The organism is Brucella sp., assembly GCF_032066345.1.
Classification (GTDB): domain Bacteria; phylum Pseudomonadota; class Alphaproteobacteria; order Rhizobiales; family Rhizobiaceae; genus Brucella; species Brucella pseudogrignonensis.
In genome coordinates, this window is record NZ_DAMBKZ010000004.1 from 230,686 (window position 1) to 287,532 (window position 56,847).

Sequence of the window (56,847 nt, forward strand, 5' to 3'; positions counted from 1 at the left end):
CCAATTGTTGCCGATGCGGAAGCAGGCTTCGGTGGACCGCTGAATGCTTTCGAGATCATGAAAGCCTTCATCGAAGCGGGTGCTGCCGGTGTGCATTATGAAGACCAGCTGGCATCTGAAAAGAAGTGCGGCCATCTGGGCGGCAAGGTTCTGATCCCGACGGCAGCCCATATCCGTAACCTTAATGCGGCACGCCTGGCGGCTGACGTTATGGGAACTTCCACGCTGGTTATCGCCCGCACGGATGCGGAAGCCGCCAAACTTCTGACCTCGGATATTGACGAACGCGATCAGCCTTTCGTTGACTATGATGCTGGCCGCACTGCGGAAGGCTTCTATCAGGTGAAGAACGGCATCGAGCCGTGTATCGCCCGTGCGATTGCCTATGCGCCCTATTGCGATCTGATCTGGATGGAAACATCCAAGCCCGATCTCGAGCAGGCTCGTCGCTTTGCGGAAGCCGTGCATAAGGCGCATCCGGGCAAGAAGCTCGCTTATAACTGCTCGCCGTCGTTCAACTGGAAAAAGAACCTCGACGACGCAACGATTGCCAAGTTCCAGCGTGAGCTGGGCGCGATGGGCTACAAGTTCCAGTTCATCACGCTGGCCGGTTTCCACCAGCTCAACTTCGGCATGTTCGAACTGGCACGCGGCTACAAAGATCGTCAGATGGCAGCCTATTCCGAGCTGCAACAAGCGGAATTTGCTGCCGAGGCCAACGGTTACACCGCAACCAAACACCAGCGCGAAGTCGGCACCGGCTATTTCGATGCCGTGTCGCTCGCAATCACCGGCGGCCAGTCTTCGACCACCGCCATGAAGGAATCCACCGAAACAGCACAGTTCCGTCCGGCTGCTGAGTGACGCCCAATTCTTGAGAGGAGAATAACAATGGCTTCGATTGCACGCGTTAAGGAAAGAGCAGAAGAGCAATCAACCTCGATGAGCACCGATCAGCAAAGCGCGATCCGTATGCTTGCCAATGACCTGCACCGCCTCAATCAGTCGGTTATGAATGCAGTCGAGGCCGGTGTTTCCGTTGAGCTGGTTCGCTCCGCTCGACATCATGGTGGCGAAGGCAACTGGGGCGATCTGCTAATACCGGTTATCGTTACCCGAAACCCATGATGACGCTCACGACAATTGCCTTCACCACCATGCTTTTATTTTTGTGTGCCTACGGCAACACGGGAATGGCGAAGGCAACTGGGGGGATCTGCTGATCCCGGTTATCGTTACCCGAAACCCATGATGACGCTCACGACCATTACCTTCGCCGTGACATTATTTACTTCGGCGAAGCTGCGGCGACGGGAAATAACGAGCGTAAATGTCGAATACCTGTCGTTTCATCCAAAGAAAGTCGATTAGACCTTGATATACCAGTTCATCCATGTTGGACTGGCCTGACTGACCTCCCCGGCTGGCTCTGCCAGTCGGGTTCTTTTTTACATGAGCAGGTAATCTTTCGGCTGCGGCAGGTCTGGCAAATTCGTTTCACCCAATGCTTCGCGCAGATTGATCTCGATCGTATCAGCGATCGCGCCAATCGGAAGATCATTAGGCAGCGTGCCAAAGGGTTCTTCCAGCTCATCGCCAAGTGCATCAAGGCCGAAGAAGGTGTAAGCGACCAGCGTGGTCGCAAACGGCGTCCCCCAACCCAGCATATCGGCAAAACCAAAGGGAATGAAAAAGCAGAACAGATAGGCCGTGCGGTGCAACAGCAACGTGTAGCCAAACGGCACCGGCGTAAAGCGCAGACGCTCGCAGGCCGCCTGCACTTCGGAAAGGCTTTTCACCGTTTCATCAAGTGTCTGGAAATCTATCGCATCAATACACCCTGCACCGCGCAGCTCTGCAAGTATCTCACCAATTTTGCGCAGAATGAAATCCGGCCCGTTGCGGCTTGCAGTAAAGGCTGCTTGCTCATCAGAATTAAGCCATTTGTGGGCTTTTGCCTGACCATCATCTGGACGAAGATGCGGCACCATCGACTGCGTGAATGCAATCACATAATGAAGAAGCTTCGCACGCACGCCTTCCGCACCCGGCAGTTGGTCCAGCACCATTGTCTGACGCGCAAAGCTGCGTGCCACATGCACAAGTTTGCCCCAGACTTTGCGCGCTTCCCACCAGCGGTCGTAGCAAGCATTGTTGCGGAAACCCAAGAAGATCGAAAGCGCAATGCCAAGCAGCGCGAAGGCTGTGCCATTGTTGAATGCCGGAACCCAACCCGGAAAGGCGCGATGCGCCCAGACCACAACGAGCGACAGTACGAATACCGCAAAGATTTGTGGCAATATCCGCGTGACAATTGAGCCTTTGAGGATGAAGAATAATTTCCACAAGGGCGGACGCGGACGAACGATCATTTTAGTGCATATCCCAGAATGTTACGGGCTGTGCTTATAGTCTTTGCGCTTCTTCGCCAAGCATCGCAAGTTCTGAACTCGATCAAATCTTGATGCGTTCTTGACAATTGCCATCAATAAGCAGGGCCCATAAAACCGTCGCAGGACGCAATCAGGAGCCACTATGTCCATTCAATCGCTCGTCGACACCGTTGCAAATCGGGTCAATATCGATCAGCCGCTTGCCGAAAAACTGACCGGATCAGTTTTTTCCGTGCTGCAACACAGCACACCGGAAATTGGAGAGAAAGTGTTCGAGCTTTTACCCGATGCGAAGCCGCTGGCGGAAAGCCATGACGTGCTCGCCACGGGAAGCGGCGGTTTTCTCGGTGTTTTTTCAGGTTTGATGGACACAATTGCTGGCGAAAAGATGAGCGCGTTGCTCAAAGCTGCTGCCAATCTCCGCACAAGCGGTCTTTCAAGCGAGCAGATCACCGATGCCGGAAATCAGGTGTTTCTATATATCCGTGAACGAGATCCAAATCTGGTGGACCAACTGATTATTGCAGCTCCATCCATCAAAGAGCATTTCGGGCTTTAAAACGATAGCGCGCCGTCAAAGATATTTCGATGGCGCGCTGTTCAGATTATTTAAGTGTCTTTTCCAGTATCGACCATTGCTCGTCACGCGTCACCGGCCCCATACCCGCATTATGCGCCAGCATATTTCGGTTCAGGCGCACAAATACGACCTTTTCATCGCCTTTCTCAGCCCATCCGACATACCAGCCAAATTGACGACGCCGATCCGGCTTGCCCTTGGGACCTGTTTCAAACGCAGAGCCGGTTTTGCCATGAGCTGTCCAGCCGTTTGAAAGCTTATGGCTGGGCAGAATGGCCATGGTTTTGGTCATTGCAGCTTCCGAGAACGGCAGCTTGTTATTGACCATTTTCATCAGAAAATCCGCCTGCTCATTGGGCGATATTGTCAGCGACGAGGAAATCCATGAGCGCAACATGCCGTTATTCTTGCCCGGATCGCCACCCAGATCACGATTGCCGTAATTGAGCTGGTCTGTGTATTCCTGAAACTTTTCTTTTCCAAGCTTCCGCGTCAGCTCCTGTGAGAACCAGACTACCGACTGGTCTTCCCAATAGGTCGGATCGACAGATTGTTTCCAGGATTCACGCCACGCCGGATAACCCTCCTTGTAAGGCCAGGAGGGGTTGTGGCTATCTTTTAATATGCCGCTTTCAAAACCCATCAGCGCCAATGGCACTTTGAAGGTTGATGCCGGGCTGTTGCGCTTGTCGCAAATCTCGCCCTCTTTGGCGATGACCTCACCGCTGTTCGCATTGAGGATGATCATGCAGGTGAGTTTTTGACCTGCAGCCGAGGCCTGCCCTTGCAGGGCGAGCATCGCAAGCAAGGTGCCGCCTGCCAATCCGAAAGCCGCTTTGATCGTTCTTTGCATAAAGAAAATCTCCAAAAAAATGCATTCGGGAATTTTTCTCTCAAACGTGGCGCCAACATTACGCAAAAGTGGCAATCCACATCTTTGCCCCTGATTGCAACTGAGCTGCTCACATGCTGGCACAGCGGATGTTAACGAAGGGTGCGGGTCGCCCGACAGAACCAACCTCGCCCGCAAAATACGCCACAATATTTAATGTTATTGTTGCTCAAAGGTCATTTGTCATTGTCGAATGTCCCCGCTATCATGCGGACATACGAAATCATTTTTTGGTGTTGGATGTCTGCTGATACGACGGAGAAGAAGGTTACGCGTGCGCCGCGTCGCCGTACGCCTGCTTATGTCAAATCGCTTCGCGGCGTGAAGAACTGGAAGCAAGCCACAGAATGGCTGGCATGGCGAGACATTGAAGACATCGAATGCATCACCCCTGATCAGGCGGGCGTTGCCCGCGGCAAGATGATGCCATCGAAGAAGTTCACATCGAACACTTCGCTGGCGCTTCCATCGGCAGTGTTCATGACCACGATTTCGGGCGATTATCCGGAAGACGGACACGGCTTCCAATATCCGGAAGACGACGGCGATCTGAGGCTCTTACCAGACCTTTCCACCCTGTCGGCCGTGCCGTGGGAATCCGACGCCACAGCGCAGGTTATCTGCGATCTGGTTTATCAGGATGGACGTGCGGTTGAATTCACACCGCGCAACGTGCTGCGTTCTGTCGTTGCCGCCTATAACAAGCGCGGCCTCAAGCCAGTCGTGGCACCGGAAATCGAGTTTTATCTGGTCCGCAAAAACCCCGACCCGGATTACCCGCTCACACCTCCGGTCGGTCGGTCCGGTCGCGCCATTGGCGGCGGTCAGGGCTATTCGATTGCTGGTGTCAACGAGTTCGACGAACTGATCGACGACATCTATCATTTCTCTGAAGGCCAAGGCCTTGAGATCGATACGCTGATCCACGAAGAAGGTGCAGCTCAGCTTGAAATCAACCTGCGCCATGGCGATCCGGTTGAACTGGCTGATCAGGTATTTTTGTTCAAGCGCACGATCCGTGAAGCAGCGCTCAAGCATGATATGTATGCAACCTTCATGGCCAAGCCTATTCAGGGCCAGCCGGGTTCGGCGATGCATATTCATCAGTCGATTGTCGACAAGAAGACCGGACGCAACATTTTCTCCAATGAAGATGGCAGTGAAAGCGAAGCCTTCCGCCATTTCATCGGCGGTATGCAACGCCATGTGCCGAACGCGCTTGTAATGTTCGCACCCTATGTAAACTCTTATCGTCGTCTGACACCGTCCGCGTCGGCTCCTGTCAACGTGAAATGGGGCTACGACAACCGCACGACTGCATTCCGCGTACCGCGGTCTGAGCCGGGTGGTCGACGCGTTGAAAACCGCATTCCATCGTCGGATGCAAATCCCTATCTGGCGCTTGCTGCTTCGCTTGCCTGCGGGCTGATTGGCCTGGTGAACAAGATTGAAGCGGATCAGCCAGCTTCAACCAGCGTCAACACCAAGGAAATCGACCTGCCACGCGGCCTGATCGACGCGGTAGAACTTTTTGAAAACGATCAGGAGTTACGCAATCTGTTCGGTAATTCATTCGTCACCACTTATGCCGCGATCAAGCGTGCCGAATTTGAAACCTTCATGGAAGTCATCAGCCCGTGGGAACGTGAGTTCCTGCTGTTGAATGTTTGAGTTACGGCAGTAGGGCAGTAGGGCAGTAGGGCAGTAGGATACAAACCCGGGGGAACATGACAGTCAATTCGTATCGTGATCTCCTGGTTTGGAACCAAGCCATGGAACTGGTTACTGCAATTTATAAGCTGACCAACAGCTGGCCAAAAGAAGAGATTTATGGACTGACCAGTCAGGTGCGCCGAGCAGCTGTTTCTGTTCCTGCCAATATTGCCGAAGGTTTCGGACGCGAAAATCGCGGTTCATATCAACAGTTTCTTCGTATCGCTCAAGGCTCCCTTAAAGAAATGGAAACACACCTTCTAATTGCCGAAAGACTGAATTTCACACACAAAGAGACGATGAGCTCAATAATGGAAACGAGTGAAAGCGTAGGCAAGCTATTGCGATTGTTGATCCGGAAATTATCCGATCAATAAAGACATATTGCCCTACTGCCTTACTGCCCTATTGCCCTACTCCGGAGTCGTTGATGCCATATCAGTCCCCAATCTCGCCCGGATTCTCGTGGTACGAAGCGAGTGTTCCAGAACGCCCGCAATATGAAGAACTCGACGGCGCCCGTCAGGCGGATGTCGTGGTTATTGGCGGCGGCTATACGGGGCTTTCAGCGGCTTATCATCTGGCAAAGCAGGGAGCCGATGTCGTACTGATCGAAGCTGCACGCTTCGGTGATGGGGCATCGGGCCGCAATGGCGGTCAATTCGGCACAGGGCAGCGTATCTGGGCCGAAGATCTCGAAAAGCAATATGGCTTTGAACGTGCCAAAGCCCTGTTTGACGTTGCGGAAGAAGCCAAGACTTATTTGCTTGGCTTTGCCCGCGAGCACAATATCGACATGGAATATATGCCCGGCCAGATTTCGGCCGTACATAAGCCGCGCTATCTCAAAAACTATCAGGACCATGCGGAACTGATGGCTACGCGTTTCAACTACCCTCACATTCGCTATGTCGAACGCAACGAAATGGCCACGCTTCTCGGTTCAAACCGCTATCACGGCGGGGTCTATGATGCCGGAACAGGGCATATTCACCCGCTGAAATTGCTGGTTGGTCTGGCGAAGACAGCACAAGCTGCCGGTGCGCACCTGTTTGAGAACACCAAAGCCACGAAGATAACGACCGCAAGCGGTCGCGTTGAAGTTCAAACCCCGCGTGGCACGATTTCAGCAAAAAACGCTTTTCTTGCGGTCAATGCGCATGGCGGCGATCTGGAGCCTACCAGCGCTGCCCATGTCATGCCGATCCGTTCGTTCATCGGCGCAACGGTACCCTTGGGCGATAACAGCCCGGTCATTCCCGGCGGGGAGTCGGTTGATGACTCGCGCTTCGTCGTTCGCTATTTCCGCAAATCCAAGGATGGTCGCCTGTTGTTTGGTGGTCGTGAAGCCTATACGGCAGACAATCCGCGCGACATCAGCGAACATATCCGCCGACAGATCGCGGAAATCTATCCCGCACTCGACAAAGTTGAAATCACGCAGGCCTGGGGTGGGTCCGTTGGCATAACCATGCCGCGCCAGCCATTTGTGCGTGAAGTGATGCCCGGTGTCATTTCCGCAGGTGGCTATTCCGGCCATGGTGTCATGCTCGCCAATTACATGGGCAGGCTCTATGCGGAAGCCATTTCCGGCAAGCGCGACAATCTCAAGCTGTTTGAAGAGTTGCGCATTCCGGCGTTTCCGGGTGGCCGCACGTTCCGGGCACCCCTCCTCTTCCTTGCACTGTCATGGTACGCGCTGATGGATCGGATTTAAAAAAAGCGGGCGACACATCAGAGGATGTATCGCCCGCAAGTTTAATTGCCCTGTTACTCTAAGTGACACTTACTCAGGCATTATTACTTCATGAATTACGCATCGTGCTTTCCAAAAATCGAAATTGATTTCTGGGCCGATGGTGTAGCCAATCTCTGATAGGTTTCTTCCACGACATCGCGCATGGGCAGCACGCCGCTCATACATAGAAGAGCGTGCATGTGTTCCCGTGCGCCTTCATAGCCCATGATCGGCGCGAAAGGTGTCATGGTCACACGCGGTTCATCAGCATAGAGCTGCTGATACTCAGCGAAATTCGTGAAGCTCAGATAGTTTTCGTCGCGCATCAGATAGGTTTCAACCGCCACACCCTCTGCAAAAACCACATCGTGGCTGTCGAGCACGATGTTGTAATAATCGATGGCGTCATCTTCTGAAATGCGTGCAATCGAATGCCCATTGACCAGATCTTTTACGCGGATGAGAACGCCGTCGATCAACAAGGCATGGTTTGGCGAAAGATAAAGATCACGCCGCGGAAGTTTACCGCCAAGCGCATGACGCTTGACGCGGATTGGCATGATGCTCTCATTCCACTCCGCGCCAGAGCTTACGAGACACTGCCACCCAATCCATTTAACCGGTAGCGTTTCACCGCGAACCGTTTTGACAAGATCACCTATCGCCAGCTTTTCGACGGGAACAGGCCCCTTTGGCGTATCGATGAGCGTGCCTTTGAGAAGGCAATTGGCGCCCGAACCACCGCCATTCTCCCACCATTTCGTGCCCATGGCACGCGCAGGCAGTGATGAAATTGACGAAGCCAAAGCGCCAAGCGCCGCAGCTTTTGCTGCCATTCCTGCGGCAGCGCCTAAAAAGTGTCGTCGCGCGCGATTGCGAGGCGAGTGCGGGTTATTATCTGATGACATGGATCCCTCCGCTCTTCGAATGCCAGGCATCGGCTAAAATCAACTTGGATTTTTGCAAAGCACGATGCGTCAAATCAAAAATCTGAAGCTTCCAATCCGTGTTACGCGGATGGTCTACTTCTGTTGCTCCGCCCCAAGATTACGAATCTGATCATAGCCGATGACCCAACCGAAAATATTCCAGCAATCCGGGCTAAAGCCTCCACGAATAGGCGTAGGCTCTACCTCAAAGGGGGATTTTTTCGGCGGGATTTGAGCGGTCTGAAAACTAGAAAATGTTGATCGAGATTAAGTGGTGATCTGTTTTACCCGTTCCAGAAATGCCCGAAGTTCGGAACCACTTCGCATATTCGTTCATTAAAGATGTCTGGACCGCTTTTATTGACGATACTTGCATTTGCTGCGGCAAATCTTGGCTTTGCGCAGCTTTGAAACTGCTTGTGCCCGGAATGAGGAGGACTCGATGCAAAATCCGATCGACAATGCGGGCGAAGAAAAAACAGAACTGAAACGGGTGATGGGGCCCGGTCTTCTTTTACTTTTCATCATTGGCGACGTGCTGGGTACAGGCATCTATGCCTTGACCGGTGAAGTTGCGGCAGAAGTCGGTGGCGTGGTGTGGCTACCCTTTCTGATTGCGTTCGTGGTCGCGCTGCTAACTGCGTGTAGCTATCTTGAGCTTGTCACCAAATATCCGCGTGCGGCAGGCGCCGCACTCTATACGCACAAAGCCTTCGGCGTTCACTTCATTACCTTTCTTGTGGCTTTCGCTGTCATGTCTTCGGGCATCACCTCCGCATCCACGGCCTCACGCGCCTTTGCTGCAAACTTCGAGGCATCGCTGGGCCTGGCTTTCGGTGAGTGGGGCATACCGCTCATTGCAGTCGGCTTTATTGCACTGATTGCGGCCGTCAATTTTCGCGGCGTTGGCGAGAGCGTGAAAATGAACGTCGTTCTCACTGTTGTTGAAGTCACAGGCCTGCTCATAATTATCGGCATCGGCCTCTGGGCAATCGCTGGCGGCCAGGGCGATGTATCGCGCGCCTGGACTTTCGAAACGCCTGAAGGCAGCGGCTATTTCTGGCCTGTTATCGCCGCAACCACCCTCGCCTTCTTCGCGATGGTTGGCTTTGAAGACTCCGTCAACATGGCAGAGGAATGCAAAGAACCAAGTCGCCTTTTCCCGAAAGTGCTCCTCACAGGCCTGGCCATTACCGGCATTGTCTATGTGCTCGTTTCCATTTCGGCCATTACGCTGGTTTCCGCCGCCGAACTTGGTGAAGGCGACACCCCGCTTCTCAAGGTCATTCAAGCTGGTGCACCGGGTTTTCCGATTGGTGTCTTTGCGCTGATCACCATGTTTGCCGTTGCCAACTCCGCATTGATCAACATGATGATGGCAAGCCGCCTTATCTATGGGATGGCGCGTGAAGGCGTGGTTCCGGACGTGTTGGGCAAGGTGCACAAGGGTCGCCGCACGCCGCATATCGCGATTATATTCACTTCGCTGCTGGCGGTTGGCCTTATTCTGTTTGCGGGTGGTGTTCCAGCGCTCGGCGGTACAACCGCATTATTGCTTCTCTGTGTGTTCGCGGTGGTCAATGTCGCAGTATTGGTTTTGCGCAATGACCATGTCGATCACAAGCATTTCCGCACACCCACGATTCTGCCGATACTGGGTGCAATCAGCTGCACATTCCTTGCCGGCCCCTGGACCGGACGCGATACGGAACAATATGCAATTGCCGCTGTGCTGCTTGGAATTGGCGTGGTGCTATGGTTTGCGACGGTTCGCTATATGCGCGCCGCCAACCAGCCTGCATAACACCAAAACTCCATGAGTATGACTCATGGAGTTTTGGTTAGTCCGAGTAGCGTTCGAACTTTATCAAGGCTTTATGTGCCAGCATCTTGAGCCGCCTTGGTATAAGACGCAGATCTTAAACCTTAAGCTTTGATCCATTTGCCTGCATCCAGCAAGCAAGTGAATCAAGCGTATCACGCAGGGTTTTGCCTAACGGCGTCACCTCATATTCCACTCTTGGCGGCATTTCCGGATAAACGACGCGGGTAATCAACCCGCGCGTTTCAAACAGCCGGAGCTGCCGCGTCAGTTCTTTCTGGGTGATCGGCGCGACAGCACGCTGCAATTCACCAAAACGGATGGGACCATCCGTAACGATCAGCCGATACAGGATCGGTATCGCCCATTTTCCAGCAATCAGATTGACGAAATCAACCATGGGGCACCGGCTGTCGGTGGACACCTCACTCGATATGTCACCCATGGACGTGATCTCCAGATTGGAAAATTATTCCTTTAGTACCAAATTGGTGCCTACTATACATTGGATACTAATGGACACAATGTCCTTTCTCCCGGAAGCGAAAATGCTTCGGCTGCAGAAAGGTGAATTATGGGTCGTCTCGAAGGAAAATATACGCTTATTACAGGCGGTACGAGCGGTATCGGGCTTGAAACAGCCAGACAGTTCGCCCTTGAAGGGGCGACCGTGGCCATTACAGGCCGCAAGGCGGAAGGTCTGGACTCGGCTGCTCGCGAGCTGCCTGACAGTGTTCTCAAAATCCGAAGTGATTCAGGAGATGTTGCGGCACAGGAGCAGCTTGCAAAGACGCTTGCAGAACAATGGCCGCGCCTTGATGCCCTTTATATAAATGCGGGCGACGTCACTCATAGCCCGCTGCAGGACTTTTCCGAAGAGGCCTATGACCGCCTGATGGCGATCAATCTCAAGGGGCCATTCTTTCTCATCAAAGCGTTGCTACCACTTCTTGCCAATCCCTCATCCGTCATCCTGTGCGGATCGGCCAGCGCACATATCGGCTTACCACAAAGCAGTGTCTATGCTGCCAGCAAGGCGGGGATTCTTTCGCTCGCACGGACACTTTCCGGCGAGCTTGTCGATCGCGGCATTCGTGTAAATGGTCTGAGCCCCGGCCCGACTGAAACACCGGCTTTTGGCAAGCTGGGACTTGCCGCCGATGAAGAAGAAGCTTTGCGTACGGATATACGCAAGCTCGTGCCAATTGGACGGATGGGCAAGCCCGTTGAGCTTGCAAAAGCTGCGGTGTTTCTTGCCTCCGATGAATCGACATTCGTGGTCGGTTCGGAAATTCAGGTCGACGGCGGCGTGAGCAACCTTTGAACGATTGACCGTCGGGGCGCATTCAAGTGATTGACAATGCGTCCCGGCAGGAATAGCAAGGCATCATGATTAAAGCGCTCATCAACACCCGGTCTTATTACGCCCCGCTCATATAGCGGTGGTTTTGCTTTGTCATAGTTCAACCGCTGCATTGCCAGCGGTTTAGTTTGAAGACGGTGCCTCTGGCGATCCAGCCATTCAGAGGTCAGTCTATGTCTTTCGACGAAAATCATCAGCATAAAACAATCGGCATTATCGGCTTTGGTGCATTCGGGCAGCTTATCGCCCGTTACCTCAGCCCATATTACCGGCTGTATGCTTATGATCCTGTCGCCAGACTGGATAATGTTGCAGGCGCGCTCTCTGTAACACTTGCGACAATCGAAGATACAGCCGGTTGCGACATCGTTATTCTGGCAACACCCGTATCAACCCTTGAAGGTGTTGTTGAGGCAATTGCTCCGCATCTGTTGCCCGGCGCACTGGTTATGGATGTCGGATCGGTGAAGGTTGGCCCGGCCAATATCATGCTCAAAGGCCTGCCGGATCATGTCGATATTGTCGCCACGCATCCGTTGTTTGGTCCGCAAAGCGCACGTAACGGGATCGCTGGTCTGAAGATTGCCATTTGTCCGGTTCGCGGCACGCAAGCGCTTCGCATCGGCGCATTCTTGCGCAAGCAACTGGCGCTTGATGTGATTATGACAACGCCCGAAGACCATGATCGCGATGCGGCCATGGTTCAGGGGCTCACGCATCTGATCGCTAAAGTGCTGGTGCAGATGGAGCCATTGCCAACGCGTATGACGACGAAGAGCTTCGATCTCATTATGCAGGCCGTCGGCATGGTGCGCCATGATGCACCAGAGGTTTTCCATGCCATCGAACGCGCAAACGACTTTGCACCGCAAATTCGTCAGCGCTTTTTTGAACTGGCTGCTAATCTGAATGAAGAACTCAGCCGAGTCTCTCAAGCATGACTAGATCGACCGTTATGCGCCCTTTTGGGCGCATAACGGTCGATCTAACACTTTATATTTACGGCATAATTTTGTCTTAAACTGATTCACGTTTAAGGAACTCTGCTGTATGGCGTCCTGTTCCAAAGCAACAATGGAAGTTGAAATCATGAATCGCGATACGCTTTACCTTTTGCAGCCGGGGTTTGAAGACCCGGCCTATCCCGGACAAAAATTCTATTGCGAGCATTGTGCCTTGATGGAAAGGGTTCTGGCTTCCTTTCCCGAACTCGGGAAAGACCTCGACATCAAGCGGGTCGCCTGGCCGCGTCCAAGGCATGAAGTCATTGCTCTTGTGGGGGAAGAAAACCAGTCATTACCTTTGTTCATATTGACGAAAGGTGATCGCTCGGTCCATCAGACCGGCGAGAATGAAGGCAATGCTTTCGTTTCGGACAAGGATGCGATTCTCGCAATTCTTGCCGAGCGGCACGGTTTCCCCAATCCGCATCCATAATCAAAGGTTCACACCATGAGCGGCAAAATACTGATCAGCGCCTGCCTTGCGGGTCATCCGGTCCGTTACAACGGATCGGCAAAGCCGCTTGCACATCCACTTGTCGATAAGTGGCGTGCCGAAGGGCGACTCGTGACAGTTTGCCCCGAATTGATGGCGGGATTCAGCGTGCCGCGCCTCCCTGCAGAAATCGCTGCGGGAGGCGATGGTGAATCCGTTCTTTCCGGAAAAGGCCGCGTCATTGAGGAAACCGGCGGCGATGTAACCGCACAATTTGTCGCCGGTGCTCAGGCCGCGCTTGCTGTGGCACAAGCAAATGATTGCCGCTTTGCTCTGTTAATCGATGGTAGCCCGTCTTGCGGCAGTCGTACGATCTATGATGGCAAATTCATCAGCCAGAAGCATTCTGGTGCGGGTGTCACCGCCACTCTTCTTCGCGGCCATGGCATTGAGGTTTTCGCAGATACGGAAATCGAAGACCTTGGTATTCGTCTGCAAGACTTAACTTAGTCCACCCAAAATCCACTCACGAAAAGCCCGGACTTTGGGCATGTTCTTTCGCGCTTTGGGATAGACCAACCAATAGGCCTGTCCATCATCGCATAAAAGATCAAAGGGCTGGATCAATTGCCCTGATGCCAGTTCAGCCGCATGAAACGCAGGCGTCAGGATACCCACGCCCTGCCCGGCTGCAGCGGCTCGCCCTTCCAGATGCTGCGCGCCATACCGGCTGAATGCGTTGCCCTTGATGTCGGGGTTTTCAATTCCAGCAGCCTTATACCAGATTTTCCACCATGGATCGGTGGGGTCGACGGCGCGAAGACGCAACAGGTCAGCAGGTTCTTTAATACCTCCGACCGATTCAATAAGCTTGGGACTGAGCATTGGTGAAAACTGCGCTTTAATCAGCTCATGCGAGATCATACCGGGCCATTCACCTCGCCCGCTGCGTATGGCCATATCGACATTTGAGGTTGCGAAATCGACCATATCGTTTGATGTATCCAGCCGCACGGCCAGCGCCGGGTGCCGCATCTGGAACGATCCCAACCGCTGCACGAGCCAGTTGGCCGCAAAAGTCACCACAGCGCTGATCGTCAAAACGCCCTGTGTATCTTCGCGTGCAGATGCAAAGGCGGCCCGCATGGTTTCAAAAGCATCATTGATGGCAGGAGCGAGACGCTTGCCCAGTTCGGTCAATTCCACCTGGCGCGGCTTTCGCAGAAACAGCGGTGCGCCGACACGCTCTTCCAGCAATTTTATCTGATAGCTGACGGCAGCCTGAGTCATTCCAAGCTCTTCCGCAGCCCGCGTAAAGCTCGCATGACGGGAAGCAGATTCAAAAACACGAATGGCTGAGAGCGGCGGTAAAGGCGACGTCATAATACATAAGTTCTCCTTATGCATCATAATCGACGTTCAATTGGAAAACAACGCGTTTTTCCGTCATAACTATAGGCACAGTTTAACCGACAGCCCAGCCTCCCACTAGTATGGCGAACCCGAAATTCGTTTCACTTTGAAGCAGTTCTCGGAGCGAATTTCGGGTTCTAAGCCATACGAGTAAAATTTTGAATCTAGTGTGGTTTACGGATTTGAAGTTCCTAAACGTGAATGCAACACAAATGATAGGAACTTCAAATCCACCAAACTAGGCTCTAAGCTCAGAAAAAATCGAGATCGACCATGTGTGATGTTGAGATCAACTCTTCAACGATTGCCGTTGTTTGCCCTGAAAAAATAGCGTCTTCCGGCCTGCGTGCGTGGATTGCACGCTTGTTCAAGCGGAAGCCGAGCCATTACGTCATCAGCGAGAATTCGCCGGAATATCTGCTGCGCGATGTGGGCATCAAAGAGGGACGACCTTCCCGCTTTGACCGTGCAGGACACAAGCTGCCTGAATGGTGAAAGTTATCTGTTTTTACGCATTTCCAGCAAAACCGCTTCGCACTTTTGCTGGAAATGCTTTTAGCCGCTAACCACCGCAAAGCCGCGCGCTTTCAACCCCCGCCGGTCCTCGCGCAGATTATCGATCAAGCGCGACCGGCTTCCTCCAAGATGCAATGCCATCAGAGCTGTGGCTTGCGACGCATCTCCTTCCCGCACTGCGTCAAGAATTGCGCGATGCTGCTGCCACGCACGCGCAAGCGCCTCCGCGTCGCGCACTTCAAGCCAGCGCGCCCGTGACAACCGCTGCATGGCATCGCGAACACCACGGCTCAGAAATTCATTGCCGGAAAGCCGCGCGAGTTCGATGTGAAAATCCATGCCTACACGATGCCATTCCTCGCGTGTGCTTGTGGCATCGCAACTGTTCAGCATTTCGGCAATCGCCTCCACGCCACTGCGATCTTCCAGCGCACAAGTAACGTTGAGGGCGGCTATCTCCAGCGCCTCACGATAAACGCCAATCTGTTCAATCTCCGCAAGATTGATCGGTGAAACGGTCCAGCCGCGCCCTTCCCGCCCCACAAGCCCTTCCGCCTCAAGACGCAAAAGTGCAGCCCGGATTGGCGTGCGCGAAGCATTAAACTGCGCTTCGATCCAGCGTTCGGTCAGCCGCTCGCCCGGCCCCAGTTCAAGCCCGAGGATCATATCGCGTAGCTGTTCTTCGACTTGACGCATCTGTGACATTGGACCCTCAATAATTCTGGCGCGCGACTGATTGACAAGCCGTCAGGACAGGCGCATGTGTGTATTCCGTTTTGGTATCCCAAAATGGCATACAATGCAATCACGCATAAAAACACGGAACACAGCATGAGCACCCAGCACGCCACAAGCGGCGGCAAGGCCACAATCAACGCGGATGCGAAGAACGCGACCGTCGCAGACGAAATTCACGAACGCTACTGGAAGCAGAACCTTCTCATCTGCCTGATCGGTTCGTTCACCACGCTTGTTGCCATGTCGCTGCTTCTGCCGTTCCTGCCGCTTTATGTTGAACAACTGGGCGTCGCCGATCATGCCGCTATCGTGCAGTGGTCAGGCATTGCCTATGGCGCGACCTTTCTCGCAGCCGCAATTGTAGCTCCGTTCTGGGGCAAGCTCGGTGATCTTTATGGCCGCAAGCTGATGCTGATCCGGGCGAGCCTTGGCATGGCTATTGCCATGTCGCTGATGGGCATGGTCACAGATATCTGGCAGCTCGTCGCACTCCGCCTGTTCGTCGGCATTGCAGGTGGCTATTCGTCCGGCTCCATGATCCTCGTCGCGACCCAGACACCAAAGGATAAGACCGGCTGGGCGCTCGGCGCACTTTCTGCTGGCATCATGGCAGGCAATCTGGCTGGCCCTCTGCTGGGTGGCGCGCTTCCACCGCTAATTGGCATCCGCGCAACCTTCTGGCTGGCTGGCAGTGTGATCTTCCTGACCTTCCTTGCAACAACATTTCTGATCCGCGAAGATCGCAAACCGCCCAAGCGAAACAAGGAACAAAAGAAGCAATCGATTTGGGCAGCGGTTCCCGACCGCAGACCTGTCATTGCCATGCTTGCGACCGGCATGTTGCTGATGTTCGCCAATATGTCGATCGAACCGATCATCACCGTCTATGTGATGCAGCTGATGGATGACCAGACCAAGGTCACTCTGATTTCCGGTGTCGTGATGGCTGCGGCAGCGCTCGGCAGCATCCTGTCGGCCTCGCGTCTTGGCCGTCTGGCAGATCGTATCGGCCATACCCGCGTTATCACCGGCGCTTTGGCGATTGCCGCAATCCTGCTGATTCCGCAGGCTTTCGTAACCGAAGCCTGGCAGCTGATCGGTTTACGCTTCCTGATGGGCTTGGCGCTGGGCGGCCTTTTACCCTGCATCAGCAGCGTCATCCGGCACAATGTCCCTGACCGTGTTGCAGGCAGCGTGCTTGGCCTCTCTGTTTCGGCGCAATATGTCGGACAGGTTGCGGGTCCGGTCGCCGGTGGCTTTGTCGGCGGACGCATGGGTATGCCGTGGGTATTTATCGGCACCTGTCTCTTGATGGCGATGGGCGCGCTTTATAACTGGATGGTTTTACGCAGGGCTTCACAGAACTGACGTATGGCGGGAATAGGTACACCCATCAATTGAGTCCTTTTTGAAAGCCTGACATGACATTCCAACCATTCGCGCCCTTCGATGCACTGGCAGAACAGCTTCTGCCGCACGCCCTGGAGGCAAAAGCCGACGGCTCGCATGATCTGTCCCACATTGCGCGCGTATGGAAAAATGCTGCTGCAATTCAAAAGTCGGAAGGCGGCGACGCGGAAATACTCTTCGCCGCCGCCCTGCTCCATGATTGCGTCAGCGTCGAAAAGAATTCGCCGGATCGCCATCGCGCATCAGGACTGGCCGCTGAAAAAGCGTCCAATCTTCTGCGTGAGCTTGGATGGAATGAAGAACGTATTGCTGCCACCGCCCATGTGATCGAGGCACACAGCTTTTCTGCGAATATCGAGACGCGCACGCTTGAGGCAAAGATATTGCAGGATGCGGACCGGCTGGATGCGATTGGTGTGATTGGTGCCGCGCGCTGCTTTTATATTGCAGGGCGCATGGGCAGCGCACTTTACGACAGCAACGATCCGATGGCCGAAAATCGCCCGCTGGATGATAAAATCTATGCGCTGGATCACTTCCGCACCAAGCTTTTCAAACTTGCCTCCGGCTTCAAAACTGAAACCGGAAGCCAGATGGCGGCGGCACGCCATGAAAAACTGGAAGCCATATTCAATGCCTTCCTGAGCGAGGCGGGTTATTAAATCGAATACCCGCCATCGACGCTAAGCGCGGTTCCTGTCACCATCGATGATGCATCCGATGCCAGGAAAAGTGCGGCTTCCACCACATCTTCCGGTTTGGAGAAACGGCCAAGCGGAATGGTGGCTTTCAGACCTTCACGCGCCTTTGGGGTATCTTCCGCCAGGAACAATCCGAGAGCCTCACCCTCGCTTTCGGCGGGGCAGATGCAGTTGACGCGGATATTCTTCTCAGCAAGTTCAAGCGCCATCGCCTTGGTGGCGCTTACAACCCAGCCTTTGGAAGCAGCAAACCATGTGAGGCCCTTGCGTGGACGATTGGCCATCGCCGATGCGGTATTGATGATGACGCCGCTGCCCTGATGTTCCATGATCGGTGCGACAAGCAATGTCGAATAATAAATTGCCTTCATGTTGACCGCATTGATGAGATCGAAATTATGCTCATCTACCTCCGTCAAAGGCATGTTACGATGCGTAAAACCGGCATTGTTGACCATGATGTCGATACGACCGAACTTGTCGAATGCCGCACGCGCCAGCCGCTCCATATCGTCCTTGCGCGAAACATCAGCCTGCACAGACAATGCATTCTCGCCAATATCGGCTAGCTCGTCTTCAAGGCGCTTCACATTGACATCAGCCAGCACGACCTTTGCACCTTCGGCTGCAAATCGGCGCGCTATGGCAGAACCGAAACCCGATCCCGCACCTGTGATGATCGCAACCTTATCCTGCAGCCTCTTCATGTCATTCTCCTTTTGCGGATGAGAGATATGATCCGCCCGTCAAACCATTAAAAACTTTGTTCAGCACAGCTGTGTTCATGCCTGAATATGGCTCTATGTTGAACATGTCATCTATGCATATGCGGTTAACCGGAGTGCAAAGACAGCTGTAATTGGCAACATTCGCGAGAATGTTATATTGGACGGTTGAATTTAAATCGATTAGATTATAGACAAAGGCTGCACGAAAATCGCAATCTGCTATTAGCACAGTGATTTGCGTCAGAAGTGGAAGAGAGCAATATATGACCAGCCAGATAATACCGGTAGAGCCCTTCGATTGTATCGTTTTCGGCGGTTCCGGCGATCTTGCCGAGCGCAAACTGATTCCTGCGCTTTATCAGCGCCAGCGTGCAGGTCAGCTCAGTGAGCCGACGCGCATCATCGGTGCTTCGCGTAGCGCCATGACCGATGAGGAATATCGCAAGTTTGCCCGCGATGCGATCAACGAACATGTCAAAGCTTCTGAAATCGACGCCAAGGAAGTCGAGACTTTCATTGCTCGCCTTACCTATGTTGCAGTCGATGCGAAGTCGGAAGACGGCTGGGCCGCTCTGAAAGATGCCATTGGCAAGAAGCCTGAAAAGATTCGCGCATTCTATCTGGCCGTAAGCCCGACGCTGTTTGGCGATATTGCAAGCCGCCTCAAGTCGCATGGCCTTATCACCCGCGACACGCGCATTATCGTAGAAAAGCCGATTGGCCGCGATCTTGAATCCGCCAATGCGCTGAACGACACCATCGGCAGCGTTTTCCGCGAAGAGCAGATTTTCCGTATCGACCACTATCTGGGCAAGGAAACTGTTCAGAACCTTATGGCTCTGCGCTTTGCCAATGCTCTTTATGAGCCATTGTGGAATTCCGCGCATATCGATCATGTGCAGATCACGGTTGCCGAAGCCGTCGGCCTTGAAGGTCGTGCAGGCTATTACAACACCGCAGGCGCGCTTCGCGATATGGTGCAGAACCATATTCTGCAGCTTCTCTGCCTCGTCGCCATGGAGCCGCCTTCGTCGCTCGAAGCAGATGCCGTGCATGACGAAAAGGTCAAGGTGCTGCGTTCGCTGAAGCCAATCACCACGGCCAATGTCGAAGACGTTACGGTTCGCGGTCAGTACCGCGCCGGTGCATCCGCAGGCGGCCCTGTTAAGGGCTACCTCGAAGATCTCGGCAGCGACGACAGCAACACCGAAACCTTTGTTGCGCTGAAGGCTGAAATCGACAACTGGCGTTGGGCTGGCGTTCCTTTCTATATGCGCACGGGCAAGCGTCTTGCATCGCGCGTTTCGGAAATCGTCGTCACCTTCAAGCCGATCCCGCATTCGATCTTCGGCGAAAATGCTGGCAAGGTCGTCGCCAACCAGCTCGTCATCCGTCTGCAGCCTGATGAAGGTGTGAAGCAGTGGCTGATGATTAAGGATCCAGGTCCGGGCGGAATGCGTCTTCGTCACGTTCCGCTCGACATGAGCTTCGCCGAGTCGTTCAATGAACGTAACCCGGATGCCTATGAACGCCTGATCATGGACGTTGTTCGTGGCAACCAGACCCTGTTCATGCGCCGCGACGAAGTTGAAGCTGCATGGCGCTGGGTTGACCCTATTCTCAAGGGTTGGGATGTGAACAACCAGCAGGTTCAGGGCTACACGTCAGGCACATGGGGTCCGTCGTCTTCGATCGCTCTTATCGAGCGTGACGGACGGACCTGGCACGAAAGCTGATAAAGCAAAGACCCGGAGACGTTGACAGACATTTCCGGATCAGTCTTTGTGCCAAAAAGAAAGAGCGAGCGCGAATACCTGGTAGGGGGTGCTCGCTCTGTCCTGACTTGAAAGGTATGGCATGAGCATCGAACGGCACGATTTTACCAGCGGAACGGAATTGGCACAGTCGCTTTCTGAAGCGATTGCGGACAAGCTGGCTGCCGCTATCGCTGAGCGGGGGCAGGCGACAATCGCTGTTTCCGGCGGCACAACGCCGCTCAAGCTGTTCGACATCCTGTCCCGCAAGATGATCGACTGGACGCTTGTTACAATCACGCTCGTCGATGAGCGTTTTGTTGCACCAACCAGCGAGCGTTCCAACGAAAAGCTGGTGCGCGACCACTTGTTGCGCGATCATGCAGGCGTTGCGAAGTTTGTCGGCCTCTATAATCCGGCAGCGACCGCAGAAACCGCAGCACTTGCAGCAGCAAATCGCATCGATGCATTGCGTCGCCCGTTTGATGTTGTTGTGCTTGGTATGGGCAATGATGGCCACACAGCTTCGTTCTTCCCGAATGCTGACAGGCTTGATCAGGCAATCGATCCCAAGACCAAAGCTGTCGTTCTGCCAATTCATGCGGAAGGCGCAGGCGAAAAGCGTCTGACACTGACTTTGCCGCTGTTGGTGGAAGCGGACATGCTTGTTCTGCATATCGAAGGCGCTGCCAAGCAGGCAACGCTTGAGAAAGCACTTGCCAACGACGACGAAAATGAAATGCCGGTTCGCGCCGTGTTCCGTCACGCGCGCAAGCCGATACAACTCTACTGGACGAGCTAACAGTCCCATCGAACGCAGCAGTTTGCGTTTGGGACTGTGGGTTTTATAATTAGCCACAGGCAAGCCTGGCAATATTTCAGCAGGTGATACCCATGACGACGCAGACTGCGCATACCCGCATCAAGGCCATCACCGAGCGTATCATTGAGCGCTCGAAACCGACCCGCGAAGCCTATATTGGGCGCGTTCGCGAGGCGGCTTCTCGCAAGCCGCATCGCTCTATCCTTGGATGCGCCAATCTCGCCCACGGTTTTGCAGCCTGCGGCCCGAATGACAAGGCGGCTTTGACCGCCGATGTCGTACCAAACCTCGGCATTATCACCGCTTACAATGATATGCTTTCGGCCCATCAGCCGTTTGAAAACTATCCGGAGCTGATCCGCACAGCCGCACGCGAAGCAGGCGGCGTGGCGCAGGTTGCGGGCGGCGTACCTGCAATGTGCGATGGCGTTACTCAAGGCTTTGCCGGAATGGAGCTTTCGCTGTTCTCCCGCGAAGTCATTGCCATGGCGGCAGCCGTCGGCCTGTCGCATGATATGTTCGACGCTGCGGTCTATCTCGGCGTTTGCGACAAGATCGTACCGGGGCTCATCGTCGGCGCCCTCACCTTCGGACATTTGCCAGCCGTCTTCATTCCGGCCGGGCCGATGACAAGCGGTCTGCCTAATGACGAGAAAGCAAAGACTCGTCAGCTTTATGCAGAAGGCAAGGTTGGCCGCGCAGAATTGCTCGAATCCGAGTCAAAATCCTATCACGGCCCCGGCACCTGCACTTTCTATGGCACAGCCAACTCCAATCAGATGCTGATGGAGATCATGGGGCTGCATTTGCCTGGTTCATCCTTCGTCAATCCCGGCACGCCATTACGCGATGCACTGACCCGCGAAGCGGCCAAGCGCGCGCTGGCGATTACCGCTTGTGGCAATGAATATACGCCTGTCGGCGAGATGCTCGACGAGCGGTCTTTCGTCAATGGTATCATTGGGTTAAACGCCACCGGCGGCTCGACCAATCACACGATCCATCTGATTGCGATGGCAGCCGCCGCCGGTATCAAACTGACGTGGCAGGACATTTCGGAGATTTCAGACGTGGTGCCTTTGCTGGCGCGCGTTTATCCAAACGGTCTTGCCGATGTGAACCATTTCCATGCTGCGGGCGGTATGGGTTTTTTGATCCGCGAATTGCTCGATGGCGGCATTTTGCATGAAGATGTTCGCACCGTTTGGGGTGAAGGCCTGCGCCCTTATGCGATTGAGCCAAAGCTCGGGCAAAACGGCACGGTTGTTCGCGAGCCCGTCCCCGAAAAGAGCGGCGACGACAAGGTGCTGGCAAAGATCGGCTCGCCCTTCCAGCCAAGCGGCGGCATCAAGGTTCTGACCGGCAATATCGGTAATGCGATCATCAAGGTTTCAGCCGTCAAGCCGGAGCGCCATGTCATTGAAGCGACAGCGAAAGTCTTCAACGATCAGGCCGAATTGCAGGCGGCCTTCAAGGCTGGCGACCTGACCGGCGACTTTATCGCAGTCGTGCGTTATCAGGGGCCGAAAGCCAATGGCATGCCCGAACTGCACAAGCTGATGACGGTGCTTGGTATTTTGCAGGATCGCGGACAGCGCGTGGCACTTGTCACCGATGGCCGTCTTTCCGGCGCGTCCGGCAAGGTGCCGTCTGCCATTCATGTGACACCGGAAGCACTCGATGGTGGCGCGATTGGAAAAATCCGCACTGGCGATATTGTTCGTCTTGATGCCGTGAACGGTACTCTGGACGTTCTCATCAGTGATGCGCTTCTTGATGAACGTATCGAACAGCGCCCCGATCTTTCAGCCAATGAACATGGCATGGGTCGCGAACTTTTCCGCGCTTTCCGCAACATCGCCGGGCGAGCTGACGAAGGCGCTTCGGTCTTCTGAAATCTGACGTGTTAAAAATAAGGCAAAGCGGTTTTTACGCCGCTTTGCCTCTTAAACTGACGAAAAACTCACAAAAAGGCGCAAAAACCGCCTCTAAATTGTGTCAAAATACTGGCTTTTCGAAGTCAACACTGCGGCAAGCAGCTGTCAAAGTGTTGGCCATCAGCATAGCGATGGTCATCGGACCGACGCCACCCGGAACCGGCGTAATGGCACCTGCCACCTTTTCCGCATCCGCAAAATCGACATCGCCAACTAGACGTGTCTTGCCTTCACCCTTTTCAGGCGCAGGGATGCGATTGATACCGACGTCGATCACTGTTGCACCGGGCTTGACCCAGTCGCCTTTGACCATTTGCGGACGACCTACAGCCGCAACCAGAATGTCGGCGGTGCGGGCAATCGCTGGCAGGTCCTTAGTACGGCTATGGGCAACAGTTACCGTTGCATTGGCTGCGAGCAGAAGGTTGAACATCGGCTTGCCAACGATATTGGAACGACCAATCACAACGGCATTAAGGCCCGACAGATCACGGCCATGAACGCGCTCAATCATAATCATTGCGCCAGCTGGCGTACATGGAACAAAAGCCGTGTCGACTTCGCCGGTGCCAAGCTTGCCCACATTGATGAAATGGAAGCCGTCAACGTCCTTTTCTGGCGAGATTGTCTGGATCACGCGACCTGAATCGATGTGCTTTGGCAGCGGCAGCTGCACCAAAATACCGTGGATGGCAGGATCGTTATTCAGGCTGTCGATGAGATCGAGAAGCTCCTGCTCAGAAGCATCCTCAGTCAAATCGTGCTGAACGGAAACAAAGCCGCATTCCTTGGCTTTCTTGCCCTTAGAGGCGACATAAACCTGGCTTGCCGGATCTTCACCGACAATCACCACTGCAATGCCCGGCACAACGCCGGTCGCACTAACGAGCTTTTCGGTCTCACGCTTCACCGTGGAAACCACATCCTCGGCGAGCTTCTTGCCATCGATCAATTGGGCCATATCGAATGCTCCGTTTTAAACAGGCGATGCCTTGGGATACAGCGCCTTGATCCTGAAAACATGCCAATAAGCGTCATCGACTGAGATGACAATCTCAGAAAAGGCAAGTTTCAGGATAAAGTCGCAAAATGCCGGAGCGTGAAGGCTATTTCATAGAGGAGCGCGACGCTGACAAAGATCGCATGATAGCGCCGGTTATCGGTGAACATCGCTATGAGACTGCCCGCGATCAGCGCACCGACACGAATTGGGTATTCGATCCCGTAAAGATTATAGTGCTCCATGCCTTTGATTAGCGTATCGATGACATCAGCGACATAGACCAGCGCGAGAATGCCGAAGAACCATTTTCGCCGCGAGAGGAAATAATCGCGATAGCCGGTATATTCTTCCATGCTGTCAGGAAAGAGCAGCGTGCAGAGCAGAAAATAAAGCCCGGCATAGAAAATGACGAAGAAATACTTCTCGAAGGTCCATAGAGGAATGGTGCGCAGGCTAAACTCGAACCACCAGAAATGGATGACGGAAAGCAGGATGAAAGCCACCCAGCCCAGATGAACCGGGTAGATTTTCTGCTTGCCTGGATGCTGGATGAAACGCGCGAAACCCGTCAGAAGACGGGATACGCAAAGACCAAGAATAATGCCTATGATGATGCGAACATGCGTGAAAGCTTCCGCAGGTGGCACGCCAGTCGTTAATGCCGGATCCATTGTTCCCCTCAATGCAATGTGCACCGCATCTTGGAACATAAAGAGTAAGCAATCAATAAATCACAATAAAATTATAAAAAGAAAGTGGCGCCAACTTATGTCAGCGCCACTTATTATGAATAATAAAAGCCTGCGCTTAGTTACTAAGCATTAGTTGATCGAGTTCAGGAAGGTTTCCCAGCTTTCCGACCAATGCGTGCGGCTCTTTTCATCGGCTGAACGCACATTGCATGTTTGCAAGTCGCTCTCAGGAATATCTTTTTTGGTCGGCCCGCAAACCCATACATCGTTATTTTCAGGCACGGTTGACGCTACGACGCTGACGATCTTGCCGTCTTTAATGCCGAAAAGGACATCAAAATCGGCCTCTTCATTGTTGAAGGCCCATGAGCAATACTCGTCAAAGTCCGGGCGATTTTCATCTGGCTTGCCACAAGCTTTGTCGTGATCAGGAGCCAGCTTATCCATAAGTGCTTTGCCTGCGGGTGACGAAATAACAAGATCAGCATCGGACAGCTTGCTGATTTCCTTAACGGCCCATTCCGGACCGTTTGGCGTTTCGGCGACGGCTGCACCTGCGGTCATAACACCGGCTGCAATTGCAACCACACGCACGATATGGAAAGCTTTTCCAAGCATTTGCTCACCTTTTAAAGCAATGATTTACAACAGATTTTATTAGGTCGTAACTATTTTCCAGAAAGAGACCTATCCATAAAACAGCATCTGTTCAACAAAGAATTGATTGCAAGTTTGAAACATTAAAGCGCGTCTCTTCTCCAGAGTTTTTGCCTTCGCGCCTTGCGGTTTGTGTTTATGGAGGGCTATATCGGACCCAACAAACGACAGTGCTTAAACACTCGATTCATGAAGGTGGAACTTTCTCATGCAAGATACAGTCATTCTCGTCGGTTGCGGTAATATGGGCTTTGCCATGCTCAAAGGCTGGCTCGACAGCGGCATTTTACAATCCGAGAATGTGCATGTGGTTGAACCTTCCGAAGCCCTTCAGAGCCGCGCAGCGCTTGCCGGTGTAAATGCCTGCTCAAGCGCCGACTCCCTCTCCGATGATCTCAATCCGCGCATGGTGCTGGTTGCCGTCAAGCCGCAGGTCATGGGCGATGTATTGCCTGCCTATAAGCGCTTTGCACCGAATGCGACCTTTGTCAGCGTGGCTGCTGGCATTCCGGTTTCATTCTTCGAACAGCATCTGGGCAGCGATGCAAAAATCATGCGTTGTATGCCAAATACACCTGCCGCAATCGGCAAGGGAATGCTTGTTACCTACAAAAATGCCAATGTCAGTGACGACGATGCAGCTTTCGTAAAAAGCTTGCTCAAGACATCCGGCAAAGTTGCAAGCATTACTGACGAAGCGCAAATGGATGCCGTGACTGCCGTTTCCGGTTCCGGCCCGGCTTATGTGTTCCACTTCATTGAAGCGCTGACCGATGCTGGTGTGACCGCTGGTCTGCCGCGCGAAACGGCAGCACTTCTTGCCATGCAGACTGTCATGGGCGCAGGTGCATTGGCTGCCGCAAGCAGCGACAGCCCAACCAAGCTGCGCGAGCAGGTTACAAGCCCCAATGGCACAACTGCCGCAGCACTCGAAGTGCTGATGGGTGAAGATCGCCTCAAGAATCTGGTGGCCGAAGCTGTTGACGCGGCACGCAAGCGTTCGATTGAGCTTGGAAAAGCCTAAGTCGATATTTTCGGCACCGCATCGATAAGCGCCTTTGTAACAGGCGCTTGCGGTGCCGCGATCAAATCTCGCGCGGGGCGACATTCGACAATTCGCCCGCGCTCCATCACAGCAATCCGATCGGCCATTTGTGCAGCAACCGCCAGATCATGCGTGATGAAGAGATAGGCCGTGCGTTCGGCCTTCTGTATTTCCTTCAATAATTTCAGAATAGAGCCACGCACCGTCACATCGAGCGCCGACACCGCTTCATCCAGAACGATGAGCGTCGGTGTTGTTGCAAAGGCCCGCGCAATTGCCACCCGCTGACGCTGGCCACCGGAAATCTCATGCACTCCGCGTTTGCTCAACTTGGGATCAAGGCCAACCTTTTGCAAAAGCTCGGAAATATCGCGTCTTATCCCATGAATACGCAGCGGTTCGCTGAGCAGATCATGCACCGTTGCGCGTGGATTGAATGCCGAAAGCGGGTCTTGAAATACCATCTGCATCAGCGCGCGGCGCTTTCTTAATTTGCTGCCTTTGAGCGCGAGCCAATCCTCATTCTCAAACTGGATAAAACCGGATTCAAGCGGATGCAGCCTTAGAAGTGCGCGCGCCAATGTGGATTTACCGCTGCCGGAAGGCCCGACCAGCGCCAGCGTTTCACCTGCTGCAATCTCAAGATTTGCGTGATCCAGCGCCAGCTTGTCGCCATAGCGCACGGTCAGATCAGTCGCCTGCAACACAGTTCTATCCATGTTGCGGCTCCAGCACGGGAACGGCTGCAATCAGCGCTTTTGTATAATCGCTCTTTGGGTTTGCTATGATCGCACGCGCTGGGCCGCTCTCCACCAGTTCACCATGACGGAACACGGCAATACGATCCGCCAAATTGGAAGCCAGCGCAATATCATGTGTGATGAAGATCAGCGTCATGCCGTCAGCCTGAACCAAGGCGCGCAGCAGTGCCACGATTTGCCTTTGCACAATGGTATCGAGCGCACTGGTTGGCTCGTCCGCAATCAACAGAGTGGGGTTTGCTGCGATGGCAAGTGCAATGGCGATACGCTGTTTCTGCCCACCGGAAAACTGATGCGGATAGCGCGAAAAACTTGAATTAGGCTCCGCTATCTGCACGCGCGCCAACAGCTTGAGCGCCTTATCTTTTGCCTCATGACGATCAATGTTTTCGTGGGCGCGGATTGTCTCAACGAGTTGCGCACCAACGCGCATCAAGGGATCGAAACTTGAAGCCGGATCCTGAAACACAAAGCCCACATCGCGGCCCGGCTTTGGTTTTCCATTCGGCCATTGGATTGCGCCTGAAATGCGAGCATTGGCTGGCAGCAGGCCGGCAAGGGCCAACGCCAATGTGCTTTTTCCGGAACCGCTTTCACCGATAATCGCAAGCGTTTCACCGGCATATATATCGAGGTCAAGATTGTTGAGCGCGGTATCGCTGCCATAACGCACGCCGAGATTTTCAATATGGGCGAGCACACTCATGCCTGCACCTCGCGCCGCGATGCAGCCTGCGTGATGCCTTCGCCCGCGAGATAGACGCCGACGACAGTCAAAGCCAGCACAAGCCCGGGCAGAATGGACAACCACGGTGCAGAGCGTAAAACTGTGCGGCCTTCGGCAATCATGCCACCCCATGTCACGCGATTGGGATCACCAAGCCCCAGAAATGACAACGCTGCTTCAATCAGAATTGCAGAGGCGACAATTACCGGCACAAGCGCCAGCACGGGCGGCAAGACATTGGGCAGGATTTGCTGGAAAGCAATTTCCAGCGGGTGCATACCGATAACGCGGGCTGACGCCACATAATCGCGCTCACGGATCGACAGCACCTGCCCCCGCGTAAGGCGTGCAGCCTGCGTCCAGCTAGAAAGTGCAATCGCCGCAACCAAGACCGGCAGCGAAGGTCCGGCTATGCTGACCAGTGCCAGCGCCAGCAAAAAGCCCGGCACAGTCTGAAAAGCTTCCGTGATGCGCATCAGCACTTCATCGACCAGACCACCGGCGAAACCTGACAGCGTACCGACAATGCTGCCAATCAGAATGGATGCAGCCGCTGCGGCCAGCCCCACGACCAGCGATGCACGGCTCGCATGGAAAAGCTCGGCCAGCACATCACGACCCAGCCTGTCTGTTCCGAGCGGAAACGATGCATTGTCGAACGGCGCAAGCATCGGCGTTGCAACAATACGCAGCGGATCGCCGGGAAAGAGCAGCGGCGCAAGAAGTGCTGCTGCGATAAGCACGAGCAGAATAATCGCGCCTGCAATGCCTTCGCCCGATCCGAAGTAACGTCTCATCCCACTCATGGCCGGGCCTTTCCCGCAGATATGCGCGGATCAAGCCAGAGATAGAGAAGATCGACAATAAAATTGACCACGATCACCATGATGGCACTCGTCAAAATGACGCCCAGCAGCAAAGGCGTATCGCGGCTGGCAACCGCCTCCTGTGCAAGCCTTCCAAGGCCGGGAATAGCAAAGACGCTTTCAATCACCACGCTACCACCCAGCATGGAAGCAGCTTGCAGCCCAAGCATGGTGACAAGCGGCGAGCGCGCGTTACGCGCCACATGACGCAGCACAATGCGCGGGCGTGATATGCCTCGCGCTTTCAGTGCGCGGACGAAATCCATGCGCCAGATGTCAGCCATAGAAGCGCGCATCACACGCAGATAAAGGGCCAGATAAATCAGCGCCAGCGAGACCACCGGCAGCAGGAGATGACGCGCTATATCAAGCCCGCGCGCCATACCTTCCTTACCGGAAGCAATAGTCTCAATGCCGCTCGAAGGCAGCCAGCGCAGTCGGATTGAAAACAGAATGACGAGCACTAGCGCCAGCCAGAAACCGGGTATGGCATAAAGCACAAGCGAGGCAACCGAGAAGAAACGATCGCGAAAGCTTCCGGGTTTTGCGCCTGCGACAATCCCCAGAGCCGAACCGACCGCGAAAGACAGCGCCGTCGCAGCGCCCATCAGCAAAAGCGTATTGGGAAGGCGCTCAAGAATGACATCGAGAATGGGGCGATTGAAACTGACCGACCAACCAAGATTGCCCTGCAAAAGTGCGGCAAGATAGGCAGTCAACCTGTGCCAAACGGATTGATCCAGCCCCCAGCGAGCGCGCATTTCAGCAATGGCATTCGCATCACCGCCGAAGCTTACCGCATAGGCATCAACAGCATCGCCCGGTGCTGTTTCCAACATCAAAAAACAGCCAATAATAACAATCAGCAGCACAATCATGCTGCTGATCAGTCGTTTCCTGAAAAGGGTTAGAATCTGCGCCACGCCGCGAGCGTACAATCAAAGCAACGCTTCGTCACAATATTTCGTCACTGTGCAATAAACACATCTGCCCAGTTGGAAACTGCCCAGCGCGGATTGTTGGAGACATTCTTAACGCGGTCATTGGCAACCGTGATAAAGCCCCATTCCGCCACGTTGATGAGCGGCAGATCAGCTTCGACCAATTGCTGGAACTGATGATAAAGCGCGGTGCGCTTTTCCTCGTTAATTTCATGTGCAGCCTTGGCAATCACCGCGTCCAATTCCGCATTGGCATAACCACCCTGATTGGAAAACGGCACGCCTGCTGCAATACCGCTTTCGACCAGAATGGTCGTCGAAATTGCGGGATCGCCGCGATAGACGGTCGGTGCGATGGCGAGATCAAAATCGTGATCGGTATAGACCGCCTTCTGATGTGCTGCTGAATCATTGTTGACGATACGCGCATCAATGCCGATTTCCGCCAGCGCCTGCCGCAGATAATCACCGAATTGTTTGGTTTCGTTGAAATATGGTGCTGGCAGCAGCTTTAGTGCAAAGCGCGTACCGTCCTTGCCGCGCTTATAACCAGCCTCATCCAGCAGCGCATTGGCCTTCGCCACATCGAAAGGATAAGCGGCAACATCGCCGGTATAAAACTGGCTGTCATATTGCGGAACCGGCCCAGTCGACGGCTTGGCATAGCCCAGAAAAATCGTCTTCACAACGAAATCACGATCAATCGCATGAGCGATTGCCTGACGAACTTTAAGGTCCGAGAGTTCCTTGCGGCGATGATTGACTTCGACGACCAGCTGATATGTCAGCGCTTCATAGCCTTTGGAAATCACACTGATCCCCGGCACTTTTGAAATGCGGTCGAGATCGGCCAGAGGCACGGCGGAAAACGCAGCAAGGTCAATTTCCTCGGCTTCCAGCGCACCTGCTGCTGCAGCACGATCCGGCAGCACACGATAGATGATTTCATCGAGATAAGGCTCGCCCTCGCCCCAATAATCTTCATTTTTCGCAAGGCGATAATATTCGCCGGTTTTGTGCTCGGCATATTTGAATGGGCCAGTGCCAATCAGCTTTTCATTGGCGGGATTGGCGGCAATATCCGTGCCCTCGAACACATGCTTCGGCAGTACAGCAGTGAGCGCTGGCAGCGCATTACGAATAAGCTGAAACGGTGTTGGTTCGCTGAAGTGGAAAACTGCCGTATGCTCATCCGGCGTTTCGACCTTCTCAAGCGCCTTGAACACCACGCGGCCAAGATTTTGCAGAGGTTTCCAGACCTGCAACGCCGAAAACGCAACGTCTGCGGATGTGAAGGGCTTACCGTCATGCCATTTGACGCCATCACGCAGGTGGAAGGTTGCGGTCAGACCGTCATCAGAGCCTTCCCAGCTGGTCGCAAGGCGTGGCTCCAGACCGTTCTCACCGTCAAATGAGGCTTCGGCCAGAGGCTCAATCACCTTGCTCGCCACGAAGAAAACGCCGTTGGAAGCGACAATGGCCGGGTTCAGATTGCGTGGCTCGGAATCTGCGGCCACGACCAGTCGTCCACCTTTTTGCGGAGTGCCTCCGGCCCGCGCCCAACGGGGCAACAGCGGCAAAGCCGCAAGCGATGTCGAACCAACCAGAAATGCCCTGCGTGATGCAATAAACCGAGCCATATCACTGCCCCTGAAATTCAATTCCCTTTGTATTTGTCTACACCGGGCCTCAGCGAATTGCAGGGAAAATCCTGTCACAGTGGCAATAAATATCGAAAACTGTTTCTCTTTTTAAATGAATGTCATTTTCAATTAAGCCCGAAAATCCCACAAAACTGCGGTCAAAAGCAATGTTGACCATCTTATGGGAAGCGAACTGATTTTCCCCTTCCGGCGCGTTTAAAGAAATTTTCTCCTTGCCAAACACCCGTCCTTGCATAGATCATGGTTAATTATGTGTTGTCGTATTTCGTGAGGAGAAATTGATACGGCACACAGTTGAAGAGCCGAGATCAGCTCTTTTGAACCGCATTTGCGGAGTCCTGTGTGAGAGTATTAGAGCAACCTTTATCCGCCCAGGAGGGCGAACGACGCTCTAAAGTTCCGTAAGTGCCTGTAGCTGAACCACCATTGGAAGAGAGGAAACAGAAATGTCTAGTTTGCTGCCCCCACTTCATGACGGTCATGCACCGATCTATTTGCATCACGCATTTCAGGACGCAGTGGATGCTTATGAAGACTGGAACCTTGAAACGGCCGAACCAGTCGTAGCAATCAATGGTAAGATCACGCGTATCAGCGTCGTTTTCCGTCGCTTGTGGCGCTGCACCGATACAGTCCCTCGCCATACGCTTGAAGCATTGAGGGATATCGTTCCGTCAAATCTGATTCACACGGAACGCTGGAAAGACAATGCCACATTCGCCGAAGCTGCTCATATGATGCGGACAGCACTTGAATGGCGCAAAGCACGGCGCGTTCCTGTCGTCTGCTAAGCCAGACTAACTTATGCTGCGGGCGGGATTTACCCCGCCCGTTTTCAATCACAATCTCTAATTCAAAGCTTGCGGAAACGCACACGCGCACTGCGTTCAATGGCTGCAACAGTCAGCTCATCCAGCGCCCAGCGATCACGAAGCATCTGAAGAAACTCAAGCTCTTCCTGCTCGACATGCAGGTCAGCCGCAGCCACTTCAACCGCCAGTGCATAGGCTGTGTCGTAAAGCTTTTCCGGCATTGCATCATGCGCAAGATCTAGAATTCGTTCCAGGCCGTCGTCATAAGAAAGCATTTCGAGGCAATCACTCGCCAGCTTTGGCAATCTCGCAGCATCAAAGCCCTGAAAAACTGGAAGGCGCGACACCACATTGCTGATCGACGCCAGCTCTGCATCAGTCATGGTTGTATCTGCGGCGGAAGTCGTCACCATGATGTAAACGAGTGCGTCCTGAGGTGAAATGTTTTTCATCGAATGCTCCTGCATCGTTCAACCGGAATCATAGTTTCGGCTAATTTTGAAGAAAATTAGGGAGCCTGTAAGACTTGCGCAAGGAAATTCGGTCGGAATTGCCGCGGCAAAGATTGACGTGTGAGTTCCACCGCGCCATAGAGCAATGACACGTTTCAGTGTAAAAGATTTCAACAAATAAAGCCCTTCACAGGACATCAGGATAAAATCATGACTTCGCACCGTCTTCCCGAAATTACGCTGACCCCGGAACTGACCGCGGCGGCTGCGGAAGCGAAATCGTGGCCTTTTGAAGAGGCAAAGAAAATCCTCAAGCGCTATGAGAAGACCGGTTTCCCTGAAACCGTGATCTTCGAAACCGGCTATGGTCCATCCGGCCTGCCGCATATCGGTACGTTCGGCGAAGTCGCACGCACTTCGATGGTCCGCCACGCTTTCCGCATTCTGACGGAAGACAAGGTCAAGACGCGCCTGATCTGCTTCTCGGACGATCTCGACGGGATGCGCAAGATCCCGGACAATGTTCCGGACAAGGCAGCCCTTGAGCCATATCTGCAACTGCCGCTTTCAGCCGTGCCAAACCCATTTGGTGGCGAGTACAAGAGCTTTGCCGAACATAATAACGCAATGCTCTGCCGATTCCTGGATACTTTCGGCTTTGATTACGAATTTGCGAGCGCAACCGAGTACTACAAGTCCGGCAAGTTCGATGCAGTGCTGCTGAAAGCTGTCGAGCGCTATGACGACATCATGAAGGTGATGCTGCCTACACTTGGTGAAGAGCGTCAGGCGACCTACAGCCCGTTCCTGCCGATCTCGCCGAAGTCTGGCCGCGTGCTCTACGTGCCGATGAAGAGCGTCGATGCCAAGGCTGGCACCATCACTTTTGACGATGAAGACGGCGTTGAAACCACGCTTTCCGTCACCGGTGGCAATGTGAAGCTGCAATGGAAACCGGATTTCGGTATGCGCTGGGCAGCGCTTGGCGTCGACTTTGAAATGTTCGGCAAGGATCACCAGACCAATGCGGGCATTTACGACCGCATCTGCGAAATCCTTGGTGGCCGCGCGCCAGAGCATTTCGTCTACGAACTCTTCCTCGACCAGATCGGCCAGAAGATTTCGAAGTCAAAGGGCAACGGCATCGCAATTGACGAATGGCTGGCCTATGCGCCAACTGAAAGCCTTGCGCTTTACAACTTCCAGAAGCCAAAGACCGCGAAGAAGCTCTATTTCGACGTGATCCCGAAGGCCGTGGACGAATATTTCACCTATCTCTCGGCTTATAACCGTCAGGAGTGGAAAGACCGTCTGAACAATCCGGTCTGGCACATCCATTACGGCAACCCGCCAAAGGTTGAACTGCCGGTTACATTCGCGCTGATGCTCAATCTGGTGAGCGCGTCCAATGCAGAAAACCCAAGCGTTCTCTGGGGCTTCATCTCGCGCCATGTGCCGGGTGTTACGCCGGAAAATAATCCGGAACTCGACGCGCTCGTTGGCTATGCAATCTGCTACTTCAATGATTTCGTCAAGCCGACCAAGCAGTTCCGCACCCCTGACGATGTGGAACGCGCAGCACTTGAAGGCCTTGATGCCAAGCTTGCAACGCTGCCTGCCGGTACTGATGGCACTGACATTCAGAATGCCATTCTGGACGTTGCCCGTGCAATCGAGCGTTATCAGGATCACACCAAGAAGAGCCCTGAAGGCGGCCCCGGCGTATCGGTTTCCTTCTTCCAGATGCTCTATGAAGTGCTGATCGGTCAGGAACGCGGCCCACGCTTTGGTTCATTCGTTGCCCTCTATGGCATCGATGAAACTCGCGCACTCATTCAGAAGGCTCTTGCTGGCACCTTGTCATAAGCGCTTGATATTTTTATGAGAAGCCTCACCCGGAATCGTACCGGGTGAGGCTTTTTTTATGCCCGGTCTTTAAGCATGTCGCGGAAAAGTGGGAACCGGTTTTTCGGAAACGACATGCGCAAAAATATAGAGATAGAGCGAGCGCAATGACTACGATTAAATGCGAACCGCTCTAGCCGGAGCAGAAATGATCTACCCCCAATGCGAACCCTTCGCCAAAGGCTTGCTGGCTGTATCAAACGGCAATGAAATCTATTGGGAGGCATCGGGCAATCCGGAAGGAAAGCCAGCGCTTTATCTTCATGGCGGACCGGGAAGCGGCTTGCGCACGGGCAGCTATCGGCAGCGCTTTAATCCCGAAAAATACCTTATCATCGGCATAGACCAACGCGGTTGCGGGCGCAGTCGCCCGCTGGTGATTGATGATCTCGACCAGCTTCATCTCAATACGACCCAGACGCTGATTGAAGATATTGAAACAGTCAGAAATCATCTTCGCGTCAATGCTTGGTTGGTCGCAGGTTCATCATGGGGTGCTACGCTTGCGCTCGCCTACGCACAAGCGCATCCCGACAGGGTGACTGAATTGGCACTCGTCGCCGTCACGACCACGAGCCGTGAGGAAGTGAACTGGATCACCGAAGGCGTTGGATGCCTTTTTCCGGAAGAATGGGAACAGTTCGAGAAAGCCTCTTCAAGGTGCGCGGGTGAGCGGGTTGTTGAGGCCTATGCGAGACGGCTTGCCAATGGCAGTCTGGAAGAACGCTTGCAGGCCGCGCAGGATTGGAACGCATGGGAATCGACGCATATCTCGCTTGATCCCAATTGGACGCCAATCGAAAGCCGTTTCGATGATCTGCAAGGCCTCGCCTTCGCAACGCTGGTTACGCATTACTGGGCAAATGATGGTTTCCTTCGCAACGGCGCTGAAATTCTGGCGAATATGGACCGGATCGCACATATTCCGGCCGCACTGATTTGCGGACGCAGAGATTTCAGCGGCCCGGCGATAACCGCGTGGAGGCTCCATCAAGCATGGCCTGCAAGTCGGCTGCGCGTTATCGAAACGGAAGGCCATGGCGGCCCGCTCTCAACGAATGAAATGCGGATGGCGCTCGACGCGTTTGCCCTTGGTCAAAATCAGCTCCGTTGACTCAACCCTCGTTAGTAGGTAGTACGACCTAACTACTAACGAGGCAGGACTATGAGTATCGAAAAAGCTCCATCGGATAGCGCGCGCGACAAGCTGCTCAAAGCCGCAGCCGTTCTTTTTTATAATAACGGTGTCGGTGGCACCGGCATCGACGCAATTGTTGAAAGAGCGGGCGTAGCAAAGAAGAGCCTTTACAACAACTTCGCCTCGAAAGCTGATCTGGTAAACCAGTATCTCGAAGCACGACATGCCGAATGGTTAGGCCTTTATCATGCACGATTGGAACATGCGGCGACGGCCAAAGGCAGAGTTCTTGCCGTTTTTGACGCCTATCAGGACCATGCCGAGCATGAATATGAACGCGGCTTTCGCGGCTGCGGCCTGCTCAATGCTGCGGCAGAACTAGCCGCAGACGATATTGGGCGGCAGGCAGTCAAACATCACAAAAGAGAGGTTGAGGCGCTACTCGTCACGCATTTGACAGAGCTTCTGCCCGACGCCCCCGATCATGCTGCTGCACTCGCAAGACATATGTCTTTTCTGCTTGAGGGATCAATCTCAAGGGCAGGTCTCGAAGGTAATAGCGGCTGCGTTCAAGATGCCCGTGCAATCGTCTCTGATATGCTGGAGGCATTGTGAGCAATTCATCCCGTGATTACACAATTGGTGTGTCTGCCGTTCTCTTCTCATCCGTTGTATGGGGAACGACCGGCACTGCTGCCACTTTCGCGCCCGAAGTCAGTGCGGTCGCAATCGGTGCCGCAGCTATGGGGATCGGAGGCTTGTTACAAGCTCTACTCGCCGGGCGCGGGATTGTGCGCAGCTTGTCCCTTCTGAATAAGCAATGGGGGCTTCTCGTTTTAGGCGGGCTTGCAGTTGCCATTTACCCACTGGCTTTTTACGCATCCATGCGGATGGCTGGTGTTACAATCGGAACGGTCGTCACCATCGGCTCAGCACCGCTGCTTTCCGCTCTCATCGAATATCTGTTCGACGGTGCGCGACTCTCGCGCCAATGGCTGCTTGGCGCGCTGATTGGGCTTGCCGGGATCGTGTTGATTACGGTCGCAGAAGGTGCAGACCATGCAGCTATAGAAACAAATAGCTCCGTTATTACAGGCATTTGTCTGGGACTTCTTGGTGGCCTCACATATGCGCTTTATTCATGGACTGCGCGCCGCACAATGCTCAATGGAGTTCGATCCTCTGTCGCCATGGGCGCTACATTCGGGCTTGGCGGATTATTGCTTATGCCGGTTTTGATCGTGGCTGGCGGCCCGTTTCTGGCGTCATGGAACAATGCAGCAGTCGGCATCTATATGGCTATTGTGCCAATGTTTCTTGGCTACGTCTGCTTTGGGATCGGTCTTGCGCGTATTCCGGCCAGCATGGCGACAACTATCACACTGATCGAACCGGTAGTCGCTGCGATACTGGCCATAATCATTGTAGGCGAGCGTTTGCCGCTGATGGGTTGGTTTGGCGTGGTACTTGTTATCTCATGTCTCGTTGTGATCACGATCCCACTCAAGAAGCCTTTGAGACAGGATCAGAAAGCCGTGGTCGGGACATAAGCTGATCTCAGGCTTCAGAAGCAGCAGGAAAAGAAATCAGTCCGGCGAACTGATTTCCTTGCGGAGGCGCTTCGCACTTCTGCCGGCAAAGCTATAACTCAGTTTGCTGGAGCGGGTGCCGTAGGCGCTGGAGGAAACTCGCCTTGCTGTGGTGACGGCGAAGTCGGCACTGGTTCCGTCTGTGGCGCGAGTGGAGAAGGATTCTCCAACGCTCCACCATTATCAGGCTCCAGACTTTGAAGGGATGCATCAGGCTTGTTCCCGAAGATACCCAAACGATTATCTTCGGCTTTTTGCCCTGCTTCCTGATAGGCACCGCCCGCGACAGCTTTCGCCCAACCATTGGCAACCAACCACTGTGCGGGATCTTCATTGCCAACACTGCACTGCGTTGAAACAGCAGCACCACTGTCATTTTGTGGCAAACGACACATGACTGCACGCGCCCGCAACCATTGCCGAAACGCCGTGCGCGCCTGCATGCCACAAAGCCAGCTTTCGCCAGATGACGACTGACAGGTTTGTTCAATTGGCATGGGTTCTATACCCTGCAGATCAACAGTCCTGCCCTGGCTCTCGAGCTTACCCGCGGCAATTGCAACAGGACGCTGCAAAAGCTGCATCGGCTCGCCCTCGTCTACAGATGCGGCAGGTGCTGGCGGCTCTGGTGGTTTTGGCGTTGAGGCCAGCCCCAGATCACTCAGAGGTGGGCGCGCAGGTTCGCGCTCTAGTCCATTCTGCTGCGATCCGCTTTGACCACTCTGACTGGCAGAGTTCTGCTCATTAGTGTTTGGCGCAGCTTCTGGAGCCGGTGTCTCCGGCGCCGCAGGATTCTCTGCTCCTGTGTCTTTATCAGGCTCATTATAATCGAACTGCTCGACAACAATTCCATTGCCCGAACCCGCTTCCGGTTTGCTTTGACCGTCACCACTTTCGACAACAGTGACCGGGCGGTCAAGCGCGCCATAAAACGGCGCGACAAATGCGGCCACAAGAATGGCCCCGGTTATGCCTGCGAAAACACCAAAAACAATGCGTGCATGGCTCTTTGTCTGCTGTTTTGCCATTACTGACTCGCCCATAGAATACGGGCGATCCACTCGACATCCTTGGTCTCAAAGGAACGGTTTGGAAATTCTGGATTGAACGAGTGAAGTTCAATCGTACGCGGCGTCTGGCGATGCAGGATTTTAGCCATAACCTCTCCGTCTTTGGTACGAACAACCACGCGGTCGCCGCGGCGAACCGGTGCATTGGGTGCTACGACCAGCGTATCGCCATCACGATAAAGCGGCAACATGGAGTCGCCAGAAACTTCCAGCGCATAAACATTATCGGTGGGTGCGGCTGGAAACTGCACGACATCCCAGCCTTGGCCTGCAGGGAAACCAGCATCATCGAAATAGCCACCCCCGCCCGCTTCTGCCATGCCAAGCAGAGGAATAGCGCTCGGCTCCTGCAAATAGTCACCATAATTAGGAGTCGAGGCTTCGCCACGAATGAGCCGGGTCAACTCATCGAATGTCGCGCCGGTCGCTTCCATGACTTTAGCCAGCGATTCCGTCGATGGCCAGCGTGCGCGTCCATCAGAAGCATAGCGCTTGGATTTATTGAACGTGGTCGGATCAAGCCCTGCACGGCGCGCAAGACCGGACGCACTTAAAGAATTGCGTTCTGCCAAGGCATCGATCGCAGCCCATACGCTATCATGAGAAAACATTGCTATAACCCGCCAAAGAGGATTTTAAACCTAATCATCCATCCTATATTGTGCCAAACCTAGCCGAAAACCTGATTTTACGCAAGATGTGCTATTTTACAGGGAAAATTTTCTTATTCATAAATAAAAACGCGCGACATCCGAATGCCGCGCGTATTTTTAATAGCTAATGTGACCGCAGATCAGGCTGCTTTCTTGGCCTCGCCCTTATATGGGTTGAAGCGCTGATAGAAGCTTTCGCCATTCTCTGCCATATCGACAAGTAGCTTCGGTGCCTTGAACTGCTGACCGTATTTGCGCTGCAACTCCTTGGCAAGTTTGACGAATTTCTTCGCTCCCATGCCATCGATATAAGACAACGTGCCGCCGGTATAAGGTGCAAAACCAAAGGCCAGAATGGAGCCGACATCGGCTTCACGCGGGTCGGTAACGATACCCTCTTCCATCACGCGTGCAGCTTCCAGAGCGATCGTCACGAGGAAGCGCTCTTTCAGCTCCTTCACGTCAATTTTATCAGGGTTCTGCTGCGGATAGAGGTCTTTCAGACCGGCCCAGAGATGCTTCTTGGCAGGCTTGGCTGGATATTCGTAGAAGCCCTTGCCGTTCTTGCGGCCCTTACGGTCAAACTCATTGACGAGCTTGTCCACCAGTTCCACATGACGCGGATCAACAGCCTTTTCACCAAGATCGGCAAGTGTTGCCTTGAGGATCTTCTGCGAAAGGTCGATGGCGGTTTCGTCGTTGAGCGCAAGCGGACCAACCGGCATACCGGCCATACGCGCGGCATTTTCGATCATCGCAGCCGGAACACCTTCAACAAGCATGTTGTAGGCTTCCGACATATAGCGCAGCACGCAACGATTGACGTAGAAACCACGCGTGTCGTTAACGACAATCGGTGTCTTCTTGATCGCACGAACATAATCAAGGGCTACGGCCAATGCCTTGTCGGACGTCTTCTTGCCGAGGATCACTTCGACCAGCATCATCTTGTCGACCGGCGAGAAGAAGTGGATGCCGATGAAATTCTTCGGACGCTTGGAGACTTTCGCAAGGCCAGTGATTGGCAAGGTCGAGGTATTGGACGCAAAGACCGCAGAAGTTTTCAGCACTTCCTCAGCCTTTTCGGTCGCCACACGCTTGACTTCGCGGTCCTCAAACACAGCTTCGATCACCAGATCGGCCCCTTCGAGCAGTGCATAGTCAGGCGTGGCCGTGATGAGCGACAGGAGCTTTTCCTTGTCGGCTTCCGTCGCGCGGCCTTTCTGCATTTCCTTGGTGATGAGGTCGGCAGCGTGCGCCTTGCCCTTATCGGCAGATTCCTGATCGCGGTCGATCAGCACCACCGGAATGCCAGCCTTGGCCGTCACATAGGCAATGCCTGCACCCATGAAGCCCGCGCCAATGACGCCGATCTTCTTGAACTTGGTTGGCTTTTCTTCAACCGGGCGACGTGCGCCCTTGTTCAATTCCTGCAACGACACGAAGAGCGAACGGATCATCATGCCCGCTTCGGTCGTCTGAAGGATTTCGGTGAAGTAGCGCTGTTCGATCTTAAGACCGGTATCGAATGGGACCAGAAGGCCTTCATAAACCGATTTCAGGATAGCGAGTGCCGCCGGATAATTGCCGGAGGTTTCGCGACGCAGAATGGCGGTTGCAGCAGGCCAGAGATTTGCACCAGCAGCCGAATAGATCGCGCCGCCCGGCAGCTTGAAGCCCTTTTCATCCCATGGCTGAACTGGCTTAAGACCACCCTTGATGAGCTTCTTGGCAGTTTCAACGAGCTTCTTGGCAGGTGCTACTTCGGTAACAAGCCCCATCGCCTTGGCGCGCTGCGCCGTCAGGCTTGAACCGGTCGTCATCATCTGCAAAGCGTCCTGCTGATTGGCAAGGCGTGGAACGCGCTGCGTGCCGCCAGCACCCGGAAACAAGCCGACTTTTACTTCCGGCAGGCCCATCTTCACACCCGGTGCATCGGATGCAACACGAGCATGACAAGCGAGCGACATTTCAAATGCCCCACCCATGCAAGTGCCATTGATGGCCGAAACCCATGGCTTGCCCGAGGTTTCCAGCTTGCGGAACAGTCCGCCCATCCGGCCTACATTGTCGAACAGTGACTGGACAGCAGCCTGCTTGTCCTTTGCCTTTTGCTTCTGGAATTCCTTGAACATGCCTTCGAGCATGGTCAGGTCAGCACCACCGGAGAACGTGTCTTTTCCCGACGTGATGACCACGCCCTTAACCTTTTCGTCGGCAGACGTCGCGTCGATGATGGCGTTCAGTTCCTGCATCGCCTCAACGGTGAAAACATTCATCGACTTTTCAGGCATGTCCCATGTGACGAGAGCGATGCCATCTGTGTCGGTTTTAACTTTGAAATTTACATAAGCCATTATTCGCCTCCTCCCCTTACACGCGCTCGATGATCGTGGCCGTACCCATGCCGGCACCGATGCACAAAGTGACCAGTGCCACGTTGAGGTCGCGGCGTTCCAATTCATCCAGCACCGTGCCGAGGATCATGGCACCGGTTGCACCCAGCGGATGGCCAAGCGCAATCGCGCCGCCATTGACGTTGATCTTGTCGTGCGGAATGTCAAAAGCCTGCATGTAACGCAGAACCACGGCAGCGAAGGCTTCGTTCAGCTCGAACAGATCGATGTCCGAGAGCTTCATCTTCGCCTGTTTCAGAAGCTTTTCCGTTACATCAACCGGGCCGGTCAGCATAAGCGCTGGTTCAGAACCGATATTGGCAAAAGCACGGATACGCGCGCGCGGCTTGATATCAAAGGCTTTGCCAGCCTTCTTCGAGCCAACGAGAACGCCTGCTGCGCCATCAACGATACCAGACGAGTTACCAGCATGGTGAACGTGATTGATGGTTTCGACTTCTGGATGCGCCTGAATACCAACGGCATTGAAGCCGCCCATTTCGCCGGGCATCACGAAGGATGGGTTGAGCTGGCCAAGCGCCTGCATATCGGTGCCGGGGCGCATATGCTCGTCATGGTCGAGAATGGTGAGGCCGTTCTGATCCTTGATCGGAATGACCGAATTCTTGAAATAGCCCTTTTCCCACGACTTGGCGGCGCGCTTCTGGCTTTCTACTGCATAGGCATCCACATCATCGCGCGAGAAACCGTATTTCGTGGCAATCAGATCGGCGGAGACGCCCTGTGGCATGAAAAAGCCCGGAAAGCCGACCGATGGATCCATGTACCAGGCACCGCCCGACATGCCCATGCCAACGCGGGACATGCTTTCAACGCCACCAGCAATCACCAGATCGTCGGCACCGAACGCAACCTTGGCAGCAGCGAGATTGATGGCATCGAGACCAGATGCGCAGAAACGCGAAATCTGCATTCCCGGCGCCTTGAAGTCGTAGCCAGCTTCAAAAGCCGATGAGCGTGGAATAACAGCACCCGCTTCGCCGACAGGGTCGACGCAGCCGAAAATAATGTCATCGACCTTTGCCGTGTCGATGCCGTTGCGGTCGCGCAAGGATTCAAGAACCTTCGCGCCCAGACGAACGGCAGGCACTTCATGCAGGCTACCGTCTTTCTTGCCACGTCCGCGCGGTGTGCGGACGTGATCGTAAATATAAGCCTCAGCCATTTTTGCTCCTTCCCGCTAAGTTCGAAAACTTAGCCTGATCTCTAAATCAAAATGCGTCTGCGTTAAGCGCCATCATGCTATCCGCACCCGACTGGATGCGCGCGAGATGGGCCACACTTTCCGGCATGATCCGCTCGAAATAATAGCGCGCCGTGACAAGCTTTGCTTCAAGATAGGCCTTGTTGCCTTCGCCCGATGCCAGCTTTTCTTCCGCAACCTTCGCCATGCGCGCCCACATGTAACCAAGCGCCACCAGACCAAACAGATGCATGTAATCGTTCGATGCTGCACCGGCATTGTCTGGCTTTGCCATCGCGTTCTGCATCAGCCACATGGTTGCGGCCTGAAGATCGTTGACGCCCTTCTTAAGATGCTTGGTGAAGAATGAGAGCTTTTCATTTTCGCGATTAGTTTCGCAGAACTCGCCCACTTCCTTGAAGAAAGCAGTGATCGCACGGCCACCATTCAGTGCCAGCTTGCGGCCAACCAGATCAAGCGCCTGAATGCCGTTGGCACCTTCATAGATCATGGCAATACGCGCATCGCGCACATATTGGCTCATGCCATGTTCTTCGATATAGCCGTGACCGCCGAACACCTGCTGCGCCATGACAGCATGTTCAAAGCCCTTGTCGGTCAGAACACCTTTCAGCACCGGCGTCAGCAGGCCAACCAGATCGTCAGCCGCCTGACGCTCTGCTTCATCGCCAGAGCGATGGGCAATATCGGAGTTCAATGCCGTCCACAGAATGAGCGCGCGACCAGCTTCGTTGAAAGCGCGAATATTCATGAGATTACGACGGATATCCGGATGCACGATGATCGGATCAGCCTTCTTGTCAGGTGCCGCGGCACCTGAAAGCGCACGGCCCTGAATACGCTCACGCGCATAGATCGCGGCGTTCTGATAAGCAGTTTCGGCAATCGAAAGCCCCTGCAAAGCTACACCGAGACGCGCTTCATTCATCATGGTGAACATGGCGCGCAGGCCTTTGTGTGCCTCGCCAATCAGGAAGCCAGTCGCATCGTCATAGTTCATCACGCAAGTTGCATTGCCGTGGATGCCCATCTTTTCTTCGATGGAACCACAGGACACGCCATTGCGCTCACCCGGATTGCCATCGGCATCCAGAATAAACTTCGGCACGATGAACAGCGAAATGCCCTTCACACCTTCCGGTGCACCATCGATACGCGCCAGCACCAGATGGATGATGTTTTCCGACATATCATGTTCGCCAGCCGAGATGAAAATCTTCTGGCCGGAAATCTTGTAAGAACCATCTTCCTGTGGTGTCGCCGTTGAACGCAGCAAACCCAGATCCGTACCGCAATGCGGCTCGGTCAGGTTCATGGTGCCGGTCCATGTGCCTTCCACCATCTTTGGCAGATAGGTGTCTTTCTGCTCATCCGTACCGTGGGTGAGGATCGCGGCAATCGCGCCCTGTGTCAGACCCGGATACATAGTGAGCGCCATATTGGCAGAGGACATATATTCGCCAACGGCTGTATGCAGCAGATATGGAAGCCCCTGCCCGCCATATTGTTCCGGCACCGCAAGACCAAGCCATCCGCCTTCGCGATACTGATCATAGGCTGCTTTGAAACCCTTCGGCGTCTTCACAGAACCATCAGATGCGCGGGCGCAGCCTTCCTGATCCCCGGTATGATTGACAGGAAACAGCGTGCCTTCGGCAAGCTTCGCGCCTTCGGACAAGATCGCCTCGACGACATCGGGCGATGCATCGGCAAAACCCGGCAGATTGTTATAACGCTGATAATTCAGAACGTCATTGAGAACGAAATTTGTATCCTCAACTGGCGCGCGATAGCTCGGCATCGAAATCCTCCAAATCAATTACCCGCTCGGCTCCGCATGAAGCGGAACAGGCTCCCACCTGTGTCTAAAGCGCGGCGCGCTTTAGTTTTATTCTCTCGCATATCGCGATCCCCGGACGGGCTTCCCCTCCAAGGAAGATATGCTTTCAGAATGATTGTCACAGCAAATGCTCAAATGCGTGACATCATGCCCTTCGCAACAAAAATGGGGTTAAAAATTCAAAAAACCAGCCAGTTTTGCTGCTTTTGAAGCTCTCGCCGCTCTGAAATTGATGACGAGACTCCAATTCCGAGCCGAAACTAGCGCACTTTGACGTTTCCGTAAACGTCAAAAATTACACTTGTTTGTGCGCTGCCGGTTTTCGGTGAATTATAGACGTCTATCGGGCTAATCTTGCGCTTTGGTGGGCCATTCGTTGTGATGGTTCTGCCAAATTGTGAATCTAATCATGGGCCAGAAGCGTCCTCTTCTGCAGGCCATTTCGTCAAAATTTGCAAGGATTCTTAAAATAGGAAACTTGTTCACCCGCCGATGATCAAGGAGCAATGCGCAATCGAGGATAACGGAGTCTGGCATACTGAACGAGGCTCGATATTGCTGCCAGATGGTCTGAACTGGTTTCCATGCTTGCGGGAATGTTATTCCCAAGCTGATCGCGCGTCGGAGTTTGTTTCGGCAGTATCTTAATTGAAGCGGGCAGCGGTTAGTGATGCAAGCGCCGCTGGTCAACTGATCTCAATGTCGCGACACCTGTTTGTAAACGATCTGCCCTTTGACCGTTCTGGAGTGAAGGTAGGTTGATTGCCTAAATACTGAGGTAGCGACGCATACAATAGAGCAGCGCCGCTTGTTTTTCATTCTCACGAATATCGATTACACGTCCAAAAAGGATGCGGTGTGTGGCCTCATCGACGGCATTTGTTAGTTCGCACTCGAAGCTGACCGAAGCACTGGCAAGGACCGGAACTCCAGTGAGCCCCTCCACCCATTCTCCATAGGCGAACCGGTCCTCCACCGACGTCTTACCACCGAAATGGTTCGAGATGTCCTCCTGGCCGGGCATCAGTGTGTTGACGCAGAAATAGCGCGCGTTCTCAAAGGCATGAAAACACGAGCTCTCCCGATTAAGGCAGACAAGCAGTGTCGCTGGAGTGTCGCTGACACTGCAGACAGCGGAGGCGGTAAAGCCGTAACGCTTCCCGCCGAACTTTGTGCTGGTGACACTTACCGCCGAACCCAGCCGTGACATGCCATTACGAAACGTGGCTTTATCTACAATGTTGAACCGGCGTTCCGCCATATTCATGTCGGCCTCCTGCTGCCCAGCCACAACTAAGCCGAAAGCTCTCTTCTGATAATTTCAGCACCCGCAGTTAAAGCCTTCAGCTTGCCCGTTGCCACCCGACGAGACAAAGGCGCCATTCCACAGTTCGTGCAGGGATAGAGCTTGTCGGCATCCACGAATTGCAGTGCTTTCCGCAGAGTATTGGCAACTTCCTCAGGGGTCTCGATCGCGTTATCGGCCACATCAATAGCCCCGACCATAACCTTTTTACCTCGAATGAGTTCGATCAAGTCGATTGGAACATGCGAATTATGGCATTCGAGAGAGATCAGATCGACACTGGATTTCTGCAGTTTTGGGAAGGTTTCTTCATACTGCCTCCACTCTGATCCGAGAGTTTGCTTCCAGTCGGTATTGGCTTTGATACCGTAGCCATAGCAAATATGGACAGCAGTTTCACACTGAAGTCCCTCCATTGCTTTTTCCAGCGTTGCAACGCCCCAGTCGTTTACCTCATCGAAGAAAACATTGAATGCCGGCTCGTCGAACTGGATGATATCGACACCAGCAGCCTCCAACTCCTTGGCTTCTTCATTGAGGACTTTGGCAAATTCCCAGGCCAGCTTTTCGCGGCTTTTATAATGAGCATCATAGAGCGTATCAATCATGGTCATGGGACCCGGCAAAGCCCATTTGATGGGCTGCTTCGTCTGCTGACGCAAGAATTTGGCATCTTCGACAAAAACAGGTTTTGGACGTGAGATGGCGCCGACAACTGTCGGCACACTTGCGTCATAACGATTGCGAATTCGGACGGTCTCGCGCTTCTCGAAGTCGACACCGCTGAGATGCTCAATGAAGGTCGTGACAAAATGTTGGCGCGTCTGCTCGCCGTCGCTGACAATATCAATGCCTGCCTGTTGTTGGTCGTCCAGCGACAAACGCAGAGCGTCCTGTTTGCCAGCAGCTAATTCCTCATCCTGCAATTTCCAGGGTGACCAAAGTTTCTCGGGTTGTGCAAGCCAGATTGGTTTTGGCAAGCTGCCAGCCGTTGAGGTGGGCAACAATGGTTTCATTCTAGGCAACCTTGTGTTTTGGTTCGTCAATGAACGCTATTGGCAAACCATTCCTCAAGAATGGTCTTGTATGGTTTGATGAAGTGCTCGTCCGCAAACTTGCCCTGTTCGACAGCCAACCGGCTACGCTCTTCGCGGTCGTAGACAATGCGTGTGAGCGAATAGTCCTGATGCTTCAAATCCGGTTGATAGCAGGCACCCGCCGCAGAGTTGGCGTTGTAAATCTCTGGCCGATAGATCTTCTGGAAAGTCTCCATCGTACTGATGGTTCCGATCAGCTCAAGATTGGTATAATCGGCAAGCAAATCGCCGATAAAATAGAAGGCCAAAGGCGCAACGCTATTCGGAGGCATGAAAAATCGAACCTCCAATCCCATTTTTTTGAAATACTGATCAGTCGAAGAGAACTCGTTCTGCTCATATTCAACCCCTAAGACGGGGTGCTGATTTTCAGTTCGACGATAGGTCTTGCTGCTTGAAGCACTCAGACATATTACAGGCGGCTTACTGAAGCTCTCTTTATAAGCATTTGAATTCAGGAAACATTTAAAGAGGTTCCCATGCAATTCTCCGAAGTTATCAGGCGTGCTGAATTCAAGCCGATTCTTATTATGCTCTGGCAATAATACGCTGAAGTCGTAATCTCGCACGTAGGACGAGAAGTTATTCCCGACAATGCCCTCGATGCGCTCGCCGGTCTTGCGATCCATGATATTGGTTTTCAGTATTTCAATCACCGGGAAAGCATCGTTCTTGCTTTCAGCTCCAATATTCATTTCAACCGAAATGATTTCCAGTTCGACCGAATACCGATTGCCTTCCGGGTTATCCCAATGCGCCAGAGCGTTGAAACGATTGTCAATCATCCTGAGTGCATTGCGCAGGTTCTCTTGGCGATTGTCACCTCTCGCCAAATTAGCAAAATTGGTCGTGATACGAGTATTTTCTGAGGGATGGTAATCCTCATCAAAGCAAATACTCTTAATGTTGAATGTAAAATCTCTATTCATCGCGACATGACATCCCAATCTATGATTTAAATTCACTTTGATGTCTTTGCTTTCTTTAGTTTTTATTTCTGCTCAGGCCTTCTGCAAAGTCTGTATTGATACGGACTTCGGATAAGAGCGTTAAACCTCTTATGCCGAAGGCGTTGAACGATTAAAATTGATTTCATTTCATACAAGCATGAGCCACGTTCATAAGTTGGCAGATTAGGCCGACTTTGACAGAACACCGCACCCGGATATGAATGCGTGACGCAATTGTTATGAGCCATGGCCGAAAGGCTTGACCGGACAGTTGGCATAGGACATTGGTTCACTGTCGTGGTTCTGCGGATTTAAATCCGTAGCTAAGAGGGAATTCGGTCAAACGCCGGAGCTGCCCCCGCAACTGTAAGCGGTTAGCAAACGTCCAATTTTGTCACTGGGTCTACCCCGGGAAGACGGACAAGAGCGATTACCCGTGAGCCAGGAGACCTGCCACGTCAGATAACGTTCACGGGCGGGGTGTCCCGGAGTGCCGCTTTCGCGACCGGTATTCCGTGCCGTCGTTTCTGCGCCATTTCACCGCCCAGCTGAAATTTGATGGCTGTACTGGTGACAAGTACAGATGAGTGAAGGCGGAAATAATCATGCTGGACAGACAACATCTGTCAATCCTGCGCGAAGTTGATCGCATGGGAAGCCTGACGGCGGCGGCGGAAAAGCTGAACGTTACACAGTCGGCGCTTAGTCACACCATCCGTAAGCTAGAAGAACGCTATGGCGTAGCCATGTGGGAGAAGGATGGCCGCAATCTTCGTCTCACCGAGGCTGGACGCTATATTGTGACACTCGCACACCGCATTCTGCCGCAGATCGAACGGGCGGAGGATGTCTTATCAGATTATCGCTACGGGCAGCGAGGTTCCCTCAGGATTGGGATGGAATGTCATCCCTGCCATCAATGGCTCATGGGTGTAACAAAGCCTTTCCTGGTGGAATGGCCGGATGTTGATCTGGAACTAACGACATCATTTGCATCCGGCGGCGTTGCAGCATTGACGGGATACGAAATCGACATTCTGATTACGCCAGATCCGATTGAGACCTCTGGCATCCGTTATGTGCCGGTGTTCGACTACGAGCTCGTGCTTGCCGTTCCTGACGGTCATCCTTTATCGCTTCTGGACAATGCAGAGCCTGCCAATTTGCTGGAAGAAACCCTATTCACTTATCCCGTACCACCAGAAAGGCTTGATGTCTTTACGCAATTTCTGGTGCCTGCCAATTGCCGCCCACGGCACCATCGAAATGTCGAGACTACGGAAATGATGCTGCAACTTGTTGCGGCAGGCCGCGGCGTCAGCGCCATTCCAAACTGGCTGGTGCGCCAAGAAGCAAAGACACTCGGCGTTCACCCCGTCAGGATCGGCAAAACGGGAATTCAGAAAAGCATCCATCTCGGCTTGAGAAGCGGTGACGAAACCATCGATTTTGTCGACGGATTCCTTGCGACGTCGCGGCAAGCATCAATGCAACTTTGAACACGATAGACCTGAGCGCCTGTTCGCACGGCCGGCCGATGCTATTTCTTCTGCAGCGCTTTGACTTGCAGGGCAATATTCCCGCGATCCAGTTCCGAAACAATGATCTCGGCGGGAACCTGCGGCTTTAAACGGAAGATTTTAGCGCCAGACCTCTGATACGCCGCATCAGGGGTTTCAGGCTTGCCCACGCATTTCGAAACGAAAGCTGCAACCGCTTTCACGGTCGTATCTTCAACAACGCACGACCAGCTGACCGAAGATACGCTCGTGCGCAGAACAACACGGCAAGAATTGCTGCCGGTTAATGTGAGCTTTGATGGATAAACATCCACATCCTGGGGAGCTGCATCAGCTGTAACATTCTTGAAGTTTATCTTCGATTCTTTGATGACCTGCTTCAATGTGGAGCAATCTTTCTGAGCATCCAAAGCATAGGCCGAGCTGGATGCGAGAACCAAAACCGAAACAAATGCAGACGTGAATAAAGATTTCATAAGATCCTCCGAATAAGTGAGGCATAAACGATTGAAAAGGATCAAACAATCATGTTGTTGTCGGACCGCGCCCCTGATCGGCAAAGTGACGATTACGCCCCTGACTTCACGCGATAAGCCATTCCAAGGGATCGTGGCGCAGTTTCATTAAAGCCGAATTGCTCATAAAGCTTATTCGCTGGCACATCAGCAATCAGGCTTACATAGGCAGAAGACGGAAGTTCGGCATTAGCATAGTTCATGATGGCGCTCATGATGGCTTTACCCAAGCCACGCCCCTGATATTGCGGCTCAACGGCAATATCCACCACCTGAAAAAAGCAACCGCCATCCCCGATCAACCGACCCATTCCGATTGCAGAGCCATCGTGCAAAACAAGTACAGAATAGACCGTGCCTTCGAGCCCTTTGGCAGCGGCGGCTTTCGTGAAGGGACTAAGGCCAGCCACCGCACGAAGATGCAAATATTCCTCCACCGATGGGCGGCGGGCTACAGTGGTATAGGCTAGCTGGCTCACATTTATCTCCTCTGGCGACAGATATGAGCTTTAGCCCAAGAACGATTGATTCAACAATATTCATGATGATGCTGAAAGATTTTTCCTAAGTAGTTGAGTTCCCACTCTTCTTGATATCTAAGTATTTTCAGTATCAAGCTCGTCCGGATCATCACAGTGACCACAGAACTCGCTCCTTCCAACGTTATGCTCTCGCGCACTGCAGTCACCAGCACTGCGATGATCTTCGGCCTGACCTACAGCCTAAGCGCTGCACTTATTGCGCTTGATCTCGATGAGATGGGCTTCAGCGAAGCAATCATTGGCGCCAACGCGGCCATGCACGCCGTCGGCGTGCTCTGCATGGCATTCCTTTTGCCGCGACTGAGCGCATGGCTTGGAATGCGGTCGCTGGTGATAGTTGCACTTGCTGCAGCTGCAGTCCTGCTGGGCCTATTTCCCGCAGTTCCGTTGATCTGGCTGTGGTTTCCGCTACGTATTCTGTTAGGCGCCGCATCTGAAACCCTGTTCGTGGTTTCTGAAACCTGGCTCAACTCGCTGAGCACCGATGAGAACCGCTCGAAGACCATGGGCATCTATACAGCGGCCTTGTCGCTTGGCTTTGCGCTTGGACCGCTCATTCTCTCGATTGTCGGCTCAAGCGGCTTCCTGCCTTATCTCGTTGGTTCAGTCCTTGCCCTTCTTGCAGCGCTATTGATCGCCAACCCAAAGGTTAGTGCGCCGCCGATCACCGACAAACCGCACGGAAGCCCGCTGCATTATCTGGCACTTGCACCTGTCGCGCTTGCAGCAACCGTACTCAATGCAGCGATTGAATCGGCTGGACTGTCGTTCCTGCCGCTCTATGCCGTCGATCTTGGCTGGAGCGAAAATCAGGCGACACAGCTTATGTCGGTGATGATGTTCGGTGCGATTGTATTGCAGATTCCAATCGGCTTTCTGGGCGACCGCATGAGCCGCCAGACACTTCTCATCATCCTTGCAGGCTTGTCTGCTGCGGGAGCCGCGATCTGGCCATGGGCCCTCACCCTGCCATGGCTCACCTACACGTTGCTGTTTGTGTGGGGTGGCGCATTTGTCGGCATTTACACAATCATGCTGAGCGTTGTCGGCAGTCAGTTCAAAGGCGCGCAGCTTGTGGGTATTTATGCCAGCATGGGCCTCATGTGGGGCGTCGGCGCACTAATCGGCCCGCTCTTTGCAGGCATCGCACAGCAATATTTGACTCACGGCCTCCCGGTCTTCGTCACAGTTGCCTGCCTGCTGTTTCTCGCGCTTGCACTTACCTTGCGTCCGCGCACGGTACTTGTCGCCGAATAACCCCTATTTTTCTGAAACTTAAAACAATCGCAGCCTCCCCAAAGGAGGCTGTTTTTATGCAATCGATAATAGATTTTAATAACTTGTTTACCACGTTTGTAAGAATATAGCCTCAGCAATATGGCTTCGACTCATTGGTGAATTCGGCTCTCGGCTGTTTCTATTTTTGGAAAAGTGATTTCACATGGCAAACAACCACCAGGCATCCGGTTCACGTTCCATCATTGATGAGCTTAACGCCTTGCGCGAGCGCCATGCGCCTATCGCGCCGAAGTCGAGCGCTATGAACGAATTGCACAACACTTTGGCGGAACTGGAAAAGCGTCTCGGTCATATTGGAAACGCTGCGCCCCGTCCGCGCTCGCCTGAGCCAAAGGCTGAAAAGCACATCACCGGCCTTGCGGAGATTGCAGAACATCTGCGCCGCCTCACAGAAGAGCAGAACCGGGCTGAACAATACGATGCCCGTCCATCTCTGCCCCTTGCTCCCCGTTTCGCTGAAATGCGCGAAGAGCCACGCGCGCCGCGGTCGGAAAACAATACATTGCGCCAGATCGACAGCCGTCTTGATGAAATAAGCCGGGCTGTGATCGCTGCCAATCGTCATCCGCATTCAGATCGCGAAGAAACATTACGTCTTGAACGCATCGAACAGCGCCTGACCGAACTGACACATCAACTGGATAATTCGGTCGCCGAACAGAATGCGGACACACTGTTTCGCCGCCTTGGCGAGCTCTCGCAGCGCATCGATGCACTCAGCGAAGGATCGCAGTTGCCTGAGCAGGCCATTGATCAGCTCGCACAGCAGATCAACCTCCTTGCCCATCAGGTCGGCAAGGTTATGGAGAATTTGAGCCAGTCGGATTATCACAGTGTTGAAGTCCGTCTGTCCGCTATCGATCAGAAGCTGGCAGCAGCAGAAAAGCTCGCGCATGAACCAAATCCCGCTGTTCTTGATAAGATCGACAATCGCTTCAAGGAACTGACCAAGCGCCTTGATGCGCAATATGCGAGCCATTACGCCGAAGGCGGTATGCTCCATGCGATTGAAGGTCGTCTCGACGACATCTCGCAGCAAATTTCGTTGAGCCTGCTGCAGACCCCACAGACTGAAGAAGTTGCCCACGCTGAGCGCGAAGCCATTCGCGGTCTGGAAAACCAGATTGCAAACATCGCGCGCCAGCTCAACAAGCCTTCAGCCGAACTGGCCGAATTGAAGCCGCGTCTGGATTCCATCGAGCGCTCCATCGCTGACAATCGTGAAACTGTTCTGGATGCAGCACGCGAAGCGGCAGAAACAGCCGTTGCGCATGTACTCAAGCATGGTTCGCAGAACGACACGGCGATTGCTGCGCAACTTGCCAATGATATCAAGTCACTCGAAGCACTTGCCCGCAATGCCGATGAGCGTAACGGTAAGACTTTTGAAGCTGTTCATGAAACGCTGGTTAAAGTCGTTGATCGCCTGTCCAATCTGGAACAGCAGATCGAAACACAGCCCCATCTGCCTCAGCCAGTAGTGGCCAAGACAAAGCCAGTTGTTAATCCGTTTTCAGCGGCACCACAGTCTTTCCCATCGGTGGCAGTAGAGAAGACAGACAAGCCAGCCAGCCCGGCAATCGATGCGCCGGTGGCAAGCGAAAAGCTTGCAAAGCTTACGCCAAAAGCACGCCAGGAACCGGAACTCAGCGCTTCGCTCGATTCCGTGCAGCCAGACAATGACAGCGTGCTTGATCTGAACACGATTATGAAGCGTGTTCGTGAAGAGCGAAACCAGCAGGACACAGCCAAGACAGAAACCAGCCGCAAGGCGGATTTGATCAGTGTGGCACGTCGTGCAGCTCAGCAAGCAGCCGAAGAATCCAGCAAGCTAGAAGCACAGCAGGAAAGCGATACCGACAAAAAGAAGGGATCGATCAGCAGTCTCTTTAACCGTCAGCGCAAGCCGATACTGCTGGCAATCGGTGCGATCATGCTTGCCATTGCTGGCTTGCAGGTTGGCTCAGTCTTCCTCGAAGAAAACCAGCAGACAGAATTGACGGCAAAGACCGAGACGCCAGCAATCGACAAGGGCACAACAGCCTCGATCGCACCCGCGAAAACTGAGACACCGGCCCCAGCAATGCAGCCAATGCCGGAAGTTGTGGTGCCTGAAACCACAATTGCCAAGCCACAGCAGCAAAGCAGCCTGACTACCCCGCAGCCTGCAATTGAGCAGCACGAAGAGGCCATCTCCGACACGACGCCTGCACAGGAACCAGAAGCAACAGCAATCGATGTGCCTGTCGATGCTGGCCCTGCCCCCTTGCGCGAAGCAGCAATGACGGGCGACGCCCGCGCATTGTTTGAAATCGGCAATCGCTACATGGAAGGCCGTGGCGTCAAAGAAGACTATGCTGAAGCTGCAAAGTGGTATGAGCAGTCGGCTGGCAAAGGTTTTGCACCTGCGCTTTACCGCATGGGCAACATGAATGAGAAGGGGCTTGGTATGCCCCGCGATCTCAACAAGGCAATCGACTGGTATCAGCAGGCCGCAAAACAGGGCAATGCAAACGCGATGCATAACCTCGCCGTACTGTTTGCCTCCGGTGCCAACGGTAAACCTGATAACACGTCTGCCGTTCGCTGGTTTAACGAAGCAGCAGAACTCGGCGTGAAGGACAGCCAATACAATCTTGGCATTCTCGCAGCTCAAGGTCTTGGGACGCCGGTTAATCTGGAAGAAAGCTATAAGTGGTTTGCGCTTGCTGCCAAGGCTGGCGACAAGGATGCGGCTGACAAGCGTGATCAGATTGGTGCAGCTCTTAAGCCAGATCAGCTTGAACGTGCGAAGGGCTCTGTCGAGCTCTGGAAAGCCAAGCCAATGAATGAGGCTGCCAACGCGCTCACCATTCCGCAAAACTGGTCGGATGGCGAACCAGTCGCTCAAGTTCCTGTCGATATGAAAAAGGCGGTCCGTAACATTCAGCTCATCCTTCAGAAGAATGGCTATGATGTGGGTAGCGCCGACGGCGTGATGGGAAATAAAACCCGCAATGCCATCGCTGAAATTCAGAAGGCAAATGGCCAGGAGCCAACGGGCGAAGTAAATCAGCAGCTTGTGCAGCTTCTTCTTGAAAAGAATAAATAGACTTCACAAAGTCCTTTATTAGCAATGATTAAAGCGCATCCCGAAAATTGTGAAACGGTTTTCAATTAAAGATGCCGTTAAATAGATAATCAGAGCGCCGGAATAATGTTCTGGTGCTTTTTTGTTATGCCTGCCCTGCCAAACAACGAATATGGACCAGCGTAGTTTTATACACAGAAGTTGCGTCGTTCTGCGAGAAGTAGCAGGTTGAATTTATTCCCAAGGGTTTATTATCTGACCAGTAAACCGGGGGCCGTATAATGTTGCTGCACGTCAATAATGAAATGGAAAACGGCATTATTGCCAAAATTCCTCTTGCACTCGACAAAGACATCAAAGGCTTTCAAGGCGACGCGATTGACTTTGAAATCTCATCGCCGGAACGACAATTCATACAGGCCGACGATTTTCATCCCTACAAGTCGTTGTTCAAGGTCTTTTCCGGAACAACGGAACTCAAGAACATTTTCATAGCGCTATCGTTCAATCTGAATTTTTCGACGCCAGACGGCAAGAAAACAGCAATGTCACGTTCAAATCCGACCGATGACTGGCTTGTCACGAACGGCGAATATTATTCGGAAGGCGCAAGCTCTTTCGGCTTTACATCGAATAGCAAATTCGCCGGTTCTTATGGAGCCAGTATCACCAATTCCTATCTTTATTTGATCAAAAACGGCAGCCTTGTCGATAACAAGATATCGAACCACATTTCGATAAGAGCGCAATTCTATCCATCATCGACTTATGCGGTCATAACGCCGAAAGACCATATTTCGATCATTCTCAGCAACCGTCAGGGACATATCGAATAGCGGTTTTCGCAGCCATAATGTGAAGCATTTGTGGCAAGCCTGGTGACAACTTTGTTGTTCGCAAACAACAATGTGCCATTTTCATCCCACATCATTTGTCAAAGTAACTCTAATCTCAATCTGGGTTTGACTTCGCTGTGCCGAAAGAGCAAGACCGTTAGGAGCGCATTCCGAAATGTGTGAGATGGTTTTCGGACAAGATGCGCGGCAAATCAAACTGTTAGAGCAATGATCTGATTCAACTGAATGAGGGCATGTTTTAACGGAAGCGAGACAGACCTTGCGGCATAGCGCGACCGCAAAGGGCTGCGTGTTGTGCGTTGTGAAAACCGGGTTCGGAATTGGGTATTTACCTTCCCATTGCGGAATTGTCGGTCAACATGCTGGTTCTGCTCGGCATGGGCGCTGCCGTGGGCTTTCTGTCGGGATTGTTCGGCGTGGGCGGCGGATTTCTCATTACACCGCTGCTGATCTTTTATAACATTCCACCGGCTATTGCGGTTGCAACCGGTGCCAATCAGGTGATCGCTTCGTCGGTTTCCGGCGCGTTAGCGCATTTCAAACGACGAACGCTTGATATCAAGCTCGGGCTGTTTCTGGTTGCGGGCGGTATCGTTGGATCATTGCTCGGTATCTTTGTTTTCTCGTGGCTGCGTGATCTTGGTCAGCTCGATCTGATTGTTTCGATCCTCTACGTCTTCTTTCTTGGCACGGTCGGTGGATTGATGCTGGTTGAAAGTGTGCGCGCGCTGCGCCGTGTGAAAAAAGGACAGGCAGGCGCTATCCGCCGCCCGGGCCAGCATACGTGGATACACAAGCTACCGTTCAAGATGCGGTTCCGCGCTTCAACCATCTATGTCAGCATCATTCCAGTGCTCGGCATCGGTTTTTTCATTGGCTTGTTGTCATCTGTGATGGGTGTCGGTGGCGGCTTCATCATGGTGCCCGCGCTGATCTATCTGCTGCATGTACCGACCAATGTTGTTGTCGGCACGTCGCTGTTTCAGATCACTTTCGTTACGGCTTTCACTACGGTCATGCAGGCAACGACCAACCAGTCCATCGACATTGTGCTGGCGTTCCTGCTGATGCTTGGCGGCGTGATCGGTGCGCAATATGGTGCTCGTGCCGGACAAAAGCTGCGCGGTGAACAGCTGCGCCTGTTGCTGGCACTGCTCGTGCTTGCTGTTGGCCTGCGGCTCGCTTTCGGCCTCTTCGTGCGGCCTGACAATCTGTTCTCGATCTCAATTGCGGATATGTGACATGAGGAAACTCACGCTCATATCTGCTTTATTTTTTGGCATAACAGCAGCATCGGCGCAGACCAATTCAAGCGGCGATGGCAATGGCGTGCCGCAGTTGCAGAACCCGTCTGAAGAAACAATCGAA

General features: G+C 53.5%; 55 protein-coding genes and 1 riboswitch (2 of these 56 cut by a window edge). Of the genes, 29 read left to right on the plus strand and 26 right to left on the minus strand.

Annotation, left to right across the window (positions count from 1 at the left end; translation table 11 throughout):
* Positions 1-864 carry the 3' portion of an isocitrate lyase gene (aceA, locus tag RT142_RS07505; RefSeq protein WP_112813498.1) on the plus strand. It extends 426 nt beyond the left edge of the window, so only the last 864 of its 1,290 coding nucleotides appear in the window; its start codon lies off the left edge, out of view; it ends in the stop codon at positions 862-864.
* Between the two features lie 27 nt (positions 865-891).
* Positions 892-1,128 (plus strand): hypothetical protein, encoded by a 237-nt coding sequence (locus RT142_RS07510; RefSeq protein ID WP_007879671.1) that lies wholly within the window; start codon positions 892-894, stop codon positions 1,126-1,128.
* A gap of 320 nt (positions 1,129-1,448) precedes the next feature.
* On the opposite strand, the gene RT142_RS07515 is transcribed toward RT142_RS07510, so the two are convergent.
* Positions 1,449-2,372 carry a bestrophin family protein gene (locus tag RT142_RS07515; protein WP_313028168.1) on the minus strand — a complete coding sequence of 308 codons (924 nt, stop codon included), beginning with the start codon at positions 2,370-2,372 and terminating at the stop codon, positions 1,449-1,451.
* Positions 2,373-2,535: 163 nt separating this feature from the next.
* Here RT142_RS07515 and RT142_RS07520 point away from each other — a divergent pair, with 163 nt between their 5' ends.
* Positions 2,536-2,952 carry a DUF2267 domain-containing protein gene (locus tag RT142_RS07520; protein ID WP_113158195.1) on the plus strand — a complete coding sequence of 139 codons (417 nt, stop codon included), beginning with the start codon at positions 2,536-2,538 and terminating at the stop codon, positions 2,950-2,952.
* Between the two features lie 46 nt (positions 2,953-2,998).
* Here the strand turns inward: RT142_RS07520 and blaOXA are convergent, their stop codons facing one another.
* On the minus strand, positions 2,999-3,826 hold the full coding sequence (gene blaOXA / locus RT142_RS07525) for an OXA-919 family class D beta-lactamase (RefSeq protein ID WP_313028169.1): 828 nt from the start codon (positions 3,824-3,826) through the stop codon (positions 2,999-3,001).
* A 279-nt stretch (positions 3,827-4,105) separates the two neighbouring features.
* Between blaOXA and RT142_RS07530 the strand changes: the two genes are divergently transcribed.
* The 3 genes from RT142_RS07530 to RT142_RS07540 are packed head-to-tail and all read left to right on the plus strand — an operon-like array spanning position 4,106 to position 7,295.
* Positions 4,106-5,536, plus strand: coding sequence for a glutamine synthetase family protein (locus RT142_RS07530; protein WP_007879682.1), 1,431 nt, complete (start codon positions 4,106-4,108; stop codon positions 5,534-5,536).
* A 56-nt stretch (positions 5,537-5,592) separates the two neighbouring features.
* Positions 5,593-5,955, plus strand: a complete 363-nt coding sequence (locus RT142_RS07535) for a four helix bundle protein (protein ID WP_112806863.1) — start codon at positions 5,593-5,595, stop codon at positions 5,953-5,955.
* Between the two features lie 53 nt (positions 5,956-6,008).
* The gene (locus tag RT142_RS07540; protein ID WP_313028171.1) at positions 6,009-7,295 is read left to right on the plus strand and encodes an FAD-binding oxidoreductase; all 1,287 of its coding nucleotides are present in this window, start codon (positions 6,009-6,011) and stop codon (positions 7,293-7,295) included.
* 95 nt (positions 7,296-7,390) lie between these two features.
* Here the strand turns inward: RT142_RS07540 and RT142_RS07545 are convergent, their stop codons facing one another.
* On the minus strand, positions 7,391-8,224 hold the full coding sequence (locus RT142_RS07545) for a Hint domain-containing protein (RefSeq protein ID WP_039860895.1): 834 nt from the start codon (positions 8,222-8,224) through the stop codon (positions 7,391-7,393).
* A 463-nt stretch (positions 8,225-8,687) separates the two neighbouring features.
* On the opposite strand from RT142_RS07545, the gene RT142_RS07550 reads away from it, so the two are divergent.
* A complete protein-coding gene (locus tag RT142_RS07550; protein WP_064321879.1) occupies positions 8,688-10,049 on the plus strand; it encodes an APC family permease in 1,362 nt (453 codons plus the stop codon).
* Between the two features lie 115 nt (positions 10,050-10,164).
* Here the strand turns inward: RT142_RS07550 and RT142_RS07555 are convergent, their stop codons facing one another.
* On the minus strand, positions 10,165-10,512 hold the full coding sequence (locus tag RT142_RS07555; RefSeq protein ID WP_084479850.1) for a winged helix-turn-helix transcriptional regulator: 348 nt from the start codon (positions 10,510-10,512) through the stop codon (positions 10,165-10,167).
* A 129-nt stretch (positions 10,513-10,641) separates the two neighbouring features.
* Between RT142_RS07555 and RT142_RS07560 the strand changes: the two genes are divergently transcribed.
* The 4 genes from RT142_RS07560 (at position 10,642) to RT142_RS07575 (ending at position 13,377) form a co-directional block, all read left to right on the plus strand.
* The gene (locus tag RT142_RS07560; RefSeq protein ID WP_313028174.1) at positions 10,642-11,391 is read left to right on the plus strand and encodes an SDR family oxidoreductase; all 750 of its coding nucleotides are present in this window, start codon (positions 10,642-10,644) and stop codon (positions 11,389-11,391) included.
* Between the two features lie 212 nt (positions 11,392-11,603).
* A complete protein-coding gene (locus tag RT142_RS07565; RefSeq protein WP_194779527.1) occupies positions 11,604-12,371 on the plus strand; it encodes a prephenate dehydrogenase/arogenate dehydrogenase family protein in 768 nt (255 codons plus the stop codon).
* Between the two features lie 148 nt (positions 12,372-12,519).
* Positions 12,520-12,867 (plus strand): DUF3088 domain-containing protein, encoded by a 348-nt coding sequence (locus RT142_RS07570; protein WP_313028175.1) that lies wholly within the window; start codon positions 12,520-12,522, stop codon positions 12,865-12,867.
* A 15-nt stretch (positions 12,868-12,882) separates the two neighbouring features.
* Positions 12,883-13,377 (plus strand): DUF523 domain-containing protein, encoded by a 495-nt coding sequence (locus RT142_RS07575; RefSeq protein WP_313028176.1) that lies wholly within the window; start codon positions 12,883-12,885, stop codon positions 13,375-13,377.
* On the opposite strand, the gene RT142_RS07580 is transcribed toward RT142_RS07575, so the two are convergent.
* Entirely contained in the window at positions 13,369-14,250 is an 882-nt protein-coding gene (locus RT142_RS07580) for a LysR substrate-binding domain-containing protein (protein ID WP_313028178.1), read from the minus strand. The genes RT142_RS07575 and RT142_RS07580 overlap by 9 nt on opposite strands.
* Positions 14,251-14,553: 303 nt before the next feature.
* Here RT142_RS07580 and RT142_RS07585 point away from each other — a divergent pair, with 303 nt between their 5' ends.
* The gene (locus RT142_RS07585; RefSeq protein ID WP_313028180.1) at positions 14,554-14,775 is read left to right on the plus strand and encodes a hypothetical protein; all 222 of its coding nucleotides are present in this window, start codon (positions 14,554-14,556) and stop codon (positions 14,773-14,775) included.
* A gap of 60 nt (positions 14,776-14,835) precedes the next feature.
* Here the strand turns inward: RT142_RS07585 and RT142_RS07590 are convergent, their stop codons facing one another.
* Positions 14,836-15,501 carry a GntR family transcriptional regulator gene (locus RT142_RS07590; RefSeq protein WP_312468340.1) on the minus strand — a complete coding sequence of 222 codons (666 nt, stop codon included), beginning with the start codon at positions 15,499-15,501 and terminating at the stop codon, positions 14,836-14,838.
* Positions 15,502-15,627: 126 nt separating this feature from the next.
* On the opposite strand from RT142_RS07590, the gene RT142_RS07595 reads away from it, so the two are divergent.
* A complete protein-coding gene (locus RT142_RS07595) occupies positions 15,628-16,902 on the plus strand; it encodes a multidrug efflux MFS transporter (protein WP_064321886.1) in 1,275 nt (424 codons plus the stop codon).
* A 53-nt stretch (positions 16,903-16,955) separates the two neighbouring features.
* Positions 16,956-17,606, plus strand: coding sequence for an HD domain-containing protein (locus tag RT142_RS07600; protein ID WP_313028183.1), 651 nt, complete (start codon positions 16,956-16,958; stop codon positions 17,604-17,606).
* Here RT142_RS07600 and RT142_RS07605 read toward each other — a convergent pair.
* The gene (locus tag RT142_RS07605) at positions 17,603-18,352 is read right to left on the minus strand and encodes a glucose 1-dehydrogenase (RefSeq protein ID WP_313028184.1); all 750 of its coding nucleotides are present in this window, start codon (positions 18,350-18,352) and stop codon (positions 17,603-17,605) included. The genes RT142_RS07600 and RT142_RS07605 overlap by 4 nt on opposite strands.
* A 284-nt stretch (positions 18,353-18,636) precedes the next feature.
* Here RT142_RS07605 and zwf point away from each other — a divergent pair, with 284 nt between their 5' ends.
* The 3 genes from zwf to edd all read left to right on the plus strand — a co-directional run bounded on the left by zwf (position 18,637) and on the right by edd (position 22,845).
* Complete coding sequence (gene zwf / locus RT142_RS07610) at positions 18,637-20,109, plus strand: glucose-6-phosphate dehydrogenase (RefSeq protein WP_313028185.1); 1,473 nt, start codon at positions 18,637-18,639, stop codon at positions 20,107-20,109.
* Positions 20,110-20,230: 121 nt separating this feature from the next.
* Positions 20,231-20,929 (plus strand): 6-phosphogluconolactonase, encoded by a 699-nt coding sequence (pgl, locus tag RT142_RS07615; protein ID WP_007879706.1) that lies wholly within the window; start codon positions 20,231-20,233, stop codon positions 20,927-20,929.
* A 92-nt stretch (positions 20,930-21,021) separates the two neighbouring features.
* Positions 21,022-22,845 carry a phosphogluconate dehydratase gene (gene edd / locus RT142_RS07620; RefSeq protein WP_079213693.1) on the plus strand — a complete coding sequence of 608 codons (1,824 nt, stop codon included), beginning with the start codon at positions 21,022-21,024 and terminating at the stop codon, positions 22,843-22,845.
* A gap of 103 nt (positions 22,846-22,948) precedes the next feature.
* Here edd and folD read toward each other — a convergent pair whose 3' ends face one another.
* The 3 genes from folD to RT142_RS07635 form a co-directional block, all read right to left on the minus strand.
* The gene (folD, locus tag RT142_RS07625; protein WP_064321891.1) at positions 22,949-23,848 is read right to left on the minus strand and encodes a bifunctional methylenetetrahydrofolate dehydrogenase/methenyltetrahydrofolate cyclohydrolase FolD; all 900 of its coding nucleotides are present in this window, start codon (positions 23,846-23,848) and stop codon (positions 22,949-22,951) included.
* Between the two features lie 110 nt (positions 23,849-23,958).
* Positions 23,959-24,561, minus strand: coding sequence for a hypothetical protein (locus RT142_RS07630; RefSeq protein WP_007879710.1), 603 nt, complete (start codon positions 24,559-24,561; stop codon positions 23,959-23,961).
* 150 nt (positions 24,562-24,711) lie between these two features.
* Positions 24,712-25,200 carry a hypothetical protein gene (locus tag RT142_RS07635; protein WP_313028187.1) on the minus strand — a complete coding sequence of 163 codons (489 nt, stop codon included), beginning with the start codon at positions 25,198-25,200 and terminating at the stop codon, positions 24,712-24,714.
* 247 nt (positions 25,201-25,447) lie between these two features.
* On the opposite strand from RT142_RS07635, the gene proC reads away from it, so the two are divergent.
* On the plus strand, positions 25,448-26,263 hold the full coding sequence (gene proC, locus RT142_RS07640; RefSeq protein ID WP_113496719.1) for a pyrroline-5-carboxylate reductase: 816 nt from the start codon (positions 25,448-25,450) through the stop codon (positions 26,261-26,263).
* Here the strand turns inward: proC and RT142_RS07645 are convergent.
* Genes RT142_RS07645 through RT142_RS07665 form a run of 5 tightly spaced genes read right to left on the minus strand, consistent with a single transcriptional unit; the run spans position 26,260 to position 31,219 of the window.
* On the minus strand, positions 26,260-27,003 hold the full coding sequence (locus RT142_RS07645) for an ABC transporter ATP-binding protein (RefSeq protein WP_113496720.1): 744 nt from the start codon (positions 27,001-27,003) through the stop codon (positions 26,260-26,262). The two genes, proC and RT142_RS07645, sit on opposite strands and share 4 nt — an antisense overlap.
* Positions 26,996-27,751, minus strand: a complete 756-nt coding sequence (locus RT142_RS07650) for an ABC transporter ATP-binding protein (protein ID WP_313028190.1) — start codon at positions 27,749-27,751, stop codon at positions 26,996-26,998. Before RT142_RS07650 ends, RT142_RS07645 begins: the two co-directional genes overlap by 8 nt.
* The gene (locus RT142_RS07655; RefSeq protein ID WP_313028192.1) at positions 27,748-28,578 is read right to left on the minus strand and encodes an ABC transporter permease; all 831 of its coding nucleotides are present in this window, start codon (positions 28,576-28,578) and stop codon (positions 27,748-27,750) included. The genes RT142_RS07650 and RT142_RS07655 overlap by 4 nt, the downstream gene beginning before the upstream one ends.
* Entirely contained in the window at positions 28,575-29,576 is a 1,002-nt protein-coding gene (locus RT142_RS07660) for an ABC transporter permease (protein ID WP_313028194.1), read from the minus strand. Before RT142_RS07660 ends, RT142_RS07655 begins: the two co-directional genes overlap by 4 nt.
* A 29-nt stretch (positions 29,577-29,605) precedes the next feature.
* On the minus strand, positions 29,606-31,219 hold the full coding sequence (locus RT142_RS07665) for an ABC transporter substrate-binding protein (protein WP_313028195.1): 1,614 nt from the start codon (positions 31,217-31,219) through the stop codon (positions 29,606-29,608).
* A gap of 470 nt (positions 31,220-31,689) precedes the next feature.
* Between RT142_RS07665 and RT142_RS07670 the strand changes: the two genes are divergently transcribed.
* On the plus strand, positions 31,690-32,034 hold the full coding sequence (locus tag RT142_RS07670) for a hypothetical protein (protein WP_007879732.1): 345 nt from the start codon (positions 31,690-31,692) through the stop codon (positions 32,032-32,034).
* Between the two features lie 62 nt (positions 32,035-32,096).
* Here the strand turns inward: RT142_RS07670 and RT142_RS07675 are convergent, their stop codons facing one another.
* Positions 32,097-32,507: a tellurite resistance TerB family protein gene (locus RT142_RS07675; protein WP_007879733.1), complete on the minus strand. Its 411-nt coding sequence runs from the start codon at positions 32,505-32,507 to the stop codon at positions 32,097-32,099.
* Positions 32,508-32,717: 210 nt separating this feature from the next.
* On the opposite strand from RT142_RS07675, the gene RT142_RS07680 reads away from it, so the two are divergent.
* The 4 genes from RT142_RS07680 (at position 32,718) to RT142_RS07695 (ending at position 37,100) form a co-directional block, all read left to right on the plus strand.
* Entirely contained in the window at positions 32,718-34,373 is a 1,656-nt protein-coding gene (locus RT142_RS07680) for a lysine--tRNA ligase (RefSeq protein ID WP_313028197.1), read from the plus strand.
* Between the two features lie 187 nt (positions 34,374-34,560).
* Positions 34,561-35,526 (plus strand): prolyl aminopeptidase, encoded by a 966-nt coding sequence (pip, locus tag RT142_RS07685; RefSeq protein WP_313028198.1) that lies wholly within the window; start codon positions 34,561-34,563, stop codon positions 35,524-35,526.
* A 51-nt stretch (positions 35,527-35,577) separates the two neighbouring features.
* Positions 35,578-36,165 (plus strand): TetR/AcrR family transcriptional regulator, encoded by a 588-nt coding sequence (locus RT142_RS07690; RefSeq protein WP_313028200.1) that lies wholly within the window; start codon positions 35,578-35,580, stop codon positions 36,163-36,165.
* A complete protein-coding gene (locus RT142_RS07695) occupies positions 36,162-37,100 on the plus strand; it encodes a DMT family transporter (RefSeq protein ID WP_313028201.1) in 939 nt (312 codons plus the stop codon). The genes RT142_RS07690 and RT142_RS07695 overlap by 4 nt, the downstream gene beginning before the upstream one ends.
* A 98-nt stretch (positions 37,101-37,198) precedes the next feature.
* On the opposite strand, the gene RT142_RS07700 is transcribed toward RT142_RS07695, so the two are convergent.
* From RT142_RS07700 to RT142_RS07735, 8 genes are all read right to left on the minus strand, one after another.
* Positions 37,199-38,167, minus strand: a complete 969-nt coding sequence (locus tag RT142_RS07700; RefSeq protein WP_313028203.1) for a thermonuclease family protein — start codon at positions 38,165-38,167, stop codon at positions 37,199-37,201.
* On the minus strand, positions 38,167-38,820 hold the full coding sequence (locus RT142_RS07705; protein WP_064321904.1) for a helix-turn-helix transcriptional regulator: 654 nt from the start codon (positions 38,818-38,820) through the stop codon (positions 38,167-38,169). The genes RT142_RS07700 and RT142_RS07705 overlap by 1 nt, the downstream gene beginning before the upstream one ends.
* Positions 38,821-39,002: 182 nt before the next feature.
* Positions 39,003-41,219, minus strand: coding sequence for an FAD-dependent oxidoreductase (locus tag RT142_RS07710; RefSeq protein ID WP_313028205.1), 2,217 nt, complete (start codon positions 41,217-41,219; stop codon positions 39,003-39,005).
* A gap of 16 nt (positions 41,220-41,235) precedes the next feature.
* A complete protein-coding gene (locus RT142_RS07715) occupies positions 41,236-42,444 on the minus strand; it encodes an acetyl-CoA C-acetyltransferase (RefSeq protein WP_194779510.1) in 1,209 nt (402 codons plus the stop codon).
* A gap of 46 nt (positions 42,445-42,490) precedes the next feature.
* Entirely contained in the window at positions 42,491-44,284 is a 1,794-nt protein-coding gene (locus RT142_RS07720; RefSeq protein ID WP_007879757.1) for an acyl-CoA dehydrogenase C-terminal domain-containing protein, read from the minus strand.
* 805 nt (positions 44,285-45,089) lie between these two features.
* Positions 45,090-45,590, minus strand: coding sequence for a flavin reductase (locus RT142_RS07725; protein ID WP_313028207.1), 501 nt, complete (start codon positions 45,588-45,590; stop codon positions 45,090-45,092).
* Between the two features lie 26 nt (positions 45,591-45,616).
* Positions 45,617-46,645, minus strand: coding sequence for a methionine synthase (locus RT142_RS07730; RefSeq protein ID WP_194779507.1), 1,029 nt, complete (start codon positions 46,643-46,645; stop codon positions 45,617-45,619).
* 26 nt (positions 46,646-46,671) lie between these two features.
* The gene (locus tag RT142_RS07735; protein WP_194779506.1) at positions 46,672-47,655 is read right to left on the minus strand and encodes a DUF1852 domain-containing protein; all 984 of its coding nucleotides are present in this window, start codon (positions 47,653-47,655) and stop codon (positions 46,672-46,674) included.
* A gap of 302 nt (positions 47,656-47,957) precedes the next feature.
* Positions 47,958-48,149, plus strand: a riboswitch (cobalamin riboswitch).
* Between the two features lie 132 nt (positions 48,150-48,281).
* On the opposite strand from RT142_RS07735, the gene RT142_RS07740 reads away from it, so the two are divergent.
* Positions 48,282-49,175 carry a LysR substrate-binding domain-containing protein gene (locus tag RT142_RS07740; protein ID WP_079213676.1) on the plus strand — a complete coding sequence of 298 codons (894 nt, stop codon included), beginning with the start codon at positions 48,282-48,284 and terminating at the stop codon, positions 49,173-49,175.
* A gap of 41 nt (positions 49,176-49,216) precedes the next feature.
* On the opposite strand, the gene RT142_RS07745 is transcribed toward RT142_RS07740, so the two are convergent.
* Positions 49,217-49,579, minus strand: a complete 363-nt coding sequence (locus RT142_RS07745) for a hypothetical protein (protein WP_235819149.1) — start codon at positions 49,577-49,579, stop codon at positions 49,217-49,219.
* Between the two features lie 185 nt (positions 49,580-49,764).
* Entirely contained in the window at positions 49,765-50,196 is a 432-nt protein-coding gene (locus RT142_RS07750; RefSeq protein WP_409558572.1) for a GNAT family N-acetyltransferase, read from the minus strand.
* A 180-nt stretch (positions 50,197-50,376) separates the two neighbouring features.
* Between RT142_RS07750 and RT142_RS07755 the strand changes: the two genes are divergently transcribed.
* From RT142_RS07755 to RT142_RS07775, 5 genes are all read left to right on the plus strand, one after another.
* Positions 50,377-51,510, plus strand: coding sequence for an MFS transporter (locus RT142_RS07755; protein ID WP_007879767.1), 1,134 nt, complete (start codon positions 50,377-50,379; stop codon positions 51,508-51,510).
* A gap of 184 nt (positions 51,511-51,694) precedes the next feature.
* Positions 51,695-54,643 carry a peptidoglycan-binding protein gene (locus tag RT142_RS07760; protein ID WP_409558571.1) on the plus strand — a complete coding sequence of 983 codons (2,949 nt, stop codon included), beginning with the start codon at positions 51,695-51,697 and terminating at the stop codon, positions 54,641-54,643.
* Between the two features lie 260 nt (positions 54,644-54,903).
* Positions 54,904-55,458, plus strand: coding sequence for a hypothetical protein (locus tag RT142_RS07765; protein ID WP_313028212.1), 555 nt, complete (start codon positions 54,904-54,906; stop codon positions 55,456-55,458).
* Between the two features lie 380 nt (positions 55,459-55,838).
* On the plus strand, positions 55,839-56,720 hold the full coding sequence (locus RT142_RS07770; protein ID WP_231195638.1) for a sulfite exporter TauE/SafE family protein: 882 nt from the start codon (positions 55,839-55,841) through the stop codon (positions 56,718-56,720).
* 1 nt (position 56,721) lies between these two features.
* Positions 56,722-56,847, plus strand: partial view of a TIGR02186 family protein gene (locus RT142_RS07775; protein WP_079213672.1) — the 5' portion only. The gene runs 693 nt beyond the window's last position; 126 of the gene's 819 nt are visible here — the first part of the coding sequence; it begins with the start codon at positions 56,722-56,724; its stop codon lies off the right edge, out of view.

What these genes read in the sequence shown, in the direction of transcription:
- RT142_RS07535 (WP_112806863.1), top strand. Translation starts at nt 5,593, where the DNA reads ATGACAGTCAATTCGTATCGTGATCTCCTGGTTTGGAACCAAGCCATG.
- RT142_RS07710 (WP_313028205.1), bottom strand. Translation starts at nt 41,219, where the DNA reads ATGGCTTATGTAAATTTCAAAGTTAAAACCGACACAGATGGCATCGCT.
- RT142_RS07690 (WP_313028200.1), top strand. Translation starts at nt 35,578, where the DNA reads ATGAGTATCGAAAAAGCTCCATCGGATAGCGCGCGCGACAAGCTGCTC.
- RT142_RS07680 (WP_313028197.1), top strand. Translation starts at nt 32,718, where the DNA reads ATGACTTCGCACCGTCTTCCCGAAATTACGCTGACCCCGGAACTGACC.
- RT142_RS07540 (WP_313028171.1), top strand. Translation starts at nt 6,009, where the DNA reads ATGCCATATCAGTCCCCAATCTCGCCCGGATTCTCGTGGTACGAAGCG.
- RT142_RS07530 (WP_007879682.1), top strand. Translation starts at nt 4,106, where the DNA reads ATGTCTGCTGATACGACGGAGAAGAAGGTTACGCGTGCGCCGCGTCGC.
- RT142_RS07770 (WP_231195638.1), top strand. Translation starts at nt 55,839, where the DNA reads ATGCTGGTTCTGCTCGGCATGGGCGCTGCCGTGGGCTTTCTGTCGGGA.
- pgl (WP_007879706.1), top strand. Translation starts at nt 20,231, where the DNA reads ATGAGCATCGAACGGCACGATTTTACCAGCGGAACGGAATTGGCACAG.
- RT142_RS07520 (WP_113158195.1), top strand. Translation starts at nt 2,536, where the DNA reads ATGTCCATTCAATCGCTCGTCGACACCGTTGCAAATCGGGTCAATATC.
- edd (WP_079213693.1), top strand. Translation starts at nt 21,022, where the DNA reads ATGACGACGCAGACTGCGCATACCCGCATCAAGGCCATCACCGAGCGT.
- RT142_RS07545 (WP_039860895.1), bottom strand. Translation starts at nt 8,224, where the DNA reads ATGTCATCAGATAATAACCCGCACTCGCCTCGCAATCGCGCGCGACGA.
- RT142_RS07645 (WP_113496720.1), bottom strand. Translation starts at nt 27,003, where the DNA reads ATGGATAGAACTGTGTTGCAGGCGACTGATCTGACCGTGCGCTATGGC.
- RT142_RS07675 (WP_007879733.1), bottom strand. Translation starts at nt 32,507, where the DNA reads ATGAAAAACATTTCACCTCAGGACGCACTCGTTTACATCATGGTGACG.
- RT142_RS07720 (WP_007879757.1), bottom strand. Translation starts at nt 44,284, where the DNA reads ATGCCGAGCTATCGCGCGCCAGTTGAGGATACAAATTTCGTTCTCAAT.
- RT142_RS07755 (WP_007879767.1), top strand. Translation starts at nt 50,377, where the DNA reads ATGCTCTCGCGCACTGCAGTCACCAGCACTGCGATGATCTTCGGCCTG.
- RT142_RS07590 (WP_312468340.1), bottom strand. Translation starts at nt 15,501, where the DNA reads ATGTCACAGATGCGTCAAGTCGAAGAACAGCTACGCGATATGATCCTC.
- blaOXA (WP_313028169.1), bottom strand. Translation starts at nt 3,826, where the DNA reads ATGCAAAGAACGATCAAAGCGGCTTTCGGATTGGCAGGCGGCACCTTG.
- RT142_RS07765 (WP_313028212.1), top strand. Translation starts at nt 54,904, where the DNA reads ATGTTGCTGCACGTCAATAATGAAATGGAAAACGGCATTATTGCCAAA.
- folD (WP_064321891.1), bottom strand. Translation starts at nt 23,848, where the DNA reads ATGGCCCAATTGATCGATGGCAAGAAGCTCGCCGAGGATGTGGTTTCC.
- RT142_RS07700 (WP_313028203.1), bottom strand. Translation starts at nt 38,167, where the DNA reads ATGGCAAAACAGCAGACAAAGAGCCATGCACGCATTGTTTTTGGTGTT.
- RT142_RS07550 (WP_064321879.1), top strand. Translation starts at nt 8,688, where the DNA reads ATGCAAAATCCGATCGACAATGCGGGCGAAGAAAAAACAGAACTGAAA.
- RT142_RS07580 (WP_313028178.1), bottom strand. Translation starts at nt 14,250, where the DNA reads ATGACGTCGCCTTTACCGCCGCTCTCAGCCATTCGTGTTTTTGAATCT.
- zwf (WP_313028185.1), top strand. Translation starts at nt 18,637, where the DNA reads ATGACCAGCCAGATAATACCGGTAGAGCCCTTCGATTGTATCGTTTTC.
- RT142_RS07630 (WP_007879710.1), bottom strand. Translation starts at nt 24,561, where the DNA reads ATGGATCCGGCATTAACGACTGGCGTGCCACCTGCGGAAGCTTTCACG.
- RT142_RS07655 (WP_313028192.1), bottom strand. Translation starts at nt 28,578, where the DNA reads ATGAGTGGGATGAGACGTTACTTCGGATCGGGCGAAGGCATTGCAGGC.
- proC (WP_113496719.1), top strand. Translation starts at nt 25,448, where the DNA reads ATGCAAGATACAGTCATTCTCGTCGGTTGCGGTAATATGGGCTTTGCC.
- RT142_RS07715 (WP_194779510.1), bottom strand. Translation starts at nt 42,444, where the DNA reads ATGGCTGAGGCTTATATTTACGATCACGTCCGCACACCGCGCGGACGT.
- pip (WP_313028198.1), top strand. Translation starts at nt 34,561, where the DNA reads ATGATCTACCCCCAATGCGAACCCTTCGCCAAAGGCTTGCTGGCTGTA.
- RT142_RS07570 (WP_313028175.1), top strand. Translation starts at nt 12,520, where the DNA reads ATGAATCGCGATACGCTTTACCTTTTGCAGCCGGGGTTTGAAGACCCG.
- RT142_RS07665 (WP_313028195.1), bottom strand. Translation starts at nt 31,219, where the DNA reads ATGGCTCGGTTTATTGCATCACGCAGGGCATTTCTGGTTGGTTCGACA.
- RT142_RS07565 (WP_194779527.1), top strand. Translation starts at nt 11,604, where the DNA reads ATGTCTTTCGACGAAAATCATCAGCATAAAACAATCGGCATTATCGGC.
- RT142_RS07585 (WP_313028180.1), top strand. Translation starts at nt 14,554, where the DNA reads ATGTGTGATGTTGAGATCAACTCTTCAACGATTGCCGTTGTTTGCCCT.
- RT142_RS07730 (WP_194779507.1), bottom strand. Translation starts at nt 46,645, where the DNA reads ATGAAACCATTGTTGCCCACCTCAACGGCTGGCAGCTTGCCAAAACCA.
- RT142_RS07635 (WP_313028187.1), bottom strand. Translation starts at nt 25,200, where the DNA reads ATGCTTGGAAAAGCTTTCCATATCGTGCGTGTGGTTGCAATTGCAGCC.
- RT142_RS07725 (WP_313028207.1), bottom strand. Translation starts at nt 45,590, where the DNA reads ATGAATATGGCGGAACGCCGGTTCAACATTGTAGATAAAGCCACGTTT.
- RT142_RS07650 (WP_313028190.1), bottom strand. Translation starts at nt 27,751, where the DNA reads ATGAGTGTGCTCGCCCATATTGAAAATCTCGGCGTGCGTTATGGCAGC.
- RT142_RS07670 (WP_007879732.1), top strand. Translation starts at nt 31,690, where the DNA reads ATGTCTAGTTTGCTGCCCCCACTTCATGACGGTCATGCACCGATCTAT.
- RT142_RS07575 (WP_313028176.1), top strand. Translation starts at nt 12,883, where the DNA reads ATGAGCGGCAAAATACTGATCAGCGCCTGCCTTGCGGGTCATCCGGTC.
- RT142_RS07515 (WP_313028168.1), bottom strand. Translation starts at nt 2,372, where the DNA reads ATGATCGTTCGTCCGCGTCCGCCCTTGTGGAAATTATTCTTCATCCTC.
- RT142_RS07595 (WP_064321886.1), top strand. Translation starts at nt 15,628, where the DNA reads ATGAGCACCCAGCACGCCACAAGCGGCGGCAAGGCCACAATCAACGCG.
- RT142_RS07605 (WP_313028184.1), bottom strand. Translation starts at nt 18,352, where the DNA reads ATGAAGAGGCTGCAGGATAAGGTTGCGATCATCACAGGTGCGGGATCG.
- RT142_RS07705 (WP_064321904.1), bottom strand. Translation starts at nt 38,820, where the DNA reads ATGTTTTCTCATGATAGCGTATGGGCTGCGATCGATGCCTTGGCAGAA.
- RT142_RS07555 (WP_084479850.1), bottom strand. Translation starts at nt 10,512, where the DNA reads ATGGGTGACATATCGAGTGAGGTGTCCACCGACAGCCGGTGCCCCATG.
- RT142_RS07740 (WP_079213676.1), top strand. Translation starts at nt 48,282, where the DNA reads ATGCTGGACAGACAACATCTGTCAATCCTGCGCGAAGTTGATCGCATG.
- RT142_RS07760 (WP_409558571.1), top strand. Translation starts at nt 51,695, where the DNA reads ATGGCAAACAACCACCAGGCATCCGGTTCACGTTCCATCATTGATGAG.
- RT142_RS07560 (WP_313028174.1), top strand. Translation starts at nt 10,642, where the DNA reads ATGGGTCGTCTCGAAGGAAAATATACGCTTATTACAGGCGGTACGAGC.
- RT142_RS07735 (WP_194779506.1), bottom strand. Translation starts at nt 47,655, where the DNA reads ATGAATAGAGATTTTACATTCAACATTAAGAGTATTTGCTTTGATGAG.
- RT142_RS07600 (WP_313028183.1), top strand. Translation starts at nt 16,956, where the DNA reads ATGACATTCCAACCATTCGCGCCCTTCGATGCACTGGCAGAACAGCTT.
- RT142_RS07510 (WP_007879671.1), top strand. Translation starts at nt 892, where the DNA reads ATGGCTTCGATTGCACGCGTTAAGGAAAGAGCAGAAGAGCAATCAACC.